At 56.1% G+C, this 56235-nt stretch carries 56 protein-coding genes and 1 pseudogene (2 of these 57 only partly in view); 24 read left to right on the plus strand and 33 right to left on the minus strand.

From position 1 onward, the window contains the following. The 3 genes in view from HG15A2_RS02680 to HG15A2_RS02685 are tightly spaced (at most 50 nt apart) and all read left to right on the plus strand, a layout consistent with a single transcriptional unit that may run on beyond the window. Window positions 1-155, plus strand: partial view of a UDP-glucuronic acid decarboxylase family protein gene (locus HG15A2_RS02680; RefSeq protein ID WP_145057579.1) — the 3' portion only. Its footprint begins 823 nt before the window's first position; 155 of the gene's 978 nt are visible here — the last part of the coding sequence; the start codon falls outside the window, past its left edge; the stop codon is at window positions 153-155. 50 nt (window positions 156-205) lie between these two features. Next, window positions 206-364: a hypothetical protein gene (locus tag HG15A2_RS23755; RefSeq protein WP_218932284.1), complete on the plus strand. Its 159-nt coding sequence runs from the start codon at window positions 206-208 to the stop codon at window positions 362-364. A 12-nt stretch (window positions 365-376) separates the two neighbouring features. Further along, the gene (locus HG15A2_RS02685) at window positions 377-562 is read left to right on the plus strand and encodes a hypothetical protein (RefSeq protein WP_145057581.1); all 186 of its coding nucleotides are present in this window, start codon (window positions 377-379) and stop codon (window positions 560-562) included. Between the two features lie 441 nt (window positions 563-1003). On the opposite strand, the gene HG15A2_RS02690 is transcribed toward HG15A2_RS02685, so the two are convergent. Then, a complete protein-coding gene (locus HG15A2_RS02690; protein ID WP_145057583.1) occupies window positions 1004-1627 on the minus strand; it encodes a DUF3885 domain-containing protein in 624 nt (207 codons plus the stop codon). Window positions 1628-1838: 211 nt separating this feature from the next. Here HG15A2_RS02690 and HG15A2_RS02695 point away from each other — a divergent pair, with 211 nt between their 5' ends. Beyond that, the gene (locus HG15A2_RS02695; protein ID WP_145057586.1) at window positions 1839-3287 is read left to right on the plus strand and encodes a catalase; all 1449 of its coding nucleotides are present in this window, start codon (window positions 1839-1841) and stop codon (window positions 3285-3287) included. A gap of 263 nt (window positions 3288-3550) precedes the next feature. On the opposite strand, the gene HG15A2_RS02700 is transcribed toward HG15A2_RS02695, so the two are convergent. Beyond that, on the minus strand, window positions 3551-4840 hold the full coding sequence (locus tag HG15A2_RS02700) for an IS1182 family transposase (RefSeq protein ID WP_145057588.1): 1290 nt from the start codon (window positions 4838-4840) through the stop codon (window positions 3551-3553). Window positions 4841-4962: 122 nt separating this feature from the next. Between HG15A2_RS02700 and HG15A2_RS02705 the strand changes: the two genes are divergently transcribed. Further along, a complete protein-coding gene (locus tag HG15A2_RS02705) occupies window positions 4963-5433 on the plus strand; it encodes a DinB family protein (protein WP_145057590.1) in 471 nt (156 codons plus the stop codon). A 54-nt stretch (window positions 5434-5487) separates the two neighbouring features. Here HG15A2_RS02705 and HG15A2_RS02710 read toward each other — a convergent pair whose 3' ends face one another. From HG15A2_RS02710 to HG15A2_RS02730, 5 genes are all read right to left on the minus strand, one after another. Then, window positions 5488-6006, minus strand: coding sequence for a hypothetical protein (locus HG15A2_RS02710; RefSeq protein ID WP_145057592.1), 519 nt, complete (start codon window positions 6004-6006; stop codon window positions 5488-5490). Window positions 6007-6333: 327 nt separating this feature from the next. Beyond that, window positions 6334-6660: a helix-turn-helix domain-containing protein gene (locus HG15A2_RS02715; RefSeq protein WP_145057593.1), complete on the minus strand. Its 327-nt coding sequence runs from the start codon at window positions 6658-6660 to the stop codon at window positions 6334-6336. Beyond that, window positions 6644-7018: a type II toxin-antitoxin system RelE/ParE family toxin gene (locus HG15A2_RS02720; protein WP_218932285.1), complete on the minus strand. Its 375-nt coding sequence runs from the start codon at window positions 7016-7018 to the stop codon at window positions 6644-6646. Before HG15A2_RS02720 ends, HG15A2_RS02715 begins: the two co-directional genes overlap by 17 nt. 163 nt (window positions 7019-7181) lie before the next feature. Next, window positions 7182-10271: a hypothetical protein gene (locus HG15A2_RS02725; RefSeq protein WP_145057597.1), complete on the minus strand. Its 3090-nt coding sequence runs from the start codon at window positions 10269-10271 to the stop codon at window positions 7182-7184. Window positions 10272-10362: 91 nt separating this feature from the next. Continuing rightward, window positions 10363-11037, minus strand: a complete 675-nt coding sequence (locus HG15A2_RS02730; RefSeq protein ID WP_218932286.1) for a cyclic nucleotide-binding domain-containing protein — start codon at window positions 11035-11037, stop codon at window positions 10363-10365. A gap of 331 nt (window positions 11038-11368) precedes the next feature. Here HG15A2_RS02730 and HG15A2_RS02735 point away from each other — a divergent pair, with 331 nt between their 5' ends. Beyond that, on the plus strand, window positions 11369-12634 hold the full coding sequence (locus HG15A2_RS02735) for a BaiN/RdsA family NAD(P)/FAD-dependent oxidoreductase (RefSeq protein WP_145057601.1): 1266 nt from the start codon (window positions 11369-11371) through the stop codon (window positions 12632-12634). Between the two features lie 178 nt (window positions 12635-12812). On the opposite strand, the gene HG15A2_RS02740 is transcribed toward HG15A2_RS02735, so the two are convergent. Further along, window positions 12813-13532, minus strand: coding sequence for a flavodoxin family protein (locus HG15A2_RS02740; protein ID WP_145057603.1), 720 nt, complete (start codon window positions 13530-13532; stop codon window positions 12813-12815). Window positions 13533-13832: 300 nt separating this feature from the next. Here HG15A2_RS02740 and HG15A2_RS02745 point away from each other — a divergent pair, with 300 nt between their 5' ends. The 4 genes from HG15A2_RS02745 to HG15A2_RS02760 all read left to right on the plus strand — a co-directional run bounded on the left by HG15A2_RS02745 (window position 13833) and on the right by HG15A2_RS02760 (window position 15986). Beyond that, complete coding sequence (locus HG15A2_RS02745; RefSeq protein ID WP_145057606.1) at window positions 13833-14750, plus strand: cation diffusion facilitator family transporter; 918 nt, start codon at window positions 13833-13835, stop codon at window positions 14748-14750. A gap of 25 nt (window positions 14751-14775) precedes the next feature. Continuing rightward, complete coding sequence (locus tag HG15A2_RS02750; RefSeq protein ID WP_145057608.1) at window positions 14776-15225, plus strand: hypothetical protein; 450 nt, start codon at window positions 14776-14778, stop codon at window positions 15223-15225. Continuing rightward, on the plus strand, window positions 15212-15667 hold the full coding sequence (locus tag HG15A2_RS02755) for a hypothetical protein (protein WP_145057610.1): 456 nt from the start codon (window positions 15212-15214) through the stop codon (window positions 15665-15667). The genes HG15A2_RS02750 and HG15A2_RS02755 overlap by 14 nt, the downstream gene beginning before the upstream one ends. Before the next feature lie 139 nt (window positions 15668-15806). After that, window positions 15807-15986, plus strand: a complete 180-nt coding sequence (locus HG15A2_RS02760; RefSeq protein WP_145057612.1) for a hypothetical protein — start codon at window positions 15807-15809, stop codon at window positions 15984-15986. A gap of 35 nt (window positions 15987-16021) precedes the next feature. Here the strand turns inward: HG15A2_RS02760 and rimI are convergent, their stop codons facing one another. Beyond that, on the minus strand, window positions 16022-16582 hold the full coding sequence (gene rimI / locus HG15A2_RS02765) for a ribosomal protein S18-alanine N-acetyltransferase (protein WP_246117863.1): 561 nt from the start codon (window positions 16580-16582) through the stop codon (window positions 16022-16024). Window positions 16583-17048: 466 nt separating this feature from the next. Here rimI and HG15A2_RS02770 point away from each other — a divergent pair, with 466 nt between their 5' ends. Together HG15A2_RS02770 and HG15A2_RS02775 are read left to right on the plus strand one after the other, a co-directional pair. Next, window positions 17049-18893 (plus strand): hypothetical protein, encoded by a 1845-nt coding sequence (locus HG15A2_RS02770; RefSeq protein WP_145057614.1) that lies wholly within the window; start codon window positions 17049-17051, stop codon window positions 18891-18893. 59 nt (window positions 18894-18952) lie between these two features. Beyond that, window positions 18953-19831 carry a glycosyltransferase family 2 protein gene (locus HG15A2_RS02775; RefSeq protein ID WP_218932287.1) on the plus strand — a complete coding sequence of 293 codons (879 nt, stop codon included), beginning with the start codon at window positions 18953-18955 and terminating at the stop codon, window positions 19829-19831. 37 nt (window positions 19832-19868) lie between these two features. Here HG15A2_RS02775 and HG15A2_RS02780 read toward each other — a convergent pair whose 3' ends face one another. From HG15A2_RS02780 to HG15A2_RS02820, 9 genes are all read right to left on the minus strand, one after another. Continuing rightward, window positions 19869-20465, minus strand: a complete 597-nt coding sequence (locus tag HG15A2_RS02780; protein ID WP_145057617.1) for a hypothetical protein — start codon at window positions 20463-20465, stop codon at window positions 19869-19871. Window positions 20466-20559: 94 nt separating this feature from the next. After that, window positions 20560-21066 (minus strand): hypothetical protein, encoded by a 507-nt coding sequence (locus HG15A2_RS02785; RefSeq protein WP_145057619.1) that lies wholly within the window; start codon window positions 21064-21066, stop codon window positions 20560-20562. Window positions 21067-21252: 186 nt separating this feature from the next. Continuing rightward, entirely contained in the window at window positions 21253-21483 is a 231-nt protein-coding gene (locus tag HG15A2_RS02790; RefSeq protein ID WP_145057621.1) for a hypothetical protein, read from the minus strand. A 100-nt stretch (window positions 21484-21583) separates the two neighbouring features. Next, window positions 21584-22102 carry a CBS domain-containing protein gene (locus tag HG15A2_RS02795; RefSeq protein WP_145057623.1) on the minus strand — a complete coding sequence of 173 codons (519 nt, stop codon included), beginning with the start codon at window positions 22100-22102 and terminating at the stop codon, window positions 21584-21586. Continuing rightward, window positions 22099-23124: a 2-oxoacid:ferredoxin oxidoreductase subunit beta gene (locus tag HG15A2_RS02800; protein WP_145057625.1), complete on the minus strand. Its 1026-nt coding sequence runs from the start codon at window positions 23122-23124 to the stop codon at window positions 22099-22101. Before HG15A2_RS02800 ends, HG15A2_RS02795 begins: the two co-directional genes overlap by 4 nt. Before the next feature lie 116 nt (window positions 23125-23240). Next, entirely contained in the window at window positions 23241-25100 is a 1860-nt protein-coding gene (locus HG15A2_RS02805; protein ID WP_145057627.1) for a 2-oxoacid:acceptor oxidoreductase subunit alpha, read from the minus strand. 100 nt (window positions 25101-25200) lie between these two features. Then, window positions 25201-25683: a CBS domain-containing protein gene (locus HG15A2_RS02810; protein WP_145057629.1), complete on the minus strand. Its 483-nt coding sequence runs from the start codon at window positions 25681-25683 to the stop codon at window positions 25201-25203. A gap of 174 nt (window positions 25684-25857) precedes the next feature. Next, window positions 25858-26736 (minus strand): hypothetical protein, encoded by an 879-nt coding sequence (locus HG15A2_RS02815; RefSeq protein ID WP_145057631.1) that lies wholly within the window; start codon window positions 26734-26736, stop codon window positions 25858-25860. Continuing rightward, window positions 26733-27641, minus strand: coding sequence for an alpha/beta hydrolase (locus HG15A2_RS02820; protein ID WP_218932288.1), 909 nt, complete (start codon window positions 27639-27641; stop codon window positions 26733-26735). Before HG15A2_RS02820 ends, HG15A2_RS02815 begins: the two co-directional genes overlap by 4 nt. 208 nt (window positions 27642-27849) lie before the next feature. On the opposite strand from HG15A2_RS02820, the gene ribB reads away from it, so the two are divergent. Continuing rightward, window positions 27850-29061: a 3,4-dihydroxy-2-butanone-4-phosphate synthase gene (ribB, locus tag HG15A2_RS02825; RefSeq protein ID WP_145057635.1), complete on the plus strand. Its 1212-nt coding sequence runs from the start codon at window positions 27850-27852 to the stop codon at window positions 29059-29061. 71 nt (window positions 29062-29132) lie between these two features. Next, the gene (locus tag HG15A2_RS02830) at window positions 29133-29582 is read left to right on the plus strand and encodes a hypothetical protein (protein WP_145057637.1); all 450 of its coding nucleotides are present in this window, start codon (window positions 29133-29135) and stop codon (window positions 29580-29582) included. Here HG15A2_RS02830 and HG15A2_RS02835 read toward each other — a convergent pair. From HG15A2_RS02835 to HG15A2_RS23760, 3 genes are all read right to left on the minus strand, one after another. Beyond that, on the minus strand, window positions 29579-30499 hold the full coding sequence (locus HG15A2_RS02835) for an NAD(P)-dependent oxidoreductase (protein ID WP_145057639.1): 921 nt from the start codon (window positions 30497-30499) through the stop codon (window positions 29579-29581). The two genes, HG15A2_RS02830 and HG15A2_RS02835, sit on opposite strands and share 4 nt — an antisense overlap. Window positions 30500-30643: 144 nt before the next feature. Then, entirely contained in the window at window positions 30644-31321 is a 678-nt protein-coding gene (locus HG15A2_RS02840) for a response regulator transcription factor (RefSeq protein ID WP_145057641.1), read from the minus strand. 187 nt (window positions 31322-31508) lie between these two features. Further along, window positions 31509-31652, minus strand: a complete 144-nt coding sequence (locus tag HG15A2_RS23760; protein ID WP_218932289.1) for a hypothetical protein — start codon at window positions 31650-31652, stop codon at window positions 31509-31511. A 291-nt stretch (window positions 31653-31943) separates the two neighbouring features. Between HG15A2_RS23760 and HG15A2_RS02845 the strand changes: the two genes are divergently transcribed. Next, window positions 31944-32180 carry a hypothetical protein gene (locus HG15A2_RS02845; protein WP_145057643.1) on the plus strand — a complete coding sequence of 79 codons (237 nt, stop codon included), beginning with the start codon at window positions 31944-31946 and terminating at the stop codon, window positions 32178-32180. A gap of 141 nt (window positions 32181-32321) precedes the next feature. On the opposite strand, the gene HG15A2_RS02850 is transcribed toward HG15A2_RS02845, so the two are convergent. Both HG15A2_RS02850 and HG15A2_RS02855 read right to left on the minus strand, forming a co-directional pair. Then, a complete protein-coding gene (locus tag HG15A2_RS02850) occupies window positions 32322-32600 on the minus strand; it encodes a hypothetical protein (protein ID WP_145057645.1) in 279 nt (92 codons plus the stop codon). 209 nt (window positions 32601-32809) lie between these two features. Next, window positions 32810-34567, minus strand: coding sequence for an NADPH-dependent assimilatory sulfite reductase hemoprotein subunit (locus tag HG15A2_RS02855; protein ID WP_145057647.1), 1758 nt, complete (start codon window positions 34565-34567; stop codon window positions 32810-32812). Between the two features lie 309 nt (window positions 34568-34876). Between HG15A2_RS02855 and HG15A2_RS02860 the strand changes: the two genes are divergently transcribed. Further along, window positions 34877-35389 (plus strand): phosphatidylglycerophosphatase A family protein, encoded by a 513-nt coding sequence (locus HG15A2_RS02860; protein WP_145057649.1) that lies wholly within the window; start codon window positions 34877-34879, stop codon window positions 35387-35389. A 107-nt stretch (window positions 35390-35496) separates the two neighbouring features. Next, window positions 35497-36363, plus strand: a complete 867-nt coding sequence (gene folD, locus HG15A2_RS02865; RefSeq protein ID WP_145057651.1) for a bifunctional methylenetetrahydrofolate dehydrogenase/methenyltetrahydrofolate cyclohydrolase FolD — start codon at window positions 35497-35499, stop codon at window positions 36361-36363. Window positions 36364-36454: 91 nt separating this feature from the next. Here folD and HG15A2_RS02870 read toward each other — a convergent pair whose 3' ends face one another. Together HG15A2_RS02870 and HG15A2_RS02875 are read right to left on the minus strand one after the other, a co-directional pair. Continuing rightward, complete coding sequence (locus HG15A2_RS02870) at window positions 36455-37258, minus strand: TrmH family RNA methyltransferase (protein WP_145057653.1); 804 nt, start codon at window positions 37256-37258, stop codon at window positions 36455-36457. Between the two features lie 91 nt (window positions 37259-37349). Then, complete coding sequence (locus HG15A2_RS02875) at window positions 37350-37574, minus strand: AbrB/MazE/SpoVT family DNA-binding domain-containing protein (protein ID WP_145057655.1); 225 nt, start codon at window positions 37572-37574, stop codon at window positions 37350-37352. Between the two features lie 197 nt (window positions 37575-37771). Here HG15A2_RS02875 and HG15A2_RS02880 point away from each other — a divergent pair, with 197 nt between their 5' ends. Then, window positions 37772-38935: an ROK family protein gene (locus tag HG15A2_RS02880; protein WP_145057657.1), complete on the plus strand. Its 1164-nt coding sequence runs from the start codon at window positions 37772-37774 to the stop codon at window positions 38933-38935. 100 nt (window positions 38936-39035) lie between these two features. On the opposite strand, the gene HG15A2_RS02885 is transcribed toward HG15A2_RS02880, so the two are convergent. The 3 genes and pseudogenes from HG15A2_RS02885 to HG15A2_RS02895 form a co-directional block, all read right to left on the minus strand. Beyond that, window positions 39036-40082: a hypothetical protein gene (locus HG15A2_RS02885; protein ID WP_145057659.1), complete on the minus strand. Its 1047-nt coding sequence runs from the start codon at window positions 40080-40082 to the stop codon at window positions 39036-39038. A gap of 86 nt (window positions 40083-40168) precedes the next feature. Then, window positions 40169-40378, minus strand: a pseudogene (locus HG15A2_RS25020) (type II toxin-antitoxin system RelE/ParE family toxin); the annotation flags it as partial. A gap of 19 nt (window positions 40379-40397) precedes the next feature. After that, window positions 40398-40640 (minus strand): ribbon-helix-helix domain-containing protein, encoded by a 243-nt coding sequence (locus HG15A2_RS02895; protein ID WP_145057661.1) that lies wholly within the window; start codon window positions 40638-40640, stop codon window positions 40398-40400. A 173-nt stretch (window positions 40641-40813) separates the two neighbouring features. On the opposite strand from HG15A2_RS02895, the gene HG15A2_RS02900 reads away from it, so the two are divergent. From HG15A2_RS02900 to HG15A2_RS02910, 3 genes are all read left to right on the plus strand, one after another. Beyond that, a complete protein-coding gene (locus HG15A2_RS02900) occupies window positions 40814-43372 on the plus strand; it encodes a DEAD/DEAH box helicase (protein WP_145057663.1) in 2559 nt (852 codons plus the stop codon). A 117-nt stretch (window positions 43373-43489) separates the two neighbouring features. Continuing rightward, window positions 43490-44032, plus strand: a complete 543-nt coding sequence (locus HG15A2_RS02905) for a hypothetical protein (protein ID WP_145057665.1) — start codon at window positions 43490-43492, stop codon at window positions 44030-44032. Between the two features lie 4 nt (window positions 44033-44036). Beyond that, window positions 44037-44873: a ribonuclease H-like domain-containing protein gene (locus HG15A2_RS02910; RefSeq protein WP_145057667.1), complete on the plus strand. Its 837-nt coding sequence runs from the start codon at window positions 44037-44039 to the stop codon at window positions 44871-44873. Window positions 44874-44948: 75 nt separating this feature from the next. Here HG15A2_RS02910 and HG15A2_RS02915 read toward each other — a convergent pair whose 3' ends face one another. After that, window positions 44949-45698 (minus strand): hypothetical protein, encoded by a 750-nt coding sequence (locus HG15A2_RS02915; protein ID WP_145057668.1) that lies wholly within the window; start codon window positions 45696-45698, stop codon window positions 44949-44951. A 323-nt stretch (window positions 45699-46021) separates the two neighbouring features. Between HG15A2_RS02915 and HG15A2_RS02920 the strand changes: the two genes are divergently transcribed. Further along, the gene (locus HG15A2_RS02920; protein ID WP_145057670.1) at window positions 46022-47368 is read left to right on the plus strand and encodes an outer membrane protein assembly factor BamB family protein; all 1347 of its coding nucleotides are present in this window, start codon (window positions 46022-46024) and stop codon (window positions 47366-47368) included. Window positions 47369-47377: 9 nt separating this feature from the next. On the opposite strand, the gene HG15A2_RS02925 is transcribed toward HG15A2_RS02920, so the two are convergent. Both HG15A2_RS02925 and HG15A2_RS02930 read right to left on the minus strand, forming a co-directional pair. Further along, window positions 47378-48682 (minus strand): ATP-dependent 6-phosphofructokinase, encoded by a 1305-nt coding sequence (locus HG15A2_RS02925; protein ID WP_145057671.1) that lies wholly within the window; start codon window positions 48680-48682, stop codon window positions 47378-47380. A gap of 78 nt (window positions 48683-48760) precedes the next feature. Beyond that, complete coding sequence (locus HG15A2_RS02930) at window positions 48761-49771, minus strand: NAD-dependent epimerase/dehydratase family protein (RefSeq protein ID WP_145057673.1); 1011 nt, start codon at window positions 49769-49771, stop codon at window positions 48761-48763. A gap of 272 nt (window positions 49772-50043) precedes the next feature. Between HG15A2_RS02930 and HG15A2_RS02935 the strand changes: the two genes are divergently transcribed. Continuing rightward, window positions 50044-51201, plus strand: a complete 1158-nt coding sequence (locus HG15A2_RS02935) for a GNAT family N-acetyltransferase (RefSeq protein ID WP_145057675.1) — start codon at window positions 50044-50046, stop codon at window positions 51199-51201. A 144-nt stretch (window positions 51202-51345) separates the two neighbouring features. Here HG15A2_RS02935 and HG15A2_RS02940 read toward each other — a convergent pair whose 3' ends face one another. Further along, window positions 51346-53028: a DEAD/DEAH box helicase gene (locus HG15A2_RS02940; protein ID WP_246117865.1), complete on the minus strand. Its 1683-nt coding sequence runs from the start codon at window positions 53026-53028 to the stop codon at window positions 51346-51348. A gap of 716 nt (window positions 53029-53744) precedes the next feature. On the opposite strand from HG15A2_RS02940, the gene HG15A2_RS02945 reads away from it, so the two are divergent. Further along, window positions 53745-55805, plus strand: coding sequence for a PTS sugar transporter subunit IIA (locus tag HG15A2_RS02945; RefSeq protein ID WP_145057679.1), 2061 nt, complete (start codon window positions 53745-53747; stop codon window positions 55803-55805). Window positions 55806-55867: 62 nt separating this feature from the next. On the opposite strand, the gene HG15A2_RS02950 is transcribed toward HG15A2_RS02945, so the two are convergent. Beyond that, window positions 55868-56235, minus strand: the 3' portion of a protein-coding gene (locus HG15A2_RS02950) for a hypothetical protein (protein ID WP_145057680.1). Its footprint extends 109 nt past the window's final position; the window shows 368 of its 477 coding nt (coding positions 110-477); its start codon lies off the right edge, out of view — the gene reads right to left on this strand; the stop codon is at window positions 55868-55870.

Consider the following 56235-nt stretch of genomic DNA (forward strand, 5'->3'; position numbering starts at 1 on the left):
ATCCCACTCGGCGACGCCCAGATATCTCGTTGGCAAAAGAAAAGCTCGGCTGGGAACCCGAAGTATCTCTGCGTGATGGCCTCGCGAAGACAATTGAATGGTTCCGCTCGATCGATCTTTCCACCTACCGCCCACCAACGCCGAACTTTGTCTGAGTTTGCACTGCCCTTTAGGGAGTAGATTATCGCTAGCCGCTTGGAGTGCCATGTTCCGCTGGTTTCTGCGTCGTAAGCTTGCTGCCGAGGAGAAGAAGCTAGACGCCTCGATGGACTACCTGCGTCACATTCTTGACGTCTCTCCGGGTGCGTTCTTTCGCTTCGCCAGCATAATGCCGTTTGCAAACTCGCTGAATAAGCTGCCCTAAGAGGCATGGTTCGTGGCCCAGTTGGTGACCTTGCGTCGTGAAGACTGCGGGCCCTGTTTGCAGATCGGTGTGAACCAAGCCCAACAGGCCAAGATCGACGCAGGGCTACTCAGCACGGTACTTGCTGGCAACTACGGGGAGCTGAGCGAAGAGCTGCAGGAGGTCGTGAAGTTTACTGAATCAATCGCCAGCGCCTAAGATGTCGAGGAAGAACTTCGCGAAACCTTACGCATCCGTTACGGCGAGCGTGGCCTAGTCGAGCTAGCCTATGCTATTCCGCCGACAGTCAAGAGAGCCCTGGGCTATGCGAAGAGCTGTAGTGAGGTGGTTGTGAGGTGTTAACCCTGTCAGCTGTACACAAATCTAGAAAATGGGCAGCACCGACACTTTCTCCTCATTTAGTTTGGCTATCTGGCAAAGAGCGCAAGGGAGAAGTGTCGGTGTGCGGAGCACAAGAGGTCTTCAGGATGCTCGGTGCTGTCTATCCAGGCCTCTTGTCGCAAGCGACCCCGACACTTGTCCGAGTCAGCCGCCAGAGCAGGCAAGCCTTTCAGCGGACGAAGTGTCGCGGCTACCCGAGTCTGTCGGTTTTCAGGCTGGCTGATTTGTTTGTAACTGACAGATGTTGGCCAGGAGCAACTAATCGATCTCAGAAAAGGAGGCATCCATTGCCTCCTTATCGCAAGAAAGCAAGTACGCATTAAATCGATCATAGAGTTTCTTGAGCAACGGCCTGTTTGGACCAACGACGTCCATTCCACGGTCGTCGTAAGCAAGGGCCATTATTCGCTCCTCAAGATTAAATAGGTAGACGGTCGCGTGTGCTCGCGGTTTGATCGGACCAAAATCTGATGAGAAAGCGCACCACAATACGTTCAGGAGACGATCCGGAGGAATGTCGAAAACAAAATAGTGCCAATGGCAATTTGAGTAGTCTTCATCGCCTTCCCACTCTTCTTCTCTCTCTGTCCAGTACTCTTTGCTCTGCTTCGGGTAAATCTCCAGTTCAATCAATCCCCTCAGTACCGATCTGCAGGAAAGCAGGGACTCACCAAAAACTTTGAAGCAAACGGTTAAGGGTTTGTCCGGTCGAAATATTTCCGAACAAATCTCCATCCCTTTTCGATGGGCTGTCAGGAACTGATTGAGGTAGTTCCCACCTTCGGAGAGCTCGAACCGAAGCCCTCCTCCATACCCATAGAAGAGAGGCCTCTTAAAAGCATTGCCGTCAAACGTTGAGTCGATTTGGTCGCGGTAGTTCATGGCAGCCTACATTGTCGTAGCGCTAGTTTGCTTCTGTCTACCTCGAATCCGACGAGACTAGTTCTATATTCGCCATCAGCGACTCCTCGCCAACCACTTCGCCCTGCCAGCCCGCTGACAAACCTGCGAGCTATGTGTAAAATCTACCACTCTATGAGTCGAGTCGGGCGTGGGTGTCATCTCCATCACAACGATAGCGAAGGACGAAGCCATGAGTAACGACGGTCGCAAACCTACCACCACCGATGCCGGGATTCCTGTTGCTAGCGACGAGCATTCGCTGACCGTGGGGCCCGATGGGCCGATTCTTCTGCACGATCATTACCTGATCGAGCAGATGGCCAACTTCAATCGCGAACGCATTCCCGAACGCCAACCGCACGCGAAGGGTTCCGGAGCGTTTGGCCGGTTTGAAGTCACGCACGACGTGAGCGCCTACACCAAGGCGGCCGTGTTTCAGCCGGGCACAAAGACCGACACGCTGATCCGCTTCTCTACGGTTGCTGGCGAGCGCGGCAGCCCAGATACGTGGCGCGACCCGCGTGGCTTTGCGCTGAAGTTCTACACCAGCGAAGGCAACTACGACATGGTCGGGAACAACACGCCCGTGTTCTTCCTACGCGACCCGATGAAGTTCCAGCACTTCATTCGCAGCCAAAAACGCCGCGCCGACAATGGCCTGCGCGACAACGATATGCAGTGGGATTTCTGGAGTCTCTCACCCGAGTCGGCCCACCAAGTCACTTGGCTGATGGGTGATCGCGGCATCCCCAAGAGCTGGCGCCACATGAATGGCTATTCCAGCCACACGTACATGTGGGTCAACGCAGCCGGTGAACGGTTTTGGGTGAAGTACCACTTCAAGACCGACCAAGGCATCGACTTCCTCACGCAGGACGAAGCCGATAAGCTGGCTGGCACCGATGGTGACTACCATCGTCGGGACCTGTTCAACGCAATCAAACGGGGCGATCACCCGAGTTGGACGCTGCATATGCAGATCATGCCGTTTGATGATGCGGCCAACTACCGGTTCAATCCATTCGACTTGACTAAGGTCTGGCCGCACGCGGATTACCCGCTGCAAGAAGTGGGCAAGCTTACGCTTGATCGCAACCCAACGGATTTCCACACGGAGATCGAGCAAGCCGCCTTCGAGCCGAACAACCTGGTGCCGGGCATCGGCATCAGCCCCGACAAGATGCTCCTCGGGCGCATCTTCTCCTATGCCGACGCGCACCGGCATCGTCTGGGTGTGAACTACAAGCAGATCCCCGTGAACCGTCCCAAGTGTGAGGTGAATAGCTACACCAAGGACGGACCCATGCGGATCGACAACGTGAGCGACCCCGTATACGCCCCTAACTCCAAAGGGGGTCCACAAGCAGACGGCGCCAAGTACCCCGAAATGGCTACCTGGAGCGCCGACGGCCAGTTCACCCGCGCCGCCTACACACTCCACGCCGAAGACGACGATTGGGGCCAAGCTGGCACACTGGTGCGCGAGGTGATGAACGACGAGGAACGCGACCGCCTAGTGTCGAACATTGTTGGCCACCTCAAAGGCGGCGTGGAAGAGCCCGTGCTAGGTCGGGCGCTGGAGTATTGGAAGAACGTGGACAAGGATCTTGGGGAACGGGTTGCCAAAGGTGTTGCGTAGGGTCCTCTGTGCGGACCATCCTGAGCTTCCAACGAGTCTCAATAGTGCCACCTAGCTATCGGCTTAAACAATCGAGTAGCCGACCCGCGCCCTCGGTCCGCACAGAGGCCGTGAATTTTTCTCAACCGGGCCTGAGGTCCTAGTGCTCGGGGGTTCTTTCTTGAAAGGTTGGTTGTGTCGTTGTTAAACACCCCTGTTTGCTAAAGTTGCTTGGGATGCTGACGACCCGATGGCGTTGGCATCCTTGCCTGATCATCACAAGCTTACCCGGTCGCTTGCCGCCGTAAATCAAGTGTTCTCTGGAAGTTGTGCGCTAGTGCCTGCCATAAACAGATCGCTCTGGCTTTCAGCAACCCGCGAACCGGGAACTGACCCAGCCCCCGATTCCGACAGCCGGCGTTGGGGAACTCAGCAGTCGCACTGCGCTGCTGATAGATCTCTTTCGCTGTGGAAGTGCCCATCCGGGCACGCCACCGCTTGACCTCTTCGCTATCGCCTTTCACCGGAGCAAACGGGTCGATCCCCTGGGACTCCTTACGTGTTTGCTCCATGATCGGCAGATACGTTGTGATACCCGCCTGCTCAAGGGCAGTAATGTCGTCCAGCTTCACGAAGCCCCCATCGGCCAGGTACTGCTCGGGAGCCTGCTGGTAGCGCCGCTCAAGTTGATCAATCATCGGCTTCATCTGACCACCGTCAGTTCCCGCATTGACCACCTCCACACCAGCAATCACCAGCGTATCGGTCGTCGTCGCAAACTGTACGTTATAGGCCGGACGAAAGCCCCCATCGGCCATCTTCATCTTGCGTGCTTCGGGGTCGGTGGTCGAAGCGCGTGCTTCGCTACCAGAACCCTTCTTACGACGCTCCATTTTCGGAACGAGCGTTTCACGCTCTTCTAAAGCCGCTTCAATACGCTCCTGCCGCTCACGAGCCGCACGCACCCGTGCTGCCTGTTCACGACGGTTCTCAACCCCGACATCTTCTTCGCTCTCCCTCTGAAGTGTTTCCAGATGTTGCTCCGCCTGGGCGAGGCATTCATCGAGGGTGGGCTTCCTGCGGAAGGAACTCGAACTGGCCGATGCGCGAACACGCATCCCGTCTTGGGCCAGGCTGTTGAGTTCAATGAGTCCCTGGTGCAGCAGCGTGGCCACGCTTTGAGTGAGCAGGTCGTCGAGAAACTCATGGTGTTGGGTGCGAAAGTCGCTCAGCGTATGGTAATTCACGCTCACTTCGCCACAGATCCACAGGTAAGCCAAGTGTTCTTGGCAGAGCTTAGCGAGTCGACGAGCGGAGGTGACTCCCTCGACGGTGGCGAAGAGCCACAATGAGAGGAGTATTTTGGGATCGATCGGATTGCGACCAGCATTCCCATCCACCGCCTTAATCTTCTGATACAAGAGCGTCAGGTCGAGTCCTTCCACGTAGGCCCAAATCAGTCGCGCTGCGTGATCTTCAGCAAGCAATTGATCGAGTGCGAGCGGGCGAAACTCGATCTGTCGTCGCTCAGCACGCTGAAAACGGGCCGTGCCGGTCTGTGTGGTACGTTCCATCAAGAACCTCCATCGCAAAGCATGTTAGAATCAAAGCAGTCACCGATTCTAAATTCTTAGCTGCCGAGTAGGTAGCTGAATAATTCACAAGCTCACAGCGGACCCTACTTGGAACGATTTTCATGAGCGATACCCCCGAAATCATTAAGGCTTACTCTCAAGGCGCAAAGCAGCTTCGCGATGCTGTCAGTCAAGTAGGCAATGACGACTGGGACAAGACGCCGATCTCAGGTAAGTGGTCGATTCGCCAAGTTGTTTGCCATATCGCCGACACTGAGATTGTCTACGCAGACCGGATGAAGCGTATTATCGCCGAGGACAACCCTACGTTTTTTGGGATGGACCCTGATGTGTTTGCGATAGGGCTCGTTTGTGAGCAGCGACCGTGGAAAACAGAGTTAGACGTCATCGAGGCAGTCCGCGCTCACATGCTGCCTATCCTTCGTGCCAGCGACACTCGAACGTTCGAGCGACAAGGCACGCATTCACTCGACGGTCCAATGACGTTGGAAACACTTCTCCAGCGCATCACCGGGCACATCCCCCATCACATCGGTTTTATCGAAGAGAAGTTGCGTGCGATGGATGGATGAATAGTGTGGTGGGACTATGGCCGTTCGTCGGCCCGCAGAGCGGAGCGTACTTTGCTAGAGAATTGGTGCAATATGGGGATCGCGTTCCGCGCGAGGTAGTTGGCTGAGCACGGCTACGGTCCCCAGATGAGTTATGATACCCAGAGGAACAATGAAACGACTGTTCCAGATATCACCGACGTCAGGAGAATCAACCATTTTGTCTTTCGGAGCTATTGCTGGTTTTTCGAAATCAGAGTCCGCTGTTCGGATTCCGTGTGCAACCAGTTTCCCATCGAGGAAGACGGCGATGAGCACCCAGTTCCTTGCACCAAATTCCAAGGGAGTAGAAAGCCTCCAAGTTACCAGGCCAGCCTCAGCCATCGGCTCAGCATGCAACATCAATTTGCTATCCCCAGCTAATTGACACTTCGCCTGGGCAGGGGTCATTCCAAGACTGAGCGAGTCGCGTCGGGCTACTAGCGATTCCTTCGCGGCTGCACTTATATTTCGCCTCTGAAAGAGCAGTGCTAAGCACACAAGCACAATCGCTATGACTATGATTCGGTTGTATTTGTTTTTTCGAATTCTCATTTGTTGGGGCGCGATTGCGATCAACTTTCAGGAAGAAGGGTCCGCGCAACGGACCCTACTTTGCCTTCGCTACCAATCCATACCGGCCAGTAAACCTTTAGTAACGCAAAACAGGATAAAAAACAGAAGCCACCGCCAAGATGGTTGAAGTCGTAAATGGCGAATTCGTTTTTCTTCGCTGAAGGCTGGCTTACTTGATTTAACCTCATTTCGCGGCATGGCTTCTTCGGTTTCTCCGACGGCGATGGTGAATCACGGTGCAAGCACCGCGGCAAAACGCAATTCACTAATCCAGTAAGTCCTGTCGACCCCGGCTAACCTACTCTGCTAAGCCACGCTGCTTCCAAGCGTCTTGCGACTTGTAGAGCGTTTCGTCTTCACCTCGACCATCAGTCCCATGCGGTGGAGGTACTTCGTCAGCTTATCAATCGTCATTTTAGAGACCTTGCCTGTCAGCAAGTCACTGACTTGCGGTTGCTGGATGTCGAGCACCTTGCCGAGTGCTTTAGGCGTGAGTTTCTGTTTCTGCACTTCCTTTTCAATAGCAATTTGAAGGCTCGTCTTTAATTGCAACAAGGCAGCTTCTTCTGGCGGGAAACCTAAGTCTTCGAAGACGTTTCCAGAACTCTTGGTAGGCTTATCGCTTCTTGGCATTGCGTTTCTCCTCTGTGAGCCTTGCTTTGACACTTTTTAAACGATTCTTTGCAGCACTCAGGTCCTTCTTCGGCGTACTTCTGCTCTTTTTCACAAATGAATGCAGAACGTGGAGCTTACCCTCTACAACGCTGAGGTAGATCGTTCGATACCAGCCATTGGTATCACTTTGACGAAGTTCAAACACCCCGACTCCAATGCTCTTCATCGGCCGGCCGTCTTTCGGCTTCATACCTCGACGCACCCGCTCGATGTCCTCGCCGAGTAGTCTGCGAACTTCCTTGGGAAATGAGCGAGCAATATCTCTACTATCGCCTTCCCAAACCAACTCTGCCGGTTCTCTATCATCTTCTGGCACGTCAGTCCCTTCTAATGCAAATTTAATATAACTTATTTGCTATCCAAGTCAAGCCAACTGCACCTTGGTCCGCACTGCGGACCCTACATGAGTGAATCACGGTGCAAGCACCGCGGCGAAATGGGGTCACTAGATCCAGTAAATCCTGTCGATCCCGTCAAACCTATTCAGACTTAACCTCAGCTGAAGCAGACACCACCTCCAGCTTCCAATCTTCAATCGGCGTGCCCTTCAAATCCATATTGCTACAGATGTAATGCAAGCGTTGCGTAGCCGGGCCGGTGGGCGCTGTTTCGAAGAGGCTTTGCAGGAAGTACGGCGGGATCGCTTGGTAGTAAAGGGTCACTTTCACTTGCAGGCGGCTGGTGTCTACGTTTGCTGGCAGCTTCACCTTGTAGGTCACCACGTCCGTGCCGCTGCCATCTTGGTAGCGGGCGTCGTTCTTCGCGACGGGCCCTGGGTGGGTGGCTTTGAGGAACTTACCGTTGAGTGCCGCTCCGGGGCCCTGGGCACTCCAGCCGCGTGGGAGTAGGCGATTGTCTTTAATCGTTTGGCCCGCATGAACGAAACTGGTTGAGAAGCGATGATCGGCCGAGTGCAGGAGCGTTTCGTAAATCTGCACCTGATCGGGTCTCGTGATTACTTCGTGGTGGTGCTGGCAGCATTGCTCGTTGCCGCGGTTGGCTTCCGGGTCGGGATGCTCGTCGAAGAACTCCGATCTCAGCGGTTTCCCCTCGCCATTGAGCAGCACGCCGATCTCGTTAGTGCGGCCCGATGACCACACAATGCGTTCTTCGGAGTCGTTCTCTTGCGGCTTCTCGATAACGAGAAATTCAAGGAACGCTCTACGAAAGCCTACGCCGCTAGGAAAACGATGGCCGACCTTGTTTTTGACTTCGACTTGCGCGATCAACTCTCCGCCAGTTAGATCCGTACTCACCTCGAGCTCTGCCACATCGTTGCGGGCTTGGCGTACGAAGTCTTGCTTGGCGTGAGCGATGTCGCTCGTTGAGCCGGTCATGAAGTCATTCTTGCGCACGCCTAGCACGTCGTCGAACTGGTTGAACATCTCGACCAGGAACACATTCAGGCCGCGGAAGTTGTGCCTTGCGTAGCCTTCCTTGCGGAGGCGAACTTTCAGCTCCTTCAATTCGACAAGGTTCTCCGCATCGGGATACGTGTCGTCCTGAATGGCGGCGATCCGTGTTTCGATCGCCTCCAGATGCAGGTCTAAATCGTCGTTGTGGTAGTCCTTGCTCATATGGCAGTCCTGGCAGGTCTGCGCTTGGGGGTTCTCTGGATTGAACTCGTTCTCGAATTCGCTGTTCAGCCACTCCAGGTAGGTCGACTGCTCGAGATGGTGATGGTACTTCTTGAACAGTGGATTCTGCTCCGCAGCCACTAATTCATCTGTGGTTTCGCCGTCTGCGTAAACCTCGTCGATGATTGGCAGGTTCACCACGTGACACGTACCGCACATTTGGGAACTCTGGATGTACGGGTTGTGCTTCGGCTTGAATCCCAGAGCGTGCTCCATCGAATACGGTGAGATTTCCTTGTCCTCGAACGGCCCGTGTAGCTCGTTGGGATTGCCGACATGGATGTTGCCGGTAATCGAAGTTTCGAGGAAGTACTCCAGATAGTGCCGGTGGTCGTCAGCCGGTTGCTCGCGCGGCTGCATTTGGTGACAGATCGTGCAGCTGATGCCGTCGCGGGCGAGCGCCCCATAACGCCAGTCATCTGGCTTGCCGGAATCGGTGTTGGTGGCGTCTTCGCCATTGGAACCCTGCATGAGTTGAGCCAGTGCGAAGTCGTCCGTACGGCCGCCGTGGTCGTAGTCGTGCTGATGCTTGCCCATCGCCCCGTGGCAGGTGAGGCACGTTTCGACAAGGTTATCGACGAGCACTTTCGCCTGCTCAGGATCGTCGGGGAAGTCGTCTTTGATGAGCTGCATTTCGCTTTCCAACTGGGCAAAAAACACCGGATCGCGCCCGGCAAGGCCCATCGGCGTCCAGCGCCACTCGCCGTAGGGAGATAGATGCACGCCAGCGGCGCCATACTCCGCATTGTCTTCGGTTGGGTGGAACATCGTGGGCCCGAACGGTTCCAGCAAGCCGGCGTGGCAGCTCATGCACTGGTTGGAAGTGACGAACGGCTGACCCTTTTGCGGCGTGGTTTGCTGCGATTGACCCGGGCGGCGCACCACCCAGTCGTGTGTGATGGGCGGTAGGTGCTCAACCGTTCCCCGTTCGCGCGTGGCAATCGCCGGGAAGTATTTTAGAAAAGTTTGGTTCAATTGCGGCACGCATTGCTCAGGATGCGTGGCAGCGCTGCAGCGGGGGTGGCTGCTATTCAATTGCGAGCTCGCCGCACTCTTCAATAGATTCTCGGCAAGCAAGTCTTCGTTGCTCACAGGGTGGGGAGCATCTTCGAGAGTTTCCTCAACCTCCGTCGCAACAGGCTCTTCTACATCAGGACTCTTCCGCCAGGAATCATCCACGCGAAACAGCAACGGCTCGCCTGGGTAGCCTTGGATGTTCCGCAATGCAGCAAACGTGTACTCGTTGGTTTCCCCGTGGCTTTGCGTGGAAGCGTGGCATCGCGTGCAGTAGATCCCAAAGCCGGAGATCGGGTGATCGAATGGGTACTGGTGATTATCGACGACGACTTGATCTTTGGCCGGGTTGCTCCAGAACCAGCCGTCGTGCGAGCCTGCGGCGTCCTTCACCATGATGGTCCAGCTCGAGAGTTGCTTGAACAGTTCGTCGTCGTCGAGCCCCTCCCAACGTGCCGCAGGCGGTTCGTACTGTTCCTTGATAATCATCGCGCCGTCGGGGATGGCGGTCTTCTTGCCGTCTTCCAGCCAGGCGATGATCTCTGGCGAATAGAATATCTTTACCGCTGGGTGCGTGCCGTAGTACTTACCGTTGATGAATGGGCCCGTATCGCGCACATGCTTATCGGGTGCCCAGCCGAGTGACTTGTACTTGCGCTCATTGAGAAACGGGAAGAGGGCTGCCTCGTAGTCGGCCGTACTGAGCGTGCTGGGCAGCGGGAGATCGGCCGGCTTGCCAGTGCTGGGTTGATCGGTACTGGGCTCGTTGGAGACCCGCGTAATCGGTAGTTCATCATTTAATTCCGCATCCTTTTGGCGACTGGCGACGTACATCGCCGCGAAGTCCGCGATCGTGATCCACACGATAATCGCGAGGATGCTACCCAGTATGCCATTGAAAGTGCGAGATGTGGACAAAAGAACTCCCCTTCACTGGAGCCGGTAAGAAAAGCAGAACGCCTATGATACCAGCGCCGAGAGTGGAGGGGCAATCGTGTATCCGCCGAGCTTACATCAGCGAGGGATGGGCGTCCGCATGGCCGCGTTGGCGGAGCTTTTCTACTAAATCAGTCCCGAGTACGCCGCGTAATTTGAAGTGAATCTGAGGGTACTCAACCAGAAAGTCTCGCAGCTTGTCTAGCGGCCAAGAGAGCACCTGGAGTTCTGTCTGGGCGATGACATCGGCACTAGCCGGTGCACCTGTCAGAAATGCCATTTCTCCGAGGAATTGATTCACACGAATGTCCGCCACGTGGCGGCCGTCGATCTGCACGCCGCCGGTTCCTCGAGCAATCAGCATTAACGCATCGACCGACTCATTCTGGCTGAGGAGCTTTGCCTCTGAGGCAACCTGCTTCCAATCGGCCACAGACAAGAGCTTGACGAACTCGCGTGCCGAGAGCGAATTGAACACCTCTCGATAGATCTGCAATTCACGCTCGCCTACGAACACCGGGCGACGTTCCCAAATCAATAAGCCGATTTGCACCAAGTTCACCGCCACAAACAGTGAACACCACGCGATCGGTTGGTACTGCGGAGATGAGTGACAGCAATAGTAGTAGGGCAGCATCGCCGCGATAGCCGCGATGGTAACGATGCGAAGCCAGAGAATATCTCGCACCAAGTAGGCAACTAGATAAAGAATGTTGCCGAAATGAAAACCGTAAAGTGACCAATGCATAAGAGAACCGAAACCAAGAACCAACGGGCCAACCGAGAACAAAACGGACAGACGACAATAGTAGCAGAAATGCCTGCCGAGGGTGATTCCGGCTAAATTCACAAGACAGGTTATAGACAGGATTAACAGGATCGCCAGGATAGAGGGTTCCGCCCGACGAGCCCAAGTCTTGTTCATCCTCAGTAACACGGCAAAGTTCGCTGAAAGTGTCATTCCGAATGGAGTCGAACGACTGAGGAATCCGGCCGGAACCCGGGGTTGACCGGATTCCTCGGTCGGCTAGCCTCCCTTCGGAATGACTCCTGCCTGTCTATCTAAGAGTACAAGCTTTATGACTTGGGATGTTGTCATCGTTGGAGCGGGAGCAGCGGGACTGCTCGCCGGCATTCGCGCCAGCGAGCGAGGGCTGCGCACTTTGCTCCTGGAGAAAAACGCTCGCCCTGGCGTGAAAATCCTGATGTCGGGTGGCACCCGTTGCAATCTTACCCACGCGACCGATGCCCGCGGGATCGTAGAAGCGTATGGCCGCCCCGGGCGATTTCTGCACTCCGCGTTGGCAACTCTCTCGCCAGACGAACTGATCGAGCTTTTTGCCAACGAGGGTGTCGCTACGAAAGTGGAAGATACCGGTAAGGTGTTTCCTGTGAGCAATCGAGCCGCCGATGTGCTAGCGGCCCTCATGGAGCGACTCCAGCGGAGCGGCTGCCAGTTGAATTTGAACGAGCCGCTCACGAAGCTCAGCAAGATCGAGAGCGGCTTCGAGCTGCGAACCTCCAACACGACTTACGAATCCCAGAACGTGATTGTCACGACTGGTGGCAAATCCTACCCCGGTAGCGGCACCACAGGCGACGGCTACGCATGGTTGGAGCAACTGGGACACACGATTGTGCCACCCCGCCCGTCGCTCACTCCCGTGACGACCGATGTCTCCTGGGTGGCAAAGCTCAAGGGAGTCACAATCCCGAAGGTTGGCGTGGGTGTTGTGCCGCTGAAGGATATTCAGCTAGGACAATCCACCGGCAAGCAAAAACCATTGGCCGAGGCGTGCGATTCATTCCTCTTCACGCACTTCGGCCTTTCGGGTCCCGCGATCCTGGACGTGAGCCGTGCCATCACCGGCCACGATAAACCGCGTGAGCTAGCTTTGCGCTGCGACTTCGTCCCCTACCTGAACGGCGAACAACTCTTCATGCAACTACGCCAAGAATGCCAGCAGAACCCGCGCAAGCAAATCGTTACCTTGCTACCGGGTTGGCTGCCGCGACGTTTGGCGGAAACCTTAGTGGAGCTCCTCGACCTGACCGAACGCCGAGCCGCAGAATTGAGTAATCGTCACCTGCGACAGCTAGCAACGGCGATGAAAGAGACGCACATCCCGATCAGCGGCACGCGCGGTTTCAAGAAGGCAGAAGTCACCGCAGGGGGCGTAGCGCTCAAGGAAGTTGATTCCTCAACCATGCAAAGCAAGTTAGTCGCCGGATTGTATTTAGCCGGCGAGATTCTCGACCTCGATGGACCGATCGGCGGCTATAATTTCCAAGCCGCATTCAGCACCGCCTGGCTAGCGGGCTCTTCGGTGGAAGCTGGTGCCTAGTTTCGTAGGGTATGTCGAGTCGAACGAGGCGTACCACGCCCTCGGTTTGTGTTACGCCTCGCTCCACTCGACATACCCTACAGACTGAGAGAATTTCCGAGTATTTTCTTATCCCTTGCGTGAGCTTGTAAACTCTCGGCTCGGGAAGGTTCCTTGGCTCAGGAAATTCCTTCAGTCATCAAATCTCCACACTCGGGTTCTCGAAGCCAAATCGCTCGCCAGCCTTCCAGGCATTACGGTCATTTCCATCGTTGGGAATGCCGCCAGCGTCCTTCAACATGCGTGCGAGGTGCAGGCAATTCCAGGACATGATCGTCGTGTTGCGTTGCGTGAAATCGTTGTCGAAGCCGACACGTCTACCATCGTCCTGCTCATCGCCGTAGGAAGGTCCGGGGCCCGCCTCGCCAATCCAACCACAATCGGCTTGGGGCGGAATGGTGTACCCCAAGTGGTTGAGGGCGAAAGCGATAGTCATTGCCGTGTGCTTGATCCCATCTTCGTTTCCGGTGATGACGCAGCCACCGACTTTGCCGTAGTAAATCGACTGCCCGCGATCGTTGAGTTCTCCTGACATCGCGTAGAGTCGCTCGATGAGAATGCGGCAGATCGAGCTTTCCTCTCCCAGCCAAAGCGGAGTCCCGATGATGAGAATATCAGCTGCGGTGACTTTCTCCCAAAGCGAAGGCCACTCGTCTTTAGCCCAGCCATGTTCGGTCATGTCTGGGTAGATTCCTGGCGGAACGTCGCGAGCAGCCAAATGCAAGTGCTCCACCGATACACCATTCTTCTCCATAATGCCGGCCGATGCATTGAGCAGCAATCGGGTGTGGCTTGCGGTTTCCTTCCGCTTGAGGGATGTATTGACGAAGAGAGCGCGAAGATCAGCGAAATCAGTCATAGAGCACCTTGGGATGGGTAGATTCTGGGAAATCGTGGGGAGTCTCACGTCAGTATTCTTAGGATAATGCGTACCTGCAGCACTCGACAGCCTACCGTCGTAGCCAGTGGATCGTCTGTGGCACGGCTCACCAAACTCGACTGCAGCACTGGTCGGCGACAGAGAAGTGTGTCAACTTAATATCTCTCAACAATTATCCCTGAGCCGAGATGCGTTAGCACTCGGTTTGTCCCTGTGCACGCTCCCACCCGAGTGCCAACACATCTCGGCTCAGAACTCATTGCTACGAATATAACTGCTTTGTCCCACTCTCATTCACACGGCCACGCACACGATCATGGCGTTACCAACTACGGGCGAGCTTTCGCGCTGGGTGTTGCGCTGAATGTGCTCTACGTGCTCGTAGAAGCTGGTTACGGGTTGTATGCCGGCTCGCTGGCACTGCTGTCGGACGCGGGGCATAACCTGAGCGACGTGTTCGGGCTGCTATTGGCCTGGGGCGGGCACGCGTTGGCCCAGAAGCCACCTACAAGCCGTCGGACGTACGGTTATCGGGGCACGACGATTCTGGCAGCTTTCTTGAATGCGCTGTTACTGCTGGTGGCGATTGGTGCGATCTCCTGGGAAGCGATCGGCCGCTTTGGCGACCCGGCACCGACGGCTGGGCTGCCGATTATCATCGTGGCGTCAATCGGCGTGGTGATCAACACGGCGACAGCGCTACTTTTTGTAAGTGGGCGCAAGAGCGATTTGAATTTGCAGGGAGCCTACCTTCACATGGCCGCCGATGCGGCCGTTTCGGTTGGCGTTGTGATCGCCGGCATCGCGATCTACTTCACGCAGCTTGCCTGGATCGATCCGGCAGTTAGCTTGTTGATTGCCGGCGCGATCTTTGCCAGCACCTGGGGCCTATTGCGGGAGTCGATCAACCTCACGACACAAGCGGTTCCTGCCGCGATTGATCCCAATACGGTCACAGACTATCTCGCCAACGTGGCTGGCGTTACCGAAGTTCACGATCTGCACATCTGGGCAATGAGCACCACGGAAGTGGCGCTGACAGTACACCTAGTGAAGCCAGAGTTAGCCGATGAAGACGAATTGCTCTGCGAAATTCAGACTGCGTTGCACGACCACTTCGGCATCGAGCATGCCACGATTCAGATCGAGCGGGGCCACGGACCGATGTGCGATCACGCCTCGCCGGAGCGGGTGTAAGTGGGTAGTGTGCTATTATTGCCGTATGAGAAATTCCACAAAACAAACGCCCTGGTGGGCAAGCTGGCTGATGCTTGCCGTAGGCATCCTGATCATGATGGTGGCGACGAACGTCATTCCCTCCGAAGATGAAAAGTTCCATGTTCCTCGTTGGGTGGTCTTTGTTTGCGGAATGCTGTTTGTGACTCCCGGAATGGCTGAATTGCTGCCGGGAGGGAAGCGAACGGCGAGATTCGCCTTCAGTTTCATGCTGGCGTGCTTCGGAACGATCGGCGGTGCGGTTGCCCTGCTTGGCGACTCTGCAGGCTTCTCCGGGGGGATTCCGTTTGTTTCCCAAGGGACCAATGCCACCATTGCCCGCTGGGTGTTTGGCGGCGGAGCATTGCTATGCTTTCTCTTCGCAGGCCTCGTTCTCTGCGGGAAGGGGAAGATGAGTGGTAACCCCGTCAAGGAAGCTGAAAATGAGCATGAATGAGAATAGGCCTCCTTGGTGGGTGGCATTGATCTTTGGGGCGGTTGGCTCGGCGATGATGCTCGTTGCCGTGGGGGCAATTCCGCTGCTAGAGGAAGACTTTCAAGAGGACCCGGCTTGGTTGCTCTTTGTATGCGGCATCTTGTTTGCTGCAGCCGGTGTGTCGCTAGTTTTACCGACCGAGCCGCGCTGGCTCAGGCTCATTGTCGTCGCAAGTGTCCCGCTTTGTATGTCAATCCTAGGGGCATGGGCTGCGTGCAGTTATGATGCTCGGCTCGATGATGAGGGGTTTCAATTGCCTTTTGTCTCGGAAGAAACCAATACAACGATTGGCAGAGTGATCTTCGGCATGGGAGCGGTTTTTTGCCTATGGTTAACGACGATGGCATTACGCGGCAAAGGTCACGTGGTTGGCGACCAGGGGGATGAAGACCCGTCGAACTAGTGCTTCTCAAGAAGGGTGCAGTTTGACTAGCCAATATTTGGCCGCGATGCTTCTTCGCGCAAGTCGCAGCTCGCCGGCTAGCAGGTTCCAGTGTATGATGACCAGTGGTCAGGCAACTCTTACTTACGGAGACACGACCATGCCAGAAGATATTATCGAGCCCAAGCCGCCCGAAACGGGCGACATGTACCGTTGCGAAAAATGTGATCTCGAGCTGCAAATCACCAAGCCATGCGAATGCGATGCCGAGTGCATGGACCTACAATGCTGCGGCGAGAAACTGAAGAAGGTCACCGAGCCGGAAGTGATGAATCCGTAGGGTAGGGCAGTTTTTTACTCGACGCTTAGCGGCTTTTAACCTGCCATGCGTCGGCCATCGAATGGTATCGTCGCGGGTACCTCGGCCGCCTCGTAGCGGAATTGCATGAGATACGCATCTTCGGGCGAGTCGTCGTAGTAAGCTCGTAGCACGGTTGTGGCTTTGAAGCCACTTTCCTTGAAGAAAAGCTGCGCCGGTAGGTTTGTTTCGCGTACTTCTAGCGATATGCGCGTACGGCGCTGGCTGGAAAGTTTGCTGACCAACTTGTCGACCATCTGACTGCCCACACCGTGGCGCTGAAATCCTTCAGCGACAGCAAAGTTGAGAATGTGCAACCGTGTTTTGTGTAGCTCGTAAATCATAAAGCCGACCACACGCTCGCCATGCTCGGCCACCATGCCGATGCAATTGCGCTGGCGCAGACAACGGATGAAGTCTTCCTCGAACCAAGGGAACTCAAACGCGGTGCGCTCGATGTCGAGTACTTCGCTCATATCGCGACGAATCATCCAGCGAATGTGGACGCGCGTTTGCGGTTGAGCAACTCGCAGCTTGGTGCGTGACTGATTGGTGCTGGAATCTGGTGAGGCACCCATGGCGGAATCCTTCCCTGCCGTAACCGAATGTTGTTGGGACGACGAACGCTTCGAAATGGTATACGCTCGAGCCGGTAATAATCGAATCGATAATGATCGAACGAAGGGCCTGCACAAAGCCAAGCCTCTTCGGATCGAGGCGGACGTTATCAAATGCCGCCCTATGTGCCAACCGTAATTCAGAAGCCAATTGGGCCAACTCTTGGAATGCGAATAGTTCATAGGAGGAGAGTCCGTAGTACAAAGCGTCCCGTATGTAGTTCTACGACCCTCCTATTACAACGGTTTTTATGGCTAATGGGAATATCAGGTTTCGAGTCAGGTTTTCGATTGCGAAATACCGCATGATTGAGGCGACTCTGCCAGCACGAACGGCCTAGGGGGGTACACTTGTGCGGTCCTTCACCAAACGACCAAGAGACCCCAGTTCCCCACCCATCCCGCTTTCCCCCCGTGTTGGCCCGCCGTGCAAGCGCATGCTCAGGCAGTCTCTGCTAAGCCCGTCCCGGATCGAGCTGATGCCAATCAGGTCGACGCTCCTGTAGACACCGCCCAGGCAAAGCGTGCCTATCGCCTCCTAAAAATCGGAGTCGTGGCAACGCTCGCTCTCAGCTGCGCCATTCCCGTATCGTTGAACTTGGTGGATCCCGATCTGTGGGGGCACGTGCAGTACGGACAAGATTGGCTAGAGGACGGGCACTTGCACCGTACCGCCACGCATACCTATACGGCGGTCGATCACCCGTGGATTAATCACGAAAATGCCGCTGAGCTAGTGTTCGCCCTTGGCTACGAGAAGCTGGGCATCTACCCGCTGGTGCTGCTCAAGTGCCTACTGGGCCTGGGCATTCTCACGACGATGGCGCTCGTAGCAAGGCTACACGGCGTGAAGATGATTGCCGCTTGGGCACTGCTGCTACTGGTCGCGGCAAACTTGCAAGCCTTTTTCCCACTGAGACCTCAGCTCCTTAGCTTTCTTCTATTCACCATCGCGATGGTTTGTGTGGATCGCGGGTTTGCCTTCTGGTACGACGAAGGCCGTTCAGGGAGCCGCATGCGACTCAAGTGGCTCTTACCGCTACCGATGATTTTTGCCGTGTGGGTGAATTCCCACGGCGCTTTTGTTGCCGGGTTGGCTATCGTCGGTACGCTGCTGGCCGGGCGAATGATTGAAGCCTGGTTGCGTGAAGGACGAGACTCGCTGAAAACACAAATCACCCTCGCGTTTGTCGGCCTCAGTTGCATTGCCGCTACGTTTGTGAATCCTTACGGACTTGGCATGCACGAGTGGTTGCTGAACTCTCTGGGCGAACCGCGCCCCGAAATCACAGAGTGGGCCGCCCCTTCGATGAGCGATCCTGTATTCTGGCCGTTCGTGACGCTCGCTCTAGTAGTCGTTAGCTGCTTGGTTGGAACGAAACGGACGCGCGACTGGCCGCAGATCGTGGTCTTCGCGCTCGTAGGATGGCAGGCTGCTTCGCACTTGCGACACATCGCCTTTTTCGCGCTGCTGGCTGGCTTCTGGTTGCCCGGACATTTCCAGTCGGCAATCGCCCGCTTGCGACCCACAGGCAATAAGAAGCTGGCCGTGGTGCTACCCTCGCGTCGCGTCCGCAGCGTGATGAGCATTCTGATTCTCGGTGCGATGACGCTGCAAAGCATCGCACTGTTTGGCCGCCTGAGCAACTTTCAAGTATCTCGCGACAAGTATCCTGTGGACGCAATGCAGTACATGGTCGATCACGGCGTGCAGGGCCGGGTAGTCGTGAACTTCAACTGGGCCCAGTACGCGATTGCCGCGCTGTCGCCCCATTCGACGGTTGCCTTCGACGGTCGATTCCGTACCTGCTACCCGCAAGAAGTCGTGGACATGCACTTTGACTTTATCTTTGGGGAGCAGAAAACGCTCCGCCATCGCAGCAAGAATTCACCAACGATCAGCGAGAACCAGTTCCGCATCCTGGATCACCACTCGCCTGATATCGTGCTGCTCGATCGTTCCTACACAAACGCTGCGGACGTCTTGCAACAAGTCGCAAGCCGCCCTTCGCCTGAATGGACGATGCTCTATCGAGATGAAATTGCCGAAGTTTGGGGTCGCACGGTTCGCTTTGCCAATCCTGCGAGTGAAGACTTTATTCCGATCGCGATGAGAGTCGAAAACAACACGCCACTCCAGGGGGCTCTCGACTGGCCCGCACTCCCCGACTACAGCAAGTACAAGCAGGTGCAAGCGTTTCGTGCCCAACGCGACGACGCAAGCCAGCTAGACCAGGTTAGCAATCGCCAAAAGTCGGATATCGGTGCCTAGCACTACGACTTCCCAAATATTCTCGGTTCAAGCAAGACACCCTACCCCATTCCGATGCCATGAAAACTGCGAACACTAAGACAACCGACACGACTTCTGTCTCCGGCCAACTTTCCGGTGCGCCTTACCTCGATGGTGTGAAGCTAGATCAGTCGCACGTTGATCGTATCGAAGCAACGTTCGAGATTGCCGAGCAAACACTAGAAGTTGTGCGAGAGATGGACGCCGCTCCACCCGTCGAAGCACGCAAGAAGACTGACTTGAGTGTCTCGGTAGTGATTCCGGTCTACAACGAGCGCAATACGGTTGTCGAGATTGTTCGTCGCGTGCAAGCGGTGGGCATTCACAAGGAGATCATCCTCGTCGACGATTTTAGCATGGATGGCACGCGCAAGATATTGCTCGAACTGGAGCGCGAGCCGGACATCCACGTGATCCTGCACGGCTACAACCGCGGAAAAGGCGCTGCCTTAAAAACGGCATTCGCCCAAGTCACTGGCGACGTGGTGATGATTCAAGACGCGGACCTCGAGTACAACCCGAACGACCTTCCGCGACTCCTAGAAGCCGTCCAAGCAGGCGCCGATGTGGTCTACGGTTCGCGATTTCTCGAGAACGCTGCCGAAAACGATCCTTCACGCTTGCACCGCTTTGGCAACTGGGCGCTCACCACTGCCTCGAACTACATCACCGGGCAGCAGCTCACCGATATGGAAACCTGCTATAAGGTCTTCCGTCGTGAGGCGCTAGAGCGAGTTAGTATTGAGCAAGAGCGGTTTGGCTTTGAGCCGGAGATCACTGCAAAACTCTCGCAGCTTGGGTACAAGATCGAAGAACACCCGATCAGCTACAACAGTCGTGGCTATGACGCCGGGAAAAAAATCGGCATCGGCGATGCCCTCAGCGCCCTATTCTGCATCGCCAAGTATCGAAAATAACTGGCAGGCTGTGTTCACTGCTCAGGGCAAGGTGTGACTACTTGGCCGGCTCCGCAGAAAGCGGAATTACTGGCGACTCTTCCACCGCCGTAGGGCGTTCGACTTTGCCGAAGAGGTGGCCGCCGTGATTGCCGCCGCTCCAGTATCCGGCGTAGTGATCGCGGTAGATCATCACTCGCGCGTCGAACTGCCCCAGCCCGATGACCGGTGCTTTGTCGACGGTGATCACCGGCGTATCACCGGCCCAGAGAATCGGTAGCGTTAACGGCACGGTGACGTCGTGCTCGCCGTACTGAATTCGTGCTTTGAATAGCCACTGGTTGTTTCCCAAATGCCTGACGGCCGCTAGCTCGTAACGCTCAGCCTGGGGCAGTGCGTCTGCTTGGGTGCTGTCGGTAAATCGACCTACGAGCGTGGCACCGCTAAGCGCTTTTTCGAGCTCTGCGAGACGTGCCTGATGCTTGCTGGCCTTATCGATGGCTAGATCAGCAACCTTCGCCTCAGCAGCCTTTGTTTCGGCTGGCGAAGTCTTAGGAACAGCTATCACCGCTTCGGCGCTGGCAATACCTGGAACCAGTAGCAGGAAATACCCACTGAATAGGTGGCAAATAATGGGCTGCAATAAACGAGACATCGTGATCCTCAATGGCAGATTTCAAGTACGCGATATAGATGCGAGACTGTCATTCTAGCTAGTCGTGGTCGCCAATGCCAAAGTCTCGCACGCATTAGCGAAGTGGCGGGTAGTAGCCGCCGACGTTTAGAAACTGAGTCGCGTGCCCGGTGTTCGCTACACCATCAGTCGCTGAGGGAGCTCCGGGAGGGGCTGCCACCTGGCGAACCTCATTCTGCAGGTTGCGAATTTGGCTTGTCTGCCGCTGCTGGCGTTGTCGCTGTTGGAGTTGAGGACGCACGTAGGCGTAGTAATTTGGGATCGCGAATTCCGATTCTTGGTAGTCCAGCGCCAAGTAAGGACTGATATTCGATTGCTGCGTAACATTCGAGAATGGTTTTCGCTGCGGTCTCGCCGGCGATGTGGCTACGGTTTGAATCGCAGCCGGTTGGCGACGCGCTGTCTGCGTTGGCGGAGTCTGCGTGCGACTACCTGCAAAATAACGCATGGCCGGATTGCTATATCCGTTGGTCCTGCCAAATGCGGAAGGAGTCTGGGTTTGCGCAGATCCTGCCTGGGACAAGCTGAAAAACAGGACCGCACTGCAAATCAAAACACGCATCGAGTAGCTCCTTCAGAAGAGATGCCGACCCATGAGGAGGCCGTACTTTCTTCTTAATCGGCAAAGTCAGTAGGCAAGCTTGCGTGCAACTTCGGAGTTGGCTACATGTGCTAGCACTGTCACTAGCAATAATGGAAACATACGAATATCTCTTGGTCGCTGGCAAGCGAGCTCGACTTTTCTCGCCTACTTTTCCCCTAAGGGTGCGTGGCGATACTTCTTGGGGCACGCCTTGCAGTTGGTGTTGATGCGTAAAGCACAAGAATCCAACAAGCTAATTGCTGGGCCACGGGTGACTCCTTCTCGCCGTCGTAGGATTGCTTCCAACGCTTGAGCCGCCGCCGCCGACTCTTTCAGCAGATACTGGAACCCCGCGGAATCTTGCTGCACATCCGCAGGGCACAGCACTTCAGGCATAGTGCGCAGCAACTCGGAGAAACGGACGAGACACTAGTGAGGCACCGGCAGTGAATATCGACAACTAATTCCTTTCGGAATTCGCATCACTGGTTTCGGCCTACTGTTCGGAATTCGAGCGATCCGTCAGATAACCCAAAATGTCCCGGATCGAAATCACGCCAGTGAGCTTATCACCTTCGAGTATCGGGATGTGGCGGAAGCCACCCAGGTTCATATGATGCAAAGCGAAGGCGATTTTGTCGCGGCCTTGCAGCGTGACGGGCTTGGACGTCATGACGCTGCTGATGGGGCGATCGGCCCGCTCGGCGGCATCGATGTTGATCTTATTGAGCGCGTCGCGTTCGGTGAAGATTCCTTCAAGCTGGTCGTTCTCGACCACCATGACACAGCCGATGCGCTTCTCGACCATCGTTCTTAGTACTTCGGCAATCGTAGCTGATGGGGAGACTGCTAACGGCTCGTTCGGGTTAAGTGACGAGATGCGATCTTTTACCAGACCACGTTCGGTCTCGGAGAGCTCTTGAGCGAGCCCGACGTCGGTCAACGATTGCTGACAATCGTCGCACAGGTCGGAACCTTCGGTGTTTTCTTTTCCACAGAAAGGGCAAACGATCATTTCACGTCCCACGTTTCGCCAGCGTTAAATAAATCATCCAGATTTCCCTTGCCGTGCTGCTTGCGTGCCTCTTCCACCTGAGCGTTAATCATCTCGTCGTATTGCGGGGCTTTTACAGAACGGAACACACCGATTGGCTCGGGGAAGCCGTCCTCGTAACGCATCCGGCTGAGCAAGTAAGCAAGGCTTGGCTCGGGGCTTTTCTCGTCGTGAAACAGCAGGTCGTCTTCCTTGATGCCTTTGCCCAACTCCACGACTTCGGGATCAAGGCCATTGAGGCGAATGCCCTTATCGCGATCCTTGCCGAAAATGAGCGGCTTGCCGTGTTGCAGTTCGAGCGTAGTCTCCAGCTTCGTTTGTCGATTCGTGGCGTACTCCCACGCACCATCGTTGAATACGTTGCAGTTTTGGTACACCTCAAGGAATGCTGTGCCCCGATGCTCGGCAGCGCGCTTGAGCATCTCGCTAAGGTGCTTGATATTCGTGTCAATCGAACGAGCTACAAACGTCGCTTCCGCGCCGATAGCGATCGACAGCGGGTGCAATGGATTGTCGATAGCACCCATCGGGGTGCTTTTGGTTTTCTTCCCCAACGGCGAGGTGGGGGAGTACTGCCCTTTGGTCAAGCCATAGATGCGATTGTTGAACAGAATGATGTTGAGATCCATATTGCGGCGGATGCAATGCATCAAGTGGTTGCCGCCAATGGAAAGGCCGTCGCCGTCGCCGGTGACAACCCAAACTTGCAGGTCGGGACGCGTGGACTTCAATCCCGTGGCTACGGCAGGTGCGCGTCCGTGGATGGAGTGCATGCCGTACGTGTTCATGTAATACGGGAAGCGGCTGGAGCAACCGATACCGCTGATGAATACGATTTTCTCGCGAGGCAGACCCAAGGTCGGTAAGACCTTTTTCATCTGCGCGAGGATCGAGTAGTCGCCGCAACCGGGGCACCAACGGACATCCTGATCGCTGGCAAAGTCAGCTGGCTTGAGGACGGGTAGGGGAGTTTCAATGCTCATTGTCTGTGGTAGCTATTGGTAGGTAGTAGTTAGCTGTTTCAGTGACACGTTTGTCATTACTCGGTCGCTGTTGCTCGCTTGAAATGATATGCCCTCTTGGGCTCTTAGTCCTTCTTCTAAACCATCTCATCAATCTTCGCGCTGATCTCCGCAACGCTGAACGGTTTGCCTTGCACCTTATTAAGCCCTTGTGCATCAACCAGGAAGCGATCGCGGATGATGCTGCGGAGCTGGCCCATGTTGAGTTCGGGGATCAATACCTGTTTGAATCCGTTGAGAATTGCTTCCAGTTCCTTGGGAAACGGATTGATATAACGCAAGTGGCAGTGGCTGACCTTCTTGCCAGCGGCTTGTGCCTTTCGCACGGCTGTCGTACAGCTGCCGTAGGTGCCGCCCCAGCTAAGAACCAGCAAGTCGCCGGTTTTCTCGCCATTGACTTCTTGCTCGGGAATATCGTCGGCCACCAGATCGACCTTCCGCTGACGCACGTCGGTCATGTGCTGGTGATTCTCAGGGTCGTAGCTCACATTGCCCGTACCGTCGGCCTTCTCCAGGCCGCCCAGGCGATGCTCTAGACCAGGCGTGCCAGGCACGGCCCAAGGGCGAGCCAAATTGTCGTCGCGTGTGTAGGGGTCAAACTGCTTGAAGTTTTCGTCGCTGTCATCCTGAGCTTCGGGATGGCTGATCTTGATTTTAGGCAGTTCAGACATCTTGGGAATGCGCCACGGCTCCGACCCGTTTGCGATGTAGCCATCTGTAAGTAGGAATACGGGCATCATGTATTTGCTCGAGATGCGCCACGCTTCTTGAGCAGCATAAAAACAATCGGCAGGTCCGCTGGCAGAGATGATGCACATGGGGCACTCGCCGTTGCGGCCGTACATGGCTTGCCACAGGTCAGACTGCTCTGTTTTGGTAGGTAGTCCCGTCGAAGGTCCGCCGCGTTGCACGTTGATCACGATCATCGGCAACTCGGTAATCACGGCCAAGCCCAAGGCTTCGCCCTTAAGCGCGATGCCTGGGCCGCTACTGGCAGTGACGGCCATGGCGCCAGCAAAGGCGGCACCAATCGTGGAAGTCACGGCAGCGATTTCATCTTCTGCCTGGAAGGTGAGCACGTCGTAGTGCTTGTGCTTGGAAAGTTCGTGCAGAATGTCGCTTGCCGGGGTAATTGGGTAAGCGCCCAAGAACAGACGCTTCTCCGAAAGTTGTGCTGCAGCTAGCAGGCCCCAAGCGAGCGCGGTGTTGCCCATGATATTGCGATACGTGCCGGCCGGGAGTTCGGCCGGATCGACATGGTACTGTGTGTTGATCGCTTCGACGGTCTCACCGTAGTGGAAACCGGCTTTAAGCGCCTTGGTATTCGCCTGGGCGACTTCTGGCTTCTTGCCAAACTTGTTCTCGATGAAGCGTAGTGTGGGATCAAGCGAGCGATCGTAAAGCCAGAATACCAATCCCATTGCGAAGAAGTTACGGCAGCGGTCCGCTTCCTTTTGACTCAGGCCCAAACCCTCGACGGCCAATCGCACGAGCTTGGTCATCTCGACCGAATGCAGTTTGTACTTGTCGAGACTGCCATCTTCGAGTGGGTTGGTGTCGTAACCGGCTTGCTCCAAGCCCTTTTTGTCGAAGGCATCATTGTTGACCAACAGGATGCCATTGTCACGCAGATCGGCCACGTTGGTCGCTAAAGCCGCGGGGTTCATGGCAACCAGGGCATCAACCGTATCGCCCGGGGTGTAGATTTCGTTGCTGGAGAAGTGGATCTGAAAACCAGAAACGCCGGCTTTGGTACCGCGAGGAGCGCGAATTTCGGCCGGAAAGTCGGGAAAGGTCGCCACGTCGTTACCGGCCAGTGCGGAAGTGGTGGTGAACTGAGTTCCGGCCAATTGCATGCCGTCGCCAGAGTCGCCACAGAAGCGAACGGTCGCTTCTTCAACATTAGAGATTTGCTTTTCAGGTGCTGCGGTAGACATTTCGGAGAGTCTTCAGAGTTCAGTTTTCAGTTTTTCTCAAGCGAGCCCGACCGTTCCCCTGCTCAGGGAAATAGAGGTCCAGGAAGTTTCTCGCTGTAGCTTACGCGCCTTCCCGTTCCGAAGTTGCGTTGCGCGGATCGGGTGGGAGATTGTAGATTGTCGAGGGAAAGTGGTCCACCAAGTAGTGCACGATGCCACGCACGGCGATCACACCTTGCGGTTGATTCTTTTCGTCAATCATGGGCAAGTTGCGATAGCCACCGTCGGACATCGTCTTGATCGCATCGCCAACCGTTGTGGTGGTGTTCACGGAAACTGGCTTGGCTGTCATGACCTCGGTGACTTTGCGGTCGAGCATTTCGTCCGCCTGGCCACCCGCGGCTGCGTTCATCGAGCCAAGCGCGTCGCGTTCCGTATAGATGCCTACGATGCCCGCATCGTCGCATACGAGTACGCTGCTCCCCTTCTGCGTGCGCAGAAGTTGCATGACCTCGCGAATCGTGGCTTCGGGAGAAACCAGCAAGGGCTCATCGGGGTAGGCCGCGGTAACGGTATCGGCACTCAGGCTAAGATGAAAGCTCACGGCTTGTAGATCGCACTGCCGGGGGGTCGAGAACACCTCAGTAACCGGGCCATCCGGATGGCGAGGCGTGTCTCTATTCTGGACAACCTACGAATTTACCACGTAGTAGTAGCTGGTAAAACAGGAAAAACTCCCGTTTCGTGTCGAGTTTGCGCAATCAGGGTTTCCGCCTTGCTACGTTGAATCTCCCGCGGCGTCCTCTGCGGGAGGCTTCACGTAGAAGCGTTCGAGGTCGATGCCGCCACGCTGCTCTTCTTCCAGCAGTTGAATCCTCGCATTCATCTGCTCCACACGTCGGGCGAGCGTGGGTAGTAGACGCTCCTCAGGGTCGGCATTGGCCGGCCGCGGCACTGCCGGGTAGCCTAAGTGCCGATGCATTGCGGCAAAGAGCAGCAGCGGGTCTTTCCGCCGGTTGGCCCAGGCAATACGCCCTTCCTGGATGCCAAACAAAATAGGCACAGGGCTTCCGCTCTGCTGGAGATGCTGGTTCCGCTCCAGCGCAAATTCGCTACGAACGTAGAGCAGGTCTGCCAGATCGACCAAACCAATCTGCCGTCGCACCGTGAAAATCCACTCCGCCCACTCGGAGGTGTAACTCGGGTCGGCGGCGATCGCATCGAGCCCTTGGTCGTAGCCCAAGCGATTACGACAGAGCACCTCCAACTGGTAAATAAACAGCCCCTGCCGAGTTGCTTCGGACGCACGATACTCAGCCTCTTTGGCGAGGACTTCCAGGGCTACGCGTAGATCGAATTGCCGCTTGTCGTTCTCCGCCTCGCTCATGACGTAGCACTGAAACGGAGTGAAATAGTGGCCCAGCCGGCGCATGCCATCAGCGAATGCCCCCGTGTGCTTCAACTCGCTCAGAAGAAAGTCGATCGCCATGGGTAGCTTCGTGGTAGCGAGCACTTCCTCGCGCACTGCCGCCAGCACTTCTTGCGCGGGCATATTCTCCTTCATCCGTTCGCCAAGTACCGCGAACAGGTGATGCTGCTCGACGTACTCTTCGCGTTGCAATGGCGAAAGTCTCTGGTTGTCCGAGTCGTTACTCATGGGGTGGCCTGTGCAGGCAACGCGCCGGGGCGCAATTCCTTTTTCAGAAAGGCTAGCGACTTGTTGAGCGATTCCCGATCAAAAACCGTTACGTTGTGGCCCAATTTGGGCGCTACGTAGATCTCTGCGGGTACGCCGACGTTCGTAAGCGAGTCGACCAGATGTTGGGCACTATCTAGCGGCACGAGCTGATCGTTCTCACCGTGAAAGAGGAACATCGGCGGATCGTCTTCACTGGCGTAAACCACGGGCGAAGCGCGGCGGTACTGCTCAGGCTGATCGCGACGGGTACCGCCAAGCCAAAAGGCAAGCCAGCTGTTGTCCAGTGGAATCAAGCGAAAGTCGGAAGGCGTGCCACCACCGGCCACGGCCTGTAGTCGGGTGCTCACGGAGTTGTCTGCCGCGGGGTCTTCAAGCCCGTCTGCAGCATCGCTGGTTCCTAGCAGCGTTACCAGTTGAGCGCCGGCTGAGTAGCCGAAGCCGCCGATACGATTCGGGTCGATCTTCCAAGTCTCGGCTTGCTCACGCATCCAACGGACAGCCGCCTTGCAATCTTCGATTTGTGCGGGGAATTTGTGCTTCGGAGCAAAGCGGTAACTAATGGCAACGGCCGTGAAGCCCTCGCGTGCTAGTCGCTGCGCAATGCCTGTTAGCTGTGCCCGCGTACCCATGTACCAGGCTCCGCCATGGACGACGATCACCCCTGGGTGCGGCCCGGGCGTAGCCGGCATATAGACATCCGCCTTGAGGGGCCCCGACTCACGCTCCACGTACGTCTGGCCATATTTGACGGTAATCTCAGGTTTAGGAACCTTCGGTGTGGCTTCCGTTGCATCAATCGCTGCGGAAATATCCGCGACGAAGAAAAATAGCAGTGCGAAGAAGAGCGGTATGACTCGATGCATGGAATCGATTCCTAAAGGGGGGCTTCCTGGCAGTTTTGTCGCCGCATGGCTCACGGCAACCATTACAGGTATAATCGCCTTGTGGCCAACTGGGCAATGTTAGCTTGGTGAGTGATGCCCAGTTTCCGAAATTCCGCTGCCCTCTGACAGCTAGCAAGTCGGCGGCGCTCTCGAAATCAATTGTCATTGTAGAAAGATCGACGAATCCGTGAGTATTGAATTTTCAACGATTGAAGTCGCCGTTGCGGCTATCCGAGATGGCCGGGTGATTATTGTGGCCGATGCGGAGGATCGCGAGAACGAGGGCGATTTCGTCTGCGCCGCCGAGAAAGTCACTCCTGAGAGCGTGAATTTTATGATCACTCACGGTCGGGGGCAGCTGTGCATGCCGATACTTCCCGATGTGAGTAAGCGACTACTGCTGTCACCTATGGTCGAAGCCAATACGGCTCCGCTAGGCACCAATTATACCGTGCCGGTCGATCACTGCACCTCGCGTACGGGCATCACTGCGGGCGAACGAGCCAAGACAATTCAAGCACTGTGTGACCCCACGAGTGTGCCAAGCGACTTCCATCGGCCGGGACATCTCTTCCCGCTCGTTGCCAAAGAGGGCGGCGTGCTTCGTCGCGCAGGGCATACCGAAGCGGCCGTTGATTTGGCTCGCATGGCAGGACTTACTCCGGCCGGTGCGTTGTGTGAAATTCTCGACGAGCAGGGCGACCGTGCCAGCCGCCCGCGTTTGTTGGAGCTAGCCCAAGAATTCGATCTGCCAATTATCTCGATCGAGCAACTCATCGCGTATCGCCGCGTGCGCGAGAAGCTCGTCTATCGTCAGGCGGAAGCGCGTCTGCCCACCAAGTACGGCGATGGCACGATCATTGCCTACGGCGTGAAGTACGAGTCCCAAGAACCGGTTGCCTATGTGATCGGCGATCCGACAAGCGTAGCCGCTCCGCTGGTAAGGCTTCATAGTTCTTGCTTCACGGGCGATTTATTAGAATCGTTGCGTTGCGACTGCGGTGACCAATTGCACATGGCGCTCGATATGATCAGTCGCGAAGGATGCGGCGTGCTGGTGTACTTGCCTCAAGAAGGTCGCGGAATCGGACTGGTCGAAAAGATTAAGGCTTACGCTCTTCAGGACGAGGGGCTCGACACGGTCGAGGCAAACGTAGCCCTAGGTTTTAAGGCAGACCCACGCGACTACGGCGTCGGTATCCAGCTCCTCAAGGACTTGGGCCTCAACAAGGTTCGACTCCTCACAAACAATCCGAAAAAGACGGACGCCTTCATCTACGGTGGATTCGATCTTCACGTGGTCGATCAAGTGCCGATCGTGCCACCGATCACCGAGCACAACGCGGCCTACATGGCAGCAAAACGCGACAAAATGGGGCACGAGTTACCAAGGGATTGACGAGCGCCGCGCTCCGCGAGCCGGGGCGTCCCGACGTCGATTAACTCGTAGCCCTCAAACTGAGTTCACTCATGCTCCGCTTTAGAGTCAATCTCTACGCTCGACCTGATTCCTTGGAAGCCGGTGAGCCGATTACCCTCCGCAACGTCAAGCTCGCCACATTGCGAGGCAGAGGTCAGCAAACGATTTTCGACGCGTACCTCCCGGTGACCTTCGAAGCCGCCTTAGCCGAGATGCAGAAATTGCCAAGAATGGATGCCGAGCCCGATGGATACTACGTGTTCAGTGGCGGACAGCAGGGCGAACGCTGGCAGATCGACGGCCATCTCTTCGATTTCAGTGGCCGACTGCACCGGGTCGAGATGAGCGGCCATTGCCCCGCTGGAGTTTTTGCGCAACTGCTTGCCATCTTCGCACCTGAAGCTTCAGAAGAGAAGAAAAGCGAGTTAGCGTTTGAATTAATTCGCGAGGGAGTCGTCATGGACAAGGATAATTTTCTCCGCTGGGCTAATGCGGATTAGTCGCGATTCGACCAATCGATCCCGGATATATTCGCCAGCGCATGGATGAGCGCCTGTGTCCCACTGCGGCCGTGTCCCGCTTCAGCAGCCCGGTTATAGAGATCGCGAGCCAGCTCGACCCCGGGCAGTTTCAGTTGCAGAGCTTCTGCCTCGGCAAGCACGATTCCCAGGTCCTTAATGAGATGCTCGATGAAAAATCCGGGCGCGTCGTCGCCTGCAATGATGCGAGGGCCGAGGTTGGAAAACGCCCAGCTGCCGGCAGCGCCTGTGGCGACCGCCTTGAACGCTGAATCGAGATTTAAACCCGCCTTGTAGGCGTACAGCAGCGCTTCGCACACGCCGATCATGCCGGCAGCGACGAGCGTTTGGTTCACGATCTTGGTGTGTTGGCCCGCTCCGGCAGGGCCTTGCCAGACCCAATTGCTTCCCATCGCATCCCAACAGGGTTGGAGCGATTCAACCGTTGGACGATCCCCCCCGATCATGATGGAGAGCGTGCCATTCTTGGCGCCGACGTCTCCTCCCGAGACAGGTGCGTCAATCGCAATCACCTCTCGCTCCAGCGCCAACTCGGCAATTTCCACGGCCAGCGAGGGGAGGCTCGTGGTCATTTCCACCAGCACTCCGCCTGAGGCAAGACCTGCTAGGGCTCCCTTCTCGCCGAGAATGACTTCGCGAACATCGGCCGGGTGACCAACAATCGAGAAGACCACATGCGAAGCTTCCGCAACGGCACGCGGTGAGTCGGCCCACTTGGCACCGGCAGCCAGCAGGGGCTCAGCCTTACTACGAGTCCGAGAATAAAGCGTGACCGAATAGCCCGTCTCCATCAAATGGCGGCACATGCTGCCACCCATCACGCCGGTTCCTATCCATCCGAGGTGGATCTCTTCGGGGGAGAAACACTGCTTAGACATGGTATTGCTTCGGGGACTTTATTTGGTGGAACTTATCCTCGTGAAATCTATTTTCGTAAAGTATACACACCAAGGGCCGTTCTTGCTGTAGTGATAAAAAGCAAGGTAGGAAATCCTTGAGGCTTGAGAGGAAGCTCTATTTCTCTAGGACTCCGGCGCTGAGCCGATAAGTGCTGCCGCAGAATTGCTCTGCTGGATCTCCGAGTTCTCAAATCGCAGGACAAGCGTAACTAGCTCAGCGACCGAACTAACTTTCAGCTTTGTAAAGATGCTCCGCCGACGATTCTCGATCGTTCGCAGACTCACTTCTAGTTCGTTAGCCATCGTTTTGTTTGGCTTGCCACTGAGAATTCTTTCGAGAACCAAACGTTCTTTGTCTGAGAGGCTGCCGAGACGTGCCGTGACATCTGCCTGCTGGAGAAGCATTTCACGATACAATCTATCGGCTCCTAACGCAGAGCGAATCGCTTGCCACATCTCGTCGTCGCTATAGGGCTTATCCATTACCGTGACAGCTCCTGCTTTCACGGCGCGCACTGTCATAGCCGTTCGAGCGAAAGCCGTTACGATGATCACGGGAATCCCAAAGCCGCGCGTGATCAGTTCCTCCTGAAGCTCAAGGCCTGTGCGACCGACCAATCGATGATCGGAAACCACGCAGCCCGGCTGATCGTTATAGTACCCTAGGAAAGCTTCGGCAGAGTCGAAGCTCTTGGTCGGGATATTCATCGACGCCACTAGGCGCGTGATCGCCTCGATGCCCACGGGGTCATCGTCCACAACGTGGATCGTAGGGGGGGGGCTACCTACTGGATTGTTCACTGAAGTTACTCTCCAAAATCACCGATAAGCCGTCGCCGGCTTACCTCTATCGTCCTCGAAACGAACCCAAGGAGTGGGTGCGTTGGTCCTGTCGTTTTATCTTGCTTTCGCACGTAACTACGTGCTGCCACCAAACTAGCATGGAAAATCGGTGGCAAACCACACGGAATTTACGCGGCGTAGCTTCTTACCAGCGTAAACCATCGTGCAGGAAAGTCAAAACCCCTGGGTAGTACCCGCAGGTAATGATCATGCTAGCGACAGAATAACCACCGGATGGCCGAGTGGATTTTAACTCATCGGCATCGTATTCAGAGACCAGTTCAGACATTGTGGATCTACTGCATATTTCCATTGTCGTGCGATGGTGTCTGCAACCTAGCTAGGGCGTTGCATGCCAGAAATACTTAGTGTCCCAGATCTTGATGACTGTATCTGCAGAGTTCGACTCGGTTGGTAGGCGAAATTGATGATCTCTTGTGTGCCTGGCAGAAGGCTGGAGCTGGGCGATCCTGCCACCTAGTGCGATAATGCTACTGAGCAGCTTGATGAGTCCCAACTCCCAGAAAAATCGCTACTTTGCTCTACCGTTGATCTTGGGCACCCTAGGTAACCACACATCATGAATTGGGTTGAAACACTCCGGATCGCCACGCACGCGCTGGTCGCTGGCGCTCGTCGACAGACCTCACTATTGGCGGAAGACCTACCGCTACTGGCAGACTTCTCACAGATGAATCGTCGCACCCGTCGTGCGATGCGCACCGGGCGTGGTGTGCGAGCGACGTACTTGTACATCGAGCACCAGCGACGCCGGCTAGCACGACGACGCGAGATTCGCGAGCTTGTCGGACACTAGAAGATTTTGGGGTTTGCGGCAGCGAACTTCACTGCTGCTAGCTCGCGAGTTTCTGCTCGCCCGGTTTTCAAATCTGCTTCAACACGACTACTAGAGCAACTCCGAATTGAATCAAACGCTCAGCAGCGGGGTATCAGTCAGCTATTGATCTTCTGGTACATCAAACACATAGCGATCGATGCACGCCAGAACGCCAAGGGCCATGGCCGAGAAGATAAAACCAATGGCTGCTTGCGCCGCGGTGATCAGCAGTCCTTGCTGAAAGGCCATCTTCTCCGCGAAGGTCAAATCTGCCTCGCCACCAAATAGGCCGATGGCCCACCAGAGCAGATTCCAAAGAGCGCCTCCAGCAAAAATGACGCCAAGGACGAACGCAAACCAAGCCCCCAATTCAATCATTCGCTCGAAAAGCCATTCCATCTTGGGAGCCCTTTTACACTAGAAGAAGAGTCTAAATTGCTGGGAGGCATCATAATCGCATCGAGTTGTTTTTACCAGAGACTTGAACCGACTGCCCCTAGCCCCGACCGTGAAGAAAAATAGCCGCGACCTAACAGGTCGCCGGGAAATTGCTCGACAGGAAACCCTCCTCATGCGTTCCGGCAGGCCGTTGGCCCGCGGCTAGAGGATTACTGAGATGTATCACACTTCTCTAGCAGGCCCTCTTTGCCGATACGGTGGCAGAAATCGCCAAAGGACTCTTGCTCAGACTCTCGGTCGTCGCGGAAGTAGCGGAATACGCGCACCAGTTCGTCTACGACATCTTCATCGGGAACGAGGTCTTTGTAGATGAAGTTCATCCGATCGCCCTCGACTCGACCGCCCAGAAAGAGCGTGTACTTGCCAACCGTCTTTCCAACCAGCCCGATGTCCGAGTTATAAGGTCGGGCGCAGCCATTCGGGCAGCCCGTCATTCGGAACGTGAACCGCTCGTCCGCCAGCCCCAGTTGAGAGAGTTGCTCTTCTAGGTCATCTATCATGGACGGTAGTCTCCGCTCACTTTCGGTAATCGCCAAACCACACGTGGGCAATGCGGGGCAGGCCATCGACCAGCGGCGGATGGCACTTGTTTCCTCGGTAAGTGGGACACCGTTCCGCCTGAGGATTTCTTTGAGGGTCGCCTCAGCACTCTCGGCCAGATCACAGAAGATAATGCTCTGGTGTGGAGTCAGGCGTAGCGACGGGTTGAGCGCCTTGGCTATTTCACGCAGGGCTGTTTTCAGCTTGTAAGAACCCTCGTCTTTGATGCGGCCGTTCTCGACATTCAAGCCGTAGAAGAACTTTCCATCTCCTTGGGCATGCCAGCCCATGCCGTCGTTGTGACCATTGATGTGGATGGGCCGAGGCGGATGAAGTTCGGCACCGTAGTACTCCTCCACCTTCTCTTTAAAGCGTTCTAAACCCCAATTGCGGATCAAGTACTTCATGCGAGCAACCTTCCGATCGCTTCGATTGCCGAAGTCACGTTGAACTTTGATGATAGCCGTGGCTACGTCAAGCACCTGTGTGGGCGAAATGAAACACATCGGCATAGCGATCGCAGGGAAGGTTTTGGCGGCGCTGGGCGTGGTGCCGAAGCTGCCGCCCACGAGCACGTTGTAACCGATGATGTGCCAATCTTCTGCGATGGCCATGAGGCCCAGATCGTTGGAGTAGATATCCGCACTGTTATCGCCGGGCAGCCCAATGGCTGTTTTGAATTTGCGCGGTAGATACGTCGGGCCGTAGAGGGGCTCGATCACATCGTCCCCGTCTAGTCCACCACCGACGAGAGATTTCTCACCGCTGCTTTCATCTTTTAGCCACAGCTCGTAATACGCGGGAGTGCGGGGCCGCAGGTGGCTTGCCAAACGGTCGGCCATTTCCTGCATTTGGTCGTAAACAGGGTCGCCCTTGTAGGGGGCTGGCGAGCACATGACGTTGCGTTCGACATCGCCACAAGCAGCGATCGTGGTGAGTTGTACCTCGTTGATCTTCGCAATGACCTTTTTTAAGTCGCCCTTGGGTACACCATGCAGTTGCAAGCCTTGTCGAGTCGTAATACGCACTGTGCTGTCGCCCACCTCGTCGCACAGATCAAGTTCCGCCATGAGTTGATCGCTGTTTAGCTTGCCACCTGGAATGGCGGTACGCACCATGAAGCTGTACTTCTTGCCGTTTTTGCCGCGTTCGTCGCGATTGTCCTGCTGGTAGGTGCCGTGGTGCTTGAGCAGCTGGATGCTCGCCTTGCCGAATTTGTCGGTTCCATCGACCAATTCCTCAGGGATGGGACCCAGCAGGAAATTGCTCTCCGTCTTGAACCCCTCGACAGCGCTGGGCTTGGCTTCTTTCCCGTTGGTGTCAGCGGATTTCGACTTGGCTTGGAGCGATTTGAGTACGTCAGACATCTTATTTCTCTTGATTGGCGGAGCCGTATCGACCCGAATTGCCCAATAGGGATATTTTTACAGTGAACGACTATCATAGCTCGCCAAGGGCCAGACGACCATATCGAAGCGACGAGCAGTTATGGATGAAGCAACCCCCAACAGTCGAAAATCTGGCCCCCCGGAGCTGTGCGTGGGGCTCTGGGACTTCATCAGGGCTACTTCCAAAGGGATAGAACCTTACGGCTCGATCCGTAGGGCTAGACCAACCTTGTCCTTCAGACGGGGGGCTCCTTTCCGTTAATTGTTCGCCCCGGTACGATGCTGCCCATGACACAAACCGTCTCAGCAAGGTTCTACGATCGATTTGCCCTGTGGATAGCCACTGGCATAGGCGTCGGGTTGTTTGCGCCAGCCCCCGGAACATTAGGCAGTTTGTGGGGCCTTCCACTGGCCATCTTACTGGGAACGTTGCAGCAGCCGATTTCGCAGCTGGCTACCATTGCGGCACTCATCCTGGTTGCGGTAGTCATTGCCAGTCGTGCGGCTGGAGTTCTAGGGGGATCGAAGGACCCGCAGGCAATCGTGATCGACGAATTCGCGATCTTGCCTATCGCCTACTTTGGCGTAGGTCCACTCGACTGGAAGTTACTACTCACCGGCTGGCTACTTTTCCGGCTCTTCGATATCACCAAGCCACCCCCGTGTAAAAAAGCCGAACAGCTTCCCGGCGGCTGGGGCATTGTTGCCGACGACGTGGTTGCCGCGATCTATGCCTGCTTGGCACTACACGTTTTCATCTGGCTTGACGCCGCACTCTCACTCGATTGGTTGAATAGTTGATTGGTAGGCCGTAACAAGCTTGGCGCAGTTACGGCAGCGACGCTGAACCCGTGATCCACGCCGTAACTGCGCCAAGCTTGTTACGGCCTACTTGAACCCTATTAGCCATGCCTGCCAATATTCTCGACGGCAAAGCCCTTGCCAAAACCATCCGTGAAGAACTTGCCGTCGAGGTCGTCGAGTTCATCCAACAGCACGAAGTCGTTCCTTCATTGGCCGCGGTCCTTGTAGGCGAAGACCCCGCCAGCGAAGTCTACGTGCGCATGAAACGCCGCGATTGCGAACAGGTGGGCATCCATAGCGTGATGCATCGCCTGCCTGAAACCACTACGCAGGACGAGCTGCTCAAGCTTATAGGCGAACTGAATACTAATGCTTCCATCCACGGCATTCTTGTGCAGCTCCCCTTGCCAGGACAGATCAACGAACAGGCGATTCTCGATGCCGTTTCGCCTGACAAAGACGTCGATTCGTTTCACCCCACCAATGTGGGCCTCATGGTGCAAGGGCGCCCGCGTTTTCTGCCCTGTACGCCTAGCGGCGTGCAACAGCTCTTGATTCGCGAAGGCATTGAGACTTCTGGAAAGAATGTGGTGGTCGTAGGTCGCAGCGAAATCGTCGGCAAGCCGCTCTCGGTGATGATGGGCCTCCGCGGTCCCGGCGGCGATGCCACGGTGACAATCTGCCACTCTCGCACGAAAGACTTACCTGCGGTGACGCGCGAGGCAGACATTCTGATCGTGGCGATCGGCAAGGCGAACTTCGTAACCGCGGATATGGTCAAGCCCGGCGCAGTGGTGATCGACGTGGGCGTGAACCGCACCGATGACGGTTTAGTGGGCGACGTCGACTTCGACGCGGTCAAAGAAATTGCCAGCCAACTGACCCCGGTGCCCGGCGGCGTGGGACCGCTTACCAGAGTCATGTTGCTGGTGAACACCCTGACCGCGGCCCGGCAGGCCCAAGCTAAGTAGCTCGGCCATCCTGGCTGAGTTGGGTTCGTGTTGGCACTTCAGACCATGCTTGCCCAACGTCCCGGGCTGGCACTCCAGACTTACCACTGATCTACTCAGCATCCCACTGCCGGCGCGCTTCGTAAAACAGCACCGCTGCCGTGGCCGACACATTCAAGCTATCAGCAATCCCATGCATCGGCAGGCCGATGGCCGTGACGCCCGCGCCGTACCACACGTCACTTAGCCCGTGGGCTTCGCTGCCAAGCACCAGGGCGGCTCCCTGGTTGTAGATGACGCCGTCGTAGCGGTGGTTTGCTTCCGGCCGCGCGGCATAAGTGGGCAGTTCTATCCCTCGCAACCACTCGATCGTTTCTTCACTCGTGGCCGCGGCGATGTTTCCGCCGAATACAGTCCCCAGGCTCGCACGCACGGTATTGGGATTAAAAAGATCGGTACCCGGGTTGGCCACGATCACGGCATCGAGCCCCGCACCGTCGGCACTACGCAACGCCGCGCCAATGTTGCCTGGCTTTTCCAATCCTTCAAGCACCGCAACCAGCGGCCGCTCGGGTAGTTCAATGTCGTCCAGGGTGTGATGGGGCGTTGCGGCCACAGCGAGCACGCCGTCGGTGCGTTCACCGAAACAAAGTTTCTCGAATACGTCTGGAGTGACCGTGAGAAACTCTTTCGCCTGTTTCTCTAGTCGCTTAGCGACAGCTTGAGCCTCTTCGGCGCTGCAAAGTGACTCGCAAACAAACGCTTCGACGATTCCCAAGCCGGCATTGAGTGCGCGATCGATCTCGCGCACGCCATCGATGAAGAATCGCCCCTGACGTTCGCGCTGCCGCCGCTGTTTCAGCTTGACGGCTTCCTTGACGCGCGGGTTTTGGCGGCTGGTGATGTGTTCGGGCATAGGAAGGCTGTTGGCCGTTGGCTGTCAGCTATTGGCTTTTGTGAGTCGGTCGCGGAGCCGAGCGGCGAATCCAAGTCAGTTCCATCTTGAATTACTCGGCTAGCTTTCGCAGCGCAACCTCATTCTCAGCCATAACCATATTGCCAAGAGCCATCTGACGCTCTAGTTCAGATTGAATGCGGCGCAGCTCAATCCCTGCATCAATTGCGACTATTTCGAGCTGGTCGCCGCTTTGCAACCTCAAACCCTGGACCGCGGCTGCAGGCAGATTAACGCTAAATGAATCGTCGGTTTTCGTAAGAATGGTCGTAGTCATAGAATTCATATTCTCCAACCGCATTATACCAACCACCACCTCAACGACCTACTCCTCCTCATAGGCGATTGTGATTTCTCCGCTTGCCGGCGCCCGCAACTCACTGGCGAGTGGCTAAGTGACCCTCTAAACTAAGCTTCCCGTCGGCAGTTCCTGACTCTCCACGCAGACACAATCCCCACCCACGAGGTTCTCCCTTGTCTCTCGATAGCCTCAAGCACGTAAGCATCGCTGGGCGTGAAGTTTCTCTCCGCATTGGCGTGGATATGGGGGGTAGCGATATCAAGTTTGGGGCGACCGACTTGGATGCCGAGCTGATCCTGCTACCCGACCTTGTGAAGCTTCCGAGTCTTTCACAGCAAGGGCCACAGAAAACGATCAGCCAAATCATCACGGGCATCGGCGCGGTGCTCGAAGAGTTGGGAGCCAAGTGGGCTCAGGTAGCCACGATTGCCGTGACCGTACCGTGCCCCTGCTCTCCCGATGGGGTAATCCTGGAAGTCACCAACCTCGGTACGCCGGATACGAAGCATCTTTGGGAAGTGCCGTTTGGTGAGTTGCTTGCCACGGCTGTTGAGGCCGAAGCAGGCTGCACAATACCTACGTTCGCTTGCAACGATGCCAACGCCGCCGGACAGGACGACGACTTCACGCGATTTGGTTTGAAGACCGACTCTCGCACGTGCCTGTTCATCACCACCGGCACCGGCATGGGCGGCTGCGTGATTGTGAACGGCAGTGTGTTCTATGGCATTGGCCAAGCGGGCGAACTGGGGCACATGAAAATTGCCGTGCCTTCAGGCTACGAGAATCGCTTCTCAGCCGATCCAAATCCGCCGTGCGGTTGCGGTGGTCAGAAATGCGTGGAAACACGGGCTTCGCTCACGGGGCTTATTCGTCGTGTGACCTGGGCGCTTAGCGATGCGGGTGTGGATTTGATCAAAGCGGAACTCGAAGCTGAGGGGCGAGAATTCAACCCGGAGACGGTCGCCAAGCTACGGGAGCTGTACGAAGTGGCCCCCAAGCGAGCCGCCTACGAGGTACGCACCTTCGCCGATGCTCACAAAGATGAGTTCTGCCGCTGGTTGCTAGAGGATTGGGCCATCATGATCGGGGCGCTATTCGCCAGCCTTGCTCCGGCCCTGCACCCCGATTTGTTGATCATTGGCGGCGGCATGACCGAAATCTCCGGCGATGCTCAAGCGTGGTTCCTCGACGTGGTGAAGAAGTCCTACGCTCAGACCAACGCCCAGCGCAGCTTCGAAAGCAAACCGGGCAATTGTGAAATCGTATGGAGCGTGAGCACCGACCAAGGCTGGCGCGGCGCGATTCTCATGGGCATCCGTGCTGGGCAGGCGTGAGCTTCTCGAACTCTAAAAATAGCCGCGAGCCAACGGCTCGCCGGGAAATTGCTCTGCAGTAAAGCGTGCTCATGGACACCGGCGGGCCGTTGGCCCGCGGCTATTGGGGGAATCGAAGTTCAGTATTCTTTGCATCAGATGCCTCTAGCTTGAACTCTTCGGTATCCAGCCTCACATCGTCGGATTTCGTTTCGTCGTCGTTTGGCCCGCCATCGTCGTTGCCGTTTGGGCCGACACTGTACAACTCATACGACTCGTCAGCGGGGCGATAGACAAAAGGTTTATCTGAGAGCAAATCGTCGAGGCCGTTCTGCATGTACTCGGGTTCCAGCTCAGCCAGCACTTCCGGCAGTCGCTGATTGTCGAGCAGGAAGAGCCGAAGCGCAATGCGAAGTTGCAATTGCTTGTGAAGGCTGCGTACTCGGTCGAAAGCCACCTTGGTTGACTTTACCGAGGCAGCCGTGATCGCTGACGACTGCCAAGCGGCGAGAAAGTAAGTTGCAGCCCCCATTTCTATTTTGGCTCGTTGAGCATCAACAGTCATCGCCTTCTCGATAACACCAGGTTCAAAATCCAGCTGCTCGATCTCACGCAGTAATTCTTCGCACGAATCGCGATCCATCTCGTCAACAATCTTGGCAAGTGAGTCCAAACCCATGTTTTGTATAGCAAATCCCACTAGCAAATCGACGAGCAACCCTCCTTGATAGGAATGGTTGGCTAGCCGGAGCATATCCGCGCCGTTCTGGACGGCAACGGATCGATTCCCAGCGGCCTGCGCTGCATAGCGAGCTGCTGAAAAGGCCCGTGCCAGTTCTCGTATTCCCGAAAGTTGGTCGAGATGCCCTTGCATGTCCGGTGCCGTCCAGTTGATTGGCACTACCGAATCCATCTCGAGTCCTCGCCGAGCCAGTTCCAAGACAGGCTTATTGGTGGCAATGATCGTTGCCCGTTCTTCGTCGGTTGACTCGTAGTACCAACCCGTGCGCGGATGTAACTGCTTCGCTGCTTCCAGCAGAACTTCGTACCCATTGGGATTGGGAACCGCCGGAGGAACGAAGCGATTGTTGGTGTAGAACAGGTAGCCGCCGACCAGCAGCAGCGCGATGATCGCTAGCAGGAAGAGATTGCGTCTAGGGTGTTGCATGAAAAGTAGTGCTCCGCCCCTTTGGCACTTCACTAAAAGAGTATTCGATTCGCGTCGCGAGAACCATCTAGCACCCGATCAATCTCCTAGCGATCAGGGGTGACACGATAGTAGATCACCCAGCGCCTCACGACTGAACGACGATGGTCTTCTGATATCCAGCGACAACGCTCACCAATTTCGGGATAGCTAGCGATCAATTGGCAACGCCGACGAATTTCACGGACCATTTTCAAGGCCGTCTCTGGCCGTTCCAGGGCAATGTGATTAAATATTCCATCGAGATCTTCGTTTGCTAACGGCGAAAATAGGCTTTCATTGGGCCGCTAGCTTCTCAATCTCTCGTGCCCTCGCTTCCAAACGAGCGAACACTTCCTCACCAGGTATCAACTGACCAGCGTCTGCTTGGGCTTGTCCCGCTAAGACCTTCTCGCGAATGGAATCACGCTCGCGCAGTAGGGCAACCGCCTCGTCCAGGACGTTGTCAGTGGTGGTGTAGACTCCCGTCTCAACCAATTGATTGATATAGGCTTGATTATCAGGGGGGAGACTTAACATCGCTTTCTCTCCGCTAGTACTTAGCCCGTTCTGCATTATATACGCTGCAGTCGAGTGTGCGACTCATCTTGCCCCTCCCGCCTGCCGACCTCTATACTAAACACCTGTTGACTACCAGTCAGGCGTTCAGTTGGTGTGCGATTGGTAGCGTAGAACCCAAGGAGGGAATTGCAATGGATGTGCCAGCACTGATCGACCGGATGCAATCGCGGCGTGACTACGCCGGGCAGCTGGAGCATTTAGAGGTACTACCCGAACGGCCGGGACGATTCAGCGCCCCGTCAGTGCCATTGCCGGCAGCTCTGCAACGAGTGATCAAGAGCCGCGGAATCACCGAGCTCTATTTGCACCAAACGGCTGCGCTGGAAGCTGCTCGAAGTGGACAAGATTGGGTCACCGTCACGGGTACGGCTAGCGGCAAGACGCTTTGTTATCAGTTGCCGATTTTTGAATCGCTGCTCAGTAAATCAACCAGGGGCGGGGACGCCCCGGCTCGCGCACTTTGTTTGTATCCCACGAAGGCCCTCGCGCAGGATCAGCTCAAGGGCGTGCTGGAATTGGTTGCCGATGATGAAGAACTTGCTAAGGCGGTGCACCCTGGTGTGTTTGATGGCGATACACCCACTGCCCAACGGAAACGCATTCGCAACGAAGCGACTCTCGTCCTTTCCAATCCAGACATGTTGCACGCGGCCATTTTGCCTTACCATCCGAAGTGGGCGGAGTTCTTCACTTCGCTCAAATTCGTCGTGATCGACGAAGTACACACGTATCGTGGAATCCTTGGTGCCCATGTATCGGCCGTGCTGCGCCGGCTCAAACGCATCTGCAAACACTATGGCAGCAACCCCACATTCCTCTCCACCAGTGCAACGATCGCCAATCCGGGTCAGCTCGTCGGCAAGCTACTTGATCGCGAATTGAAAGTGATCGACGACGATGGCTCGCCACGCGGACGAAAGTACTTTGCCATGTGGAACCCCGTGCCGTTGGCTACCAAACAAGGAAGCGCAGATTCCCTCGCACGTCGCAGCGCGGCCGATGATGCGGTTACTTGGATGGTTGAAGCGTTGCAGGCTGGTGGGCAGGCACTAGCGTTCACGCGTACTCGACAAGCGGCTGAGTTAGTGCATCGCTACACGACGGAGCAACTCGCTGAGCAGCGCTCGCCCCATGTGGATAAGGTCCGCGCCTATCGTGGCGGCTATTTGCCGAATGAGCGCCGGCAAATTGAGGAAGACCTGTTCTCTGGCAAGCTGCGCGGCGTGGCCACAACCAACGCTTTAGAGTTGGGCATCGACATTGGCTCGCTCGATGTGGCTCTGATGGTGAATTACCCAGGCACGATCGCCAGTTGCTGGCAGCAAGCGGGACGCAGCGGGCGCACGACTGAGGAAAGTCTGGCCGTGCTGCTCGCTGGAAACGATCCGGTCGATCAGTACTTATTGCGACACCCCGAGTATTTCTTCGCCCAATCGCCCGAGCATGCCGTTGTTGATGCGAACAATCCTTACGTACTGGCCAAGCACTTACCGTGCGCCGCGTTTGAGTTGCCACTTACAGAGGAAGACTTCGCTACTTTTGGTCCGTTGTCTGAACCCATCGTTGACGTGCTCTGCGAAGAAGAACACCTGGCTGAGGTGCGCGGGCAGTTCTATCACCCTGGCGGATCGAACCCGTCGGTAGCGGTTTCCTTGCGCAATATGAGCGACAACACGGTAAGCATCGTGCTGGTGAACGGCCCCGACTGGAAAAAGCCCCTAGGCCCCACGCTCGACAATCTGGGCCGACACGAAGCAGGCATGCAAGCACATCGCACGAAGTCCAAGCCGCGGACCGGCTCAGCGACAACTGGTCACGTAGTGCTCGCGAACGTCGATTCAATTAGTGCTCCTGATCTTGTTTATCCCGAGGCGATCTATCTTCACAACGGGCAAACGCACTTGGTGCGCGAGCTCGATCTCAACGGCAAACTGGCGTACGTGGAACGTCGCGAAACGGACTACTACACACAAGCCGTCGTGGAAAGTAACGTGCTGATCACTGAAGAGCGAAAGCTCAACGACGATAGAGAACCCTCTCAAGCGAGCCGGGGCGCCCCGGCCCCGTCTGACTTATCAACTCATGCCACCCTCGGCTATGGCGACGTCGATGTCAGTTGGCAAACCGTCGCATTCAAGAAAATTAAGTTCGGCACGAAAGAAAACATCGGCATGGGCCCGGTGGACATTCCGGCCCAGCAGCTTTCGACCACGGCATTGTGGCTGGCTCCCAACGAGGACATTCGCATCGCTATGAAGGCTGCCGGATTGAAAGCGAGCGAAGGGCTCGTCGGTTTGAGGAACCTTGCGGTGGTGACACTCCCAATGATCGCCATGTGCGACAGCCGCGATTTGGGTGGCGTAGTCGATAGTCAAAACTTAGGCCGCCCTACGATGATTCTCTACGATCGGTATCCCGGCGGGCTAGGCTACTGCGAACAGGGCCGGCGACAAATCGGCAATTTGCTCGAACTGTGCCAACAGTTAGTCGACGAGTGCCCTTGCGAGGAAGGCTGTCCCAGTTGCGTAGGACTGGCCGAGGCCAGCGGGGGCGTGCATAGCGACCCCGACTTGCGCCGCGGCCATCCGATGCCCAACAAACAGGCGACCCTCAAGCTATTGGAATTGCTTTTCGAGCCGACCTTGGTTGAAGTGTCATCAGTAGGAGTATCGGAAGTAGTGGTCGGCTAAAGCAGTGAGGACAGGAGGCAACAAAGAGAATTGAGATTCACTTGAAACCATCCACTGTCCTCTTTGCTGCTTCCTCTTCAAGAACTTCTAGTCCGTGTTTTTAGAATAATCGAGCTTATGCTAAATCAAGAACAGCAAGATTACGCGACCAAGGCGACGCGCACTCTACAAATTATCATCGGTTCGCTAATTGCCGGGCCGCTTGCCTATACGGCCTACGCGATCGCGACACACGATTCGGAATTGGTCGATGCTGAAAGCTCATCTATGTCATTGATTGGTCTAGGTTTCGCTCTCATCGTGAGTGTGGCCTCACTAATTGCACCTAGAGTCATGTTTGCCCAACAGCGCAGAGCTATCGTGGATGGCACTTGGAAGCCACCGCAAGCAAGCAAGGCTATCTCTAAGGAGACCGGCGATGTGGGGCCGCTGCTTGGTGCCTTTCAGGCGAAGACAATCGTCGGAGCGGCTCTGCTAGAGGGTGGCACCTTCATGAACACTTTTGCTTACACCGCTGAAGGCAAGGTGAGCAATCTGCTGGTGGTCGCTGCTTTGTTAATCGGCGTGGCACTCTACTTTCCTTTTCTCGGGCGCATCACAAGCTGGTTGGAGCGCGAACTCTCAAGCGTCGAGCAACTTCGACAGCTTGGCGGCAGGTAGCACTATGCCGGGAGATTCACTCCGCCTACGTTTGGAATCGCTCAACCGCGAGGTCTTGCCGGAATCAAGCGTGGTAGCGGCAAAACCGCAAGTGGTGCGGTCGGCAAAGCCGAAGCCGGCGTTGCGACCTGGGGCGGTGCCGGCGATTCCTGGGCTGGTGAGGCAGGGCGACGTTGTCTCCAACCATTGTGGCGAACACTTGTTGATTCGCTTGCCGTTGGAGGTGCTTTGGCCGGGGGGCGAGCGATTGGTTCGCCAGCGTGCTGCGCACTTGGCTAGCACTGGGAGCGAGGATGCCTTTGCCGCAGGCTTCCCGGGCAAGCAGCTGTTGCTCGATTTGGAAACCTGCGGACTCTCTGGTAGTGCGCTGTTTCTTGTGGGGCTCCTGCGCGAAGTGGAAGAAACACTCACCGTGGAATTACTGCTCGCTCGCGACTACGGGGAAGAGGCGGCTGTGCTGACGAGCCTCTGGGATCGCGTTAAACCGGACACGATACTGGCGACCTTCAACGGTAAGAGCTTCGACTGGCCGATGGTCACCGACCGCACAACACGGCACCGTTTGTTTGGCGGCAAACGTCTGCCGCAACCCGTGCACATCGATTATCTGCACATTGCCCGTCGCCGTTGGCGCGGACAGTTTGCAAATTGCAAACTGCAGACGCTGGAGCGCCACATCTGTGGCCGTACACGCACGGGAGACATCCCTGGCAGCCAAATTCCCGCGGCGTACGAGCAGTTTGTGCGAACGGGTTTCGAGCGAGAGATGGACGCCATTCTTCTACACAACGCGATCGACCTCATTACGCTACTCGACCTTGGTATGCGACTGGCAAGCTAACCGCCCGCGGCTTTGGAGTTCCCGCCCAGTACTACCCAACCGTGGGGATCTAAGCTCTGAAAACCCAGACCGAGACTAGGGTCGCCCTCTCGGTGAAGTCGACTTGGGCGAAGTGCTAGGCTTGCTGAGCGCTCGTTTCGAAGTCATATTGCCCACCTCTAAAACAATTTGCCAGCCACCCTCCACACGCCGAAACTCTACGGGCTCGCTCTTAGCTTCGGCAACGATCACTCCAGTGGCAACCTCCGGGGCGTCTTCATCAATCGCGTCCATCGTTAACTCGCCGTCCAGCACGCTCAAAGGTGCTGCACCTGGGTTTAGTTTCGCTATCAAGGTCAGCATGGACGAAGTAAATCCATGAAGTTCCTTGATTTGCTTTCCGAGCTTTCTCATCGCTTCGCCATCAGTAAGCGTCTGCTCAGTAAAGGGTGGAAGGTATTTGAGAGTTCGGTCGTCAATGTTGTGGGCAGCGAATACCTCATCGACACCCTCAATTGCCTTTCGCATGTCGGCAGCGCGTGCGTCGCCTCGAAACATCGCGTTGTCTGCCAGAAATCGACTGAGGCGTGCCTGGTAGAGCAAGAAACCGCCGAGTTGCTGCTGAGTTTCTATAGTCATGCAATCGAGCGCTGCCTCGAAATCGTGCCGACTTGCCGCAGCCGTCATCGCTTCATAGCAATCCTCGGGAGACTCGTAATGAGTTATGTCGCGTGTAACCGTGACTGCCGGCTTAACTCGCTCAATACTAAATCCGCAGCCTGCAATCGTCACGAGAGAGATGAGCAGGAGCGGGATCAAGCGTTGATTGGGGATAAATAAGAGCATTGAGACTACGTCTATTGTACGGCTTCTATCGAATGGAGTGGCTGCTCACCGCTACTATAGCGGTCGAGGCAGGATTTGGCAGCGGCTGTTAAGCTGGGTCGGCGCGTGCAGCGTGAGCTCATCACTGACGTCCTTCTGAGGCAGGCAGACGCTTGCTGTCAGCGATTTGCTCGTTGTTTTTTTGCAGTTTGACAGACCTCTGACTACAATAAAGATACGTCGGGAAGTGCCCAACGGCGGTTGGCCACCCAAGCTTGGCTAATCCGGCGGACTTCTTCGTAACAACGTTTTTTGCCAGAACATTCGAGCGCTCAGGTGCTGCTATGCCATCTTCTCAACTTTCACCAATTTCCCGCGAGATTCTTAGCAGAACCCTGATGTCGCTGGTGACTCTTGCCTGCTTGTCAGCGAGCACACAATACGTCTACGCAGGCCCGCTCATACCTCGACCGGCAGCTTCGCAAGTAGGATTGGAGCGAGCTTGGTTTGCCCAGATTGGCACTGACCCCGCACGTAGCGAAGTCACCGCTTGGACTTTGCACGACGACTGCCTATTTGGCGTCACGGATTCAGGCACAGCGTTCGCGCTCGACGCAAACACAGGGGCTCGGCTTTGGGTACGTCAAGTCGGCAAGCAAGGCTACCGTGCGTTTGGGCCGGGAGCCAATTCCCGTTTCGTGGCAATCGTCAGTGGGGCGAAGCTCTATTTGCTGAATCGCGATGACGGACGTTTGATGTGGTCGCGCGACCTGGGAAGTGCCCCGGGAGCTGGCCCAGCGATTACTGAAGATTACGCCTTTGTGGTCATGCTCACTGGTCGTGTGGAAGGCTATGATCTGAACGATCCTGACGCTCGGCCATGGTACTACAACTCTCGCGGTCGAGCTTACTTGCGGCCTGTCACTACCGGCGAAGTAGTCAGTTGGCCTACAAGCGCCGGCTTGTTGTATGTGAGCAGTGCGACCAAGCTTGGATTGCTCTACCGTCTGGAAACCAACGACGAGATCGTCGCTCCACCGGCCGAGATGGATGGCAACCTGTACATCGCCTCCTTAGATGGTTACTTGTATTCCATTGATGGTTTGACCGGGAACGAAAACTGGCGATTCGCGACCGGCTATCCCGTTGAAACGGCACCAGCTGTCGTTGGTAAACGCGTTTACGTTTCCTCTTCTGAACCGGCAATTCACGCCGTTGATACGAAGTCTGGCCGCGAGCTATGGGACATTGCGGGGTCTAATATTTTTGTCGCCCAAGGCAAGAGTCGCGTCTATGCGGCCGACTCCCGCGGCAGTCTGCAGATACTCGATACGGAAACGGGATCGATCCTGGGAACTCTGAACACAGCTGAGGGCATCTACCCGCTGGTGAACGAGCAGACCGATCGCATCTACTTAGTGAATCGTCACGGTCTTGTGCAGTGCCTTCATGAAATCGGGGCCGATAAACCCTTGCGTCATCGCTCGATGGCGAAAGCGAAACTGAAGAAAGAAGACGATTCCGACGTGAACCCGTTTGGCGAGGAAACTCCAGTCGAAGCAGGCGAAGGCAACGCATTCGATGAAGCCCTAGAAGCAGGGCCCGCCGAAGAAACGCCTGCAGAAGAGCGGGCCGACGAAGCCGATCAGGGCGAAAATAACCTATTCGATGATCTGGACTTTTTTGAGTAGTTTACTTCGCTACCACTTTTCCTGCCCAGTGAGCGCTTGCACGCTAATCCAAAGTTCTCCCTCCGGCGAGAGTCGTTTCGTCATGCCGGTGCTTAGCTCCAGCGGCACATGAACCAGCTGATCGTGCCACAAGCCGATGAACATGTCGGTCTTTCCTGCCATCGCGGCGTGGACTGCGGCGCGGGCAAATCGCTCGCACAGCAGGCTATCGACGGCTGTGGCTGCCAAGCTGCGGATGTAGTAACTGGGATCGAAATACTTCACACTTACGGGCATATCTTCCTTGGCGAAGAACTCGTTGATTTGCTGCCTCAAGAAAGAGCCTGAATCCCCCAGTTTGCGATTCCCGGAAGCGTCGCACTGGTCGGAGCCCTCTAGCCAGTGTTGCCCGGTTCCCTCGGCGAGCACTACCACGGCATGTTCTCGTGCAGCTAGCCGCTTTTTGAGCTTGTTGAGAAATACTTTCAAATCGACGGGTACTTCAGGAACGATACAAAAGTTTGCCTCACCACTCGCAACCGTAGCAGCAGCGGCTATGAAGCCCGCCTCGCGCCCCATCAACTTCACAAGCCCCACGCCATTGAACACGGACTTGGCTTCAACGTGTGCCCGGTCGATCACTTGTTCCGCTTCGGCCACAGCCGTATAGAAGCCGAAAGTGCGGTGACAGAATTTGATGTCGTTGTCGATCGTCTTGGGCACATTTACGATTGCAATGGGCAAGCCTCGCTTTTTGATCTCTTCTGCCATTGCATGTGCGCCGCGCTGGGTGCCGTCGCCCCCAATGCAGAACAGCATGTTGATTCCCTCGCTCTCAAGGAAATTGACCGTGAGCTTCACGTCTTGGTGCCCGCGCGAAGTACCTAGGATGGTGCCCCCTTGATGATGGATCGCATCGACCGTGTCGCATGTGAGAGAAATCGGTGGATGAGCTACCTCAGGATTCAACCCTCGATACCCAAAACGAATTCCAAGGACTTCCTTCGCGCCGTAGTTGTAGAGTAACTCGAATACGATCGTGCGAATCACGTTATTCAAACCCGGGCAAAGCCCGCCGCACGTAACGATGGCCGCTTTTACTTTTTGCGGATCAAAGAATAGCTTCTGCCGGGCGCCGGCCAGTTCAAATGCCAGTGAATTGAGCGGCTCACCTTCTAGAAAACGGTGTTCGTAGAGCACTCGCAACTCATCAGGCGTGAAACTTCCGATGCCGTCGCCTTGCTTGGTAGACATGGGCAGGGGCGAAAGAAACTCCCGAGGCCCAAGCGTTTGGATGGCTAAGTCCGAGGGCTCGTAGGAGGGCTGATGAACCATATGATCAAGTCACTGTGGCTATAGATATGAGAAACAAGAGAGGCTTAGTCTATCGCGAAAGCCACTCACTGCGAACGGCTAGAGCCAACCTTGCTGGCGATACCAGGCAACCGTCTCTGAGAATCGCTCTTCGAGAGTTGCCGCTGGCTGGTAACCCAGCTGCTGACGAATTTTCTCGTCGCTGCATACCCAGCCCACCGAGAGCGCCTCGCGAATCTTGTCGAAATTCAACAGGCAAGCTCGGCGGCGTGCGTGGCCAAAGAGTTCCCCAATCGCCCCGGCGATCCAAAAACCTGCGGGGGGGAATGGCAGCGCGAGGGTCGCCCAGCCGGCCGCGGCTCCGGCAACTCTGCCGAGTTCAGCATAGGGAAGCGCCCGCTCCGCAGCAACGTAGTAAGTGCCCGCTGCTCTTCCGCTGTTGTCACTGGCTTGCACCCGTTCACCTCGCTGAGCGATGGTGGTCATTGCTTGACATAGGTCGTTCACGTGGACTAGCGACACTGGGAATTTACGAAAGCCGGGCCTTAGGTGAATCCGCATTGTGCTAATTGTCTTGTAGAGGCTCAGCCCCGCATGATCACCCGGACCAAAGATGATCGGCGGACGAATGATCGACAGCGGCACGTCTTCCGCGAACTTCGAAGCTGCTTTTTCTCCCGAGAGCTTGCTCCGCCCGTAGTCAGAGACGGGTTGATCGAGGTCCCCTTCGCGGCGCGGCTGTTCAAAGGTGCCCGGTCCGCCGGCTGCGAGCGAGCTCACCATGACCAGTGTTGGTGGCGAGGTTTGCTGCGCACAAGCTTCAGCCAAGTGCTTCGCGCCGGCAACATTGGTCGCATCGAACTCCGCAGGCTGAAGCGCTGTCGTGCGGCCAGCGACATGGAATACGTAGTCCACATTCTCGACCGCAGCTTGCAACCCTTCGCCTGTTTCTAGTGAAGCAGTTACCAGTGTCACTGCTTTATTGTCGAGCCGCGATGTATCGGAAGAGGGGCGTACTAAGCACCGCATGTCCCAGCCGAGCTGGCCAACATGCTTGGCGAGATTTGACCCGACAAATCCCGTGGCACCGGTGATTAAGCAGCGTGGCATGAACAAGCCCTGATGTCTTCCGAGTCGACGAGCCAAGCTTTCAGCTCCGTTATCTACAGACCTACTCCACAAGCATGAAATGCACCTTATCTCGCGTCAAGTCTCGGAGTAGCAGAAACTGGTCACACGAGGCGAAGTTCGCGAGCTAGAAGGCTGCTTGACTGGAAACTCAAGCCTGACACTTGCCTCATGCCGCGCAGGCCGATTACAGTAACTATACCCAGTACGAGTTACGCCCGGCCACTAAGTACGACGCGAAGAAACAGCGGTTCATGTCCCAAATCGAAGTTATCCCCGTCGACTCGCGACGCGATCGTAAACGTTTCTTCAACCTTCCCTGGGACTTGTACGCCGACGATCCCAACTGGATCCCGCCGATTCGCCTGGTTCAAAAGGAATTACTGAACTTCCACAAGCATCCTTTCTACAACACTGCCGAAGTGCGGCACTTCATGGCTCTTAAGGATGGTGTGCCATGTGGTCGCGTAGCCGCGATCGTGAACCACGCCCACAATGATCGATACGACGAGAAGCGAGGCTTCCTTGGTTTTTTCGAGTGCATCGACAATCAAGAAGCGGCAGGCAAACTCTTTGATGCCGCGCGCGAGTGGCTCGGCACGAAAGGCATCGATCAGCTTCGAGGACCGATCAATCCTTCGCTAAATTACGAAGTCGGTTTGCTGATCGAAGGTTTTGACGATCCGCCTTGGTTCATGATGACCTACAACAAGCCCTACTATCAACGACTGTTCGAGGAGTACGGCTTCCGTAAGTCGCAAGACTTGGCTGCCTTCTGGGGCCATGTGGATATGCTTGAGGAAATAACCCAGAAATTCAACTCGCTGAGCCAAACCGTAGTCGAACGGTTCGACTTAAAGCTCCGCCGCATGGATGTGAAGAACTTCAAGTACGAGATTGAAACCTTTCTTGATATCTACAACAAGTCGCTCGTTTCGACTTGGGGCTTCGTGCCCATGTCCGATGCCGAGGTTGCCAAGCAAGCTGCCGGCATGAAGCAAATGATCATTCCCGAACTCACCACCGTTGCCGAAGTTGATGGCAAGCCAGTCGGCACGATGTTTGGATTGCTGGACTACAACCCACGCATCAAGGAAATAGACGGTAAGCTCTTTCCGTTTGGGTTCTTGAAATTGTTACGCAACCGCAAGGGTTTAAAGAAAGTGCGTCTCATTAGCACCAATGTGCTGCCAGAGTACCAAAGTTGGGGCGTGGGTATCGCGCTGGTAGCGCGATTAGTACCCGACGCTCTCGCTTGGGGCCTGCAGGAAGCGGAGTTTTCTTGGGTGCTGGAGAGCAATCACTTGAGCTATCGCACGCTAGTGAAGAGTGGCGCCAAGATCACCAAAAAGTACCGCGTGTTCGACTACGGGCCACCCGATACAACAGTCAATGCGAAGTACATGCCCTGAGCAGCAAGTGTCATTTGCAGGGGCGCAGCGGACTACCTTGAATATGGTGGGAAGGTGGAGGGCGGAAGGGGGACGCAAGCGGCTGGTATCCGCCTGCTCCCCTATTCCTGGTACGCCTCGCTCCGCTCGACATGTCCTACCACCCTAGCCCTTCGAGGGCCGACGTCGCTTGCCTGATGCTTTGGTCGAAGACCCATCAGTTGGTCGGCCCTTGCGTTTATTTTTGCCTTTGTAGTTCGCTGGGGGCTCGGTGCTACCTTTTTGGCGGCGAGGCTTCTGCGCTGGTGCTGTGGCAGTTCCTGTGGATTCACTTCTCGAACGCTCGCCTGTCGACGGTTTCGAGGAACCCCCTGACGGTTTTGCGCCAGCTGACTTGGCACCGAATCGCTTCTTGTTTCCACCTGCTTTGCCAGTGGGACGACTGCCTGAGCCGTTCCTCGCGCCCGACTTACCGCGATAGCCGTTGCCACCGGGTTTGCCCCTGCCACCACCACCGCTGCGGCCACGCTGGCCTCGTTTAGCGGGTTGGGTGATTGGGTCAGTTGGCTCGAACCCTTCGATGGTCGGCTCGACCGCGATGCTACGCTTTGTGAGGCGTTCAATCTGCTTGAGCAAACCTCGCTCGTCACCTGCACAGAAGGAGACGGCTACGCCTTCGGCCCCTGCACGAGCTGTGCGGCCGATGCGATGCACGTAAGTCTCAGGCGTCTCTGGCAGGTCGTAATTAACGACGTGCGACACATCGTCGATATCGAGGCCACGAGCCGCGATGTCCGTGGCAATCAGCACGGGCGGGTTCTTGCTCTTGAATTGAGCGAGCGCTCGGCTGCGGGCTCCCTGGCTCTTGTCGCCGTGAATTGCGGCGGCTCGAAGTCCGTCTTTGATCAAGCGTCTCACGAGTTTGTCGGCACCGTGCTTCGTACGACTGAAGACGAGGGTGCGTCCGCGGGCCGTTTCGCACAGAAAGTGAGTAAGGAAATCGGGTTTGCGCTTCTTGTCGACCAAGTGAACCGACTGCGCGATTCGCTCAGCAGGTGCAGCGACCGCAGCTACCTGTACAGCCTCTGGGTTCTTCAGCCACTGCTGAGCCAGTTTGCGAATCGCATCAGGCATCGTGGCAGAGAACATCAGCGTTTGCCGCTGCTCAGGCACCTTGGAGACGATGCGTTTCAGGTCGGGCAGGAAGCCCATGTCGAGCATCTGATCTGCCTCGTCGAAAACGAGAATCTCGACCCTGGAGAGATCGATGTGCCCTTGGTTCATGAGATCAAGCAAGCGGCCCGGGGTGGCGACGAGTGCGTCCACGCCGTGACGCATCGCTTTCACTTGAGAGTGTTGCCCGACGCCGCCATACACGACGGTTTGACGAAGCGGCGTGTGCTTGCCATAACGCTTGAGGCTTTCCTCGATTTGTGCAGCCAGCTCTCGCGTGGGCGAGAGGATCAAGGCACGCAACGGGCGAGGCTTAGGACGAGCACCGCGGGGACGGCGCCCCTTGTTCTTCCCTGTTCTACTGTCAACGGTACGCGCGGGTTCTTGCTCATTTTGCGTCTTCGCCGGTAACGTCTGCATGAGGCGATCAAGCATCGGCAGCGTAAATGCGGCCGTCTTGCCAGTGCCGGTTTGGGCACAGCCGATCAGGTCTTGCCCGGCCAGCACCAGAGGGATCGCGCGGGCTTGAATGGGTGTGGCGGTTTCGTAGCCAAGTTCTTTCGTGGCACGCAGGAATTGCTCGGCCAATCCGAGTTGCGAGAAGGCGGTGCCGTGTGACTCGTTGGTGGGCGAGGCATTGCTGGTCTTTACGTTTGTTTCTACTGGTGTGGTCACTATCTTTTTCTTTCGAGGGTTCATGTGCTCGATGGAACGGTTCCACAACGATAGACAGTTCTATCAGCAGACCGTGCGCGCGAGCGTCACAGGGAGGCACCGCGGGTTGCGAAGCCATTGCCAAATTGCCGACCTAAGTACTCATCCCGGATGGTTCGGGTGGTTCGCGAACGACGCGCTCCGTGAAATACTGGCGCCACGCAAAAAGCGGGGCGGAGGTCGCAAGGGGCAAGAAAATCAATCGCGGTCGATAGTCAGAAGACCAGTTCTAATAATTTGAACCGGAGAGCCGCTAGCTTCGAGCTTCGAATGAACACAGCCGGGAACTTGCAGGCCCTACAAAACGGCTTAGCAAGAGAACGGTGGTCTCACACCTTTGTTATGCACCTTAGAATAGCAGCGAAAGTCCGCTGGGCAAGAGCGAAAGTCGAGTATTCTAAATGGATTTCCCTAAGGCTGGCCCAAACTAACCGCTCCAAGCATACTGGCTCGACAAGCAATCTTCGTTTGATCAACTTGTCCGTTTATCCTCCCAGCATCTCCAAATCGATCAGCCAGAATGTGCGATTTACCCGGTGTGGGCGTGCAAAAGGTGTTGATCCCTATCGCCAGCAAGACTAGCTTGTCGGCACAATCGCGACCTTTCAGCTCAGGGATCGACCTGTAGTGCGGCAGCAATCTCCTCAAAAACAAAAGAAATACAGCAGTACATTCGGATGGATATACTTCAGCAAGCGTTCAGTAAAGATGCGTTCCTCTTAGACATCGAAGCTTTCGACGTCGAGCAGGTACTGCGCAAAACGATTGATGGGCTGATCGCCAAGGGTTTGCTCTCGCAGGAAGTACGCGAGACGGTCTTTGAAGCACTCTTGCACCGAGAGATTCAATCCTCCACGGCCATCGGCCACGCCGTGGCAGTGCCACACTGCTATCTCGATTGCCTCACAGAGCCTCTGATAGTGTTCGTGCGTTTGAGTCACGCGCTGAACTTAGATGCGCCGGACGGCGTGCCAACACGTTATTTTTTCGTGCTGTTGGGTCCGAAAGAAGCGACGGCCGAGCATCTCGACATGCTTGCCATGATCGCTCGCGCGACTTCCGATGGTGAGTTCCGTTATGACTTGCGTCGGGCACGCAATCAGAACGATTTGCTAGAGGCGGTCTCGTGGTTCACCCAGCGGCGCACGTTGGTAGCTTCGCCTGCGGGGCCCGCTCCCGATGCGCTTACTCACTCAGGGCAATTTTTGGGCGGTATCAGGCAAGACATCGCTCGTCGGTTGCCGCACTACCTCAGCGACTTTACCGACGGCTTCAATGCGAAGACGGTCTCCTCGGTAGTTTTCCTATTCTTCGCTTGCCTCGCTCCGGCGGTTACGTTCGGCGGCTTGATGGGAGCTGCCACGGGCAACGACATTGGTGTCGTTGAAATGCTTCTCGGCACGGCCATCTGTGGAACCATCTACGCATTCATTGCCGGTCAGCCGCTGATTATTCTTGGCGGGATTGGTGCGCTGTACCTGTTTACTGCAATTCTCTACCAACTCTGCGCAGACATGGGGCTGCCATTCCTGCCGACCTACGCATGGGTCGGCTTCTGGACCAGCTTCTTTCTGATCTTGCTTGCCGTCACCGAGGCAAGCGTGCTCATGCGCTACTTTTCGCGGTTTACCGATGAGCTTTTTGCCGCGCTGATGTCGGTGCTTTACATCTACGAAGCAGTAAAAGCAATCGTAGCGACGTTCAACGATAGCTTTGCGGCGGAAGAAGACAACCACGATGCGGCGTTTCTTGGACTGATCCTCGCGATCGGTACCTTCTACATCGCGACGAATCTCTCGCGATTTCGTAGTAGCCGCTACCTTGCGCCCTGGATGCGCGAATTCCTTGCCGATTTTGGCCCAACCATTGCGCTGGCTACGATGACGATCATCGCATTTTCGATTATCCATGAAGTGAAGCCCGAAATGCTGCAAGCGCCCGAAGAGTTTACCGGAACGACCTCGGGCAGACCGTTACTCGTCGATCCGTTTGTCGGGCCCAAGTGGTCGTGGTTTGCAGCCGCGGTACCGGCCCTATTGGCAACGCTGCTGATCGTGCTTTCACACAACATCACGGGTCGCCTGATGAATAGCCCGGACAACCACCTACAGAAGGGTGCCGCCTACCACCTCGACTTGGCGGTGGTGGGCTTGCTGGTAGGCATTTGCTCGTTGTTCGGTTGGCCCTGGTTAGTCGCAGCGACGGTCCGTTCGTTGGCACACGTACGATCACTGGCCACATTCGAGGGGTCGGTCTCACCCAGCGGCGAACGGAACGAACGCGTAATTCACGTGCAAGAAACTCGCATGACCGGACTGATTGTGCACTTGCTGATTGGCACGTCGCTGGCGCTGCTTGCTTGGCTGGAATACGTGCCGGTGGCAGTCCTTTACGGCATTTTCCTATTCATGGGTGTCGTGTCGCTGAACGGGAATCAGTTCATCGAACGGTTGTCGCTGCTATTCGTCGAGCCATCGCTCTACCCGCGGACGCATTACTTGCGTCAAGCTCCGGTAAGAGTGATTCACAAATTTACAGGCATTCAGATTGTGTGCTTCCTCGTCTTGATCACCATCAGCCTTGCGCCATTCCCCACGCTACAGCTACTGTTCCCGCTATTCATCGCGCTGCTCGTGCCGTTGCGACTCTACTTCGGCCGCTTCTTCCAGCCAGGGCATCTCGCAGCACTGGACGCGGATGAAACGCCCGGGGAAGAAGATATGCACTGGTCGGGTTAAGTGGGCAGTGGACGGTCGGCAGGGGGCAGTCGAGTAGCCCCAACCGTTCTCTTGCGTACCACTCACTCCGCAGCAGGCAAGTCCCAATCGTTCACCCGCGAGTTAATCGCGTGGCAATTCGCACATAGGCATTTGAATTCCCCCGTGCTCGACTTGCGACCGCCGACCAAGGCAAGATTCAGCGTCCTCACATCGGCAAACTTGCAGGACTCGCAGCGATACTGCGCAGCTCTGGCAGCATGAAGCGCGTTGGGCCCGTAGTGCTTCTTGAGCCGACCATTGGTGCGCGTGTAAAGCCAGCGGGCAACCACTCGCTCTGCCGGGTCGAGATGCTGCTCGGCTACCTTGAGCCGTTCGCCAGAGATGTTGGTCGGCCCCTCGCTCAAGTAGAGTAGCGATAGCGCGCCACGAAGTGCGTCGCGAGATTCCT

This window comes from Adhaeretor mobilis, from assembly GCF_007741515.1.
In the GTDB taxonomy this organism is placed as follows: domain Bacteria; phylum Planctomycetota; class Planctomycetia; order Pirellulales; family Lacipirellulaceae; genus Adhaeretor; species Adhaeretor mobilis.

Bases quoted from the DNA above. Each gene is read 5' to 3' on its own strand.
- HG15A2_RS23755 (WP_218932284.1), top strand. From the start codon at position 206: ATGTTCCGCTGGTTTCTGCGTCGTAAGCTTGCTGCCGAGGAGAAGAAG.
- HG15A2_RS02690 (WP_145057583.1), bottom strand. From the start codon at position 1,627: ATGAACTACCGCGACCAAATCGACTCAACGTTTGACGGCAATGCTTTT.
- HG15A2_RS02695 (WP_145057586.1), top strand. From the start codon at position 1,839: ATGAGTAACGACGGTCGCAAACCTACCACCACCGATGCCGGGATTCCT.
- HG15A2_RS02700 (WP_145057588.1), bottom strand. From the start codon at position 4,840: ATGGAACGTACCACACAGACCGGCACGGCCCGTTTTCAGCGTGCTGAG.
- HG15A2_RS02705 (WP_145057590.1), top strand. From the start codon at position 4,963: ATGAGCGATACCCCCGAAATCATTAAGGCTTACTCTCAAGGCGCAAAG.
- HG15A2_RS02710 (WP_145057592.1), bottom strand. From the start codon at position 6,006: ATGAGAATTCGAAAAAACAAATACAACCGAATCATAGTCATAGCGATT.
- HG15A2_RS02715 (WP_145057593.1), bottom strand. From the start codon at position 6,660: ATGCCAAGAAGCGATAAGCCTACCAAGAGTTCTGGAAACGTCTTCGAA.
- HG15A2_RS02730 (WP_218932286.1), bottom strand. From the start codon at position 11,037: ATGCATTGGTCACTTTACGGTTTTCATTTCGGCAACATTCTTTATCTA.
- HG15A2_RS02735 (WP_145057601.1), top strand. From the start codon at position 11,369: ATGACTTGGGATGTTGTCATCGTTGGAGCGGGAGCAGCGGGACTGCTC.
- HG15A2_RS02740 (WP_145057603.1), bottom strand. From the start codon at position 13,532: ATGACTGATTTCGCTGATCTTCGCGCTCTCTTCGTCAATACATCCCTC.
- HG15A2_RS02750 (WP_145057608.1), top strand. From the start codon at position 14,776: ATGAGAAATTCCACAAAACAAACGCCCTGGTGGGCAAGCTGGCTGATG.
- HG15A2_RS02755 (WP_145057610.1), top strand. From the start codon at position 15,212: ATGAGCATGAATGAGAATAGGCCTCCTTGGTGGGTGGCATTGATCTTT.
- HG15A2_RS02760 (WP_145057612.1), top strand. From the start codon at position 15,807: ATGCCAGAAGATATTATCGAGCCCAAGCCGCCCGAAACGGGCGACATG.
- rimI (WP_246117863.1), bottom strand. From the start codon at position 16,582: ATGGGTGCCTCACCAGATTCCAGCACCAATCAGTCACGCACCAAGCTG.
- HG15A2_RS02775 (WP_218932287.1), top strand. From the start codon at position 18,953: ATGAAAACTGCGAACACTAAGACAACCGACACGACTTCTGTCTCCGGC.
- HG15A2_RS02780 (WP_145057617.1), bottom strand. From the start codon at position 20,465: ATGTCTCGTTTATTGCAGCCCATTATTTGCCACCTATTCAGTGGGTAT.
- HG15A2_RS02785 (WP_145057619.1), bottom strand. From the start codon at position 21,066: ATGCGTGTTTTGATTTGCAGTGCGGTCCTGTTTTTCAGCTTGTCCCAG.
- HG15A2_RS02790 (WP_145057621.1), bottom strand. From the start codon at position 21,483: ATGCCTGAAGTGCTGTGCCCTGCGGATGTGCAGCAAGATTCCGCGGGG.
- HG15A2_RS02795 (WP_145057623.1), bottom strand. From the start codon at position 22,102: ATGATCGTTTGCCCTTTCTGTGGAAAAGAAAACACCGAAGGTTCCGAC.
- HG15A2_RS02800 (WP_145057625.1), bottom strand. From the start codon at position 23,124: ATGAGCATTGAAACTCCCCTACCCGTCCTCAAGCCAGCTGACTTTGCC.
- HG15A2_RS02805 (WP_145057627.1), bottom strand. From the start codon at position 25,100: ATGTCTACCGCAGCACCTGAAAAGCAAATCTCTAATGTTGAAGAAGCG.
- HG15A2_RS02815 (WP_145057631.1), bottom strand. From the start codon at position 26,736: ATGAGTAACGACTCGGACAACCAGAGACTTTCGCCATTGCAACGCGAA.
- HG15A2_RS02820 (WP_218932288.1), bottom strand. From the start codon at position 27,641: ATGCATCGAGTCATACCGCTCTTCTTCGCACTGCTATTTTTCTTCGTC.
- HG15A2_RS02830 (WP_145057637.1), top strand. From the start codon at position 29,133: ATGCTCCGCTTTAGAGTCAATCTCTACGCTCGACCTGATTCCTTGGAA.
- HG15A2_RS02835 (WP_145057639.1), bottom strand. From the start codon at position 30,499: ATGTCTAAGCAGTGTTTCTCCCCCGAAGAGATCCACCTCGGATGGATA.
- HG15A2_RS23760 (WP_218932289.1), bottom strand. From the start codon at position 31,652: ATGTCTGAACTGGTCTCTGAATACGATGCCGATGAGTTAAAATCCACT.
- HG15A2_RS02845 (WP_145057643.1), top strand. From the start codon at position 31,944: ATGAATTGGGTTGAAACACTCCGGATCGCCACGCACGCGCTGGTCGCT.
- HG15A2_RS02850 (WP_145057645.1), bottom strand. From the start codon at position 32,600: ATGGAATGGCTTTTCGAGCGAATGATTGAATTGGGGGCTTGGTTTGCG.
- HG15A2_RS02855 (WP_145057647.1), bottom strand. From the start codon at position 34,567: ATGTCTGACGTACTCAAATCGCTCCAAGCCAAGTCGAAATCCGCTGAC.
- HG15A2_RS02860 (WP_145057649.1), top strand. From the start codon at position 34,877: ATGACACAAACCGTCTCAGCAAGGTTCTACGATCGATTTGCCCTGTGG.
- folD (WP_145057651.1), top strand. From the start codon at position 35,497: ATGCCTGCCAATATTCTCGACGGCAAAGCCCTTGCCAAAACCATCCGT.
- HG15A2_RS02870 (WP_145057653.1), bottom strand. From the start codon at position 37,258: ATGCCCGAACACATCACCAGCCGCCAAAACCCGCGCGTCAAGGAAGCC.
- HG15A2_RS02875 (WP_145057655.1), bottom strand. From the start codon at position 37,574: ATGACTACGACCATTCTTACGAAAACCGACGATTCATTTAGCGTTAAT.
- HG15A2_RS02885 (WP_145057659.1), bottom strand. From the start codon at position 40,082: ATGCAACACCCTAGACGCAATCTCTTCCTGCTAGCGATCATCGCGCTG.
- HG15A2_RS02895 (WP_145057661.1), bottom strand. From the start codon at position 40,640: ATGTTAAGTCTCCCCCCTGATAATCAAGCCTATATCAATCAATTGGTT.
- HG15A2_RS02900 (WP_145057663.1), top strand. From the start codon at position 40,814: ATGGATGTGCCAGCACTGATCGACCGGATGCAATCGCGGCGTGACTAC.
- HG15A2_RS02905 (WP_145057665.1), top strand. From the start codon at position 43,490: ATGCTAAATCAAGAACAGCAAGATTACGCGACCAAGGCGACGCGCACT.
- HG15A2_RS02910 (WP_145057667.1), top strand. From the start codon at position 44,037: ATGCCGGGAGATTCACTCCGCCTACGTTTGGAATCGCTCAACCGCGAG.
- HG15A2_RS02915 (WP_145057668.1), bottom strand. From the start codon at position 45,698: ATGCTCTTATTTATCCCCAATCAACGCTTGATCCCGCTCCTGCTCATC.
- HG15A2_RS02920 (WP_145057670.1), top strand. From the start codon at position 46,022: ATGCCATCTTCTCAACTTTCACCAATTTCCCGCGAGATTCTTAGCAGA.
- HG15A2_RS02925 (WP_145057671.1), bottom strand. From the start codon at position 48,682: ATGGTTCATCAGCCCTCCTACGAGCCCTCGGACTTAGCCATCCAAACG.
- HG15A2_RS02930 (WP_145057673.1), bottom strand. From the start codon at position 49,771: ATGCCACGCTGCTTAATCACCGGTGCCACGGGATTTGTCGGGTCAAAT.
- HG15A2_RS02935 (WP_145057675.1), top strand. From the start codon at position 50,044: ATGTCCCAAATCGAAGTTATCCCCGTCGACTCGCGACGCGATCGTAAA.
- HG15A2_RS02945 (WP_145057679.1), top strand. From the start codon at position 53,745: ATGGATATACTTCAGCAAGCGTTCAGTAAAGATGCGTTCCTCTTAGAC.